We start from the raw sequence: 57671 nt of genomic DNA, 5'->3' as shown, positions 1-57671 counted from the left end.
TACGGTGGCCCATGGAGTAGATTTCGGGCCGGGTTTTGGCGCGGTCGGCCGCGGCAGTACTTTTCGGGAACAGGTTTCCATCGGGAATGGTGTAGGTCCCGTCGGCTTCGGGGTGAATCCGGAGAATTTTACCGCGCAGGTCGTTGGTGTTGCCCGCGTGGCCCTGGTCGTCCCAGCTGCTGCGGTCGGGGCGCTCGTCGGTTTGAGCCGCCTGCTGGTTGCCGGTGTTGTTGCCAACGGTCAGGTACAGATTACCGGCTTTGTCCCAGGTCATGCCCCCGCCCGTATGGCAGCAGACCTCGCGCTGGGTCGGTACTTCCAGCATCACCTTCTGCGAGTTCTCCACCAACTTGTCGTTCCGGTATTCCCAGCGGGTCAGGATGTGTTTTTTCTCCGTCGGGTGGGCGTAGTACAGGTACATCCAGTGGTTCTGATCGAACTTGGGGTCCAGCGCCAGCCCCATCAGCCCTTCTTCGGCCTCCGACACGCGACCCTGAGCGGAGGTGTATTTGGTGTTGACGGGGATCGTAGCGATGAGGTCTACCGATTTGGTAACGGGGTCGTACTTCTTCAGGGCCCCTTTGCGCTCGATGATAAAGGTAGTACCATCACTGGCCACTTCGAAGACCATGGGTTCATCGAGGTCTTCGGCCAGCACGACCGGTGTAAATCGGGTTTCGTCGGGTTTGGCGGGGTCGTCCTGGATGACGAAAGAGGCCAGGGCCATCAGCAGGCAGGCCTGTAGCGGCAGTATGGCCAGGCGCGACAGGCGGCCTGACCAGGGTGTTGAGGTAGCGGGTTGGTTCATGGCAGGGTCGGGTTTATAGGATCTTTTTCAGATTGGTGTAGCTGGTGGTGATGCTGTCAATCCCGCCGGGCGCCATGTCCTGTTCTACGAAAATGTATTTCAGGCCGGCTTTCCGGGCTGCGGTAAACGCTTTTTTGAAATCGACCACGCCGTTGCCGACTTCGGTAATCGTTTTGAGGTCGCTTTTGATGTCTTTGATGTGCCAGAGCGGAAAGCGGCCGGGCTGCTCATTGAACAGGGCAACGGGGTCTTTGCCGGCTTTGGTGGCCCAGGCCAGATCGAGTTCCATCTTGACCAGGTCTTTATCTGTCTGTGACAGAATCAGCTCGTAGGGTGTTTTGCCGCCTTCGACCGCGTCGAATTCAGTGGCGTGGTTATGATACGCGAAGCCAATGCCGGCTTTTTTGGCGGCTTCGCCCGTTTTCTGGAATACCTCGATCGATTTATTGATCTCGTCAACGGTGCCAACCGGCGTGCTGGAGCAGACCAGGTAAGCGAGTCCGCCTTCTCCGGCTTCGTCGATCAGCTGCTGGTAGTTGTCGCGGAGGTTCAGCATGGGCGGCATCTTCGAGAAATCCATAGCCGGCCGCTGCGGTGCACCGGCCGCAGTACCCGCCGGTGGGACCTGCTGCGGCCGCGGCCGGAACGGTGCGCCACCCGCGTGGTGGGCGCGCCAGGTCATACCCAGGTCCGATACCAGCGTCCTGAACTCTCTGGCCGAGTAGCCGTAGTAGCCACCGCGCAGGTTAAACGCCGACTCGATCTCTTTATAGCCCGCTGCTGCCACTTTCTCCAGAGTTCCCTTCGGATCTTCGTTCATGGGGCCAAACAGGGTAAAGAGCTGGATGCCAATAGGGTAGGCGGGCGCCTTGCCCAGCATGTCCTGTACGCTGGCGAAAGCTGGCAATACCGCACCGCCCAGGGTCAGGGTACCGGCCGTGCGTAGGAAATCTCGTCTTGTTGTCATACAATCAGAAGCAGATAAAAGGGAGTGAGAAAACAAATGGCCTGGCCGCCCCCGCTATCCGGTAAAAGCGGCCGGGCGTGGATACCGAATCGGGTTGACTGGCTGTGTCGGACAACCTCATGGGTTAGCTGAATTGCCATCTCGTCGGCAACGGCCGGCGGGTACTCGAGCCGAAGGCCGGAGCGTTCCAGAGAGCTACTTACCATAAAGCCTGTATCTTCCTGTTTTTTACCGCCCATACCTGCCATCGTAACGGCGTCTGTCATCAACCTCGCCGTATGAACTACCGCGTTGTACAGGCAGGCTGCGAGGGTGCGGAATTATGAACCAACCCATTAATCTGCCAAAGCAACAGCCTGTTCCGTTCCGATGAAAAGCGAATCGACCGCAGGCCCGAGAACGTCGGCGAACGGCCCGTTTCTACCGACGAAGCCCGCGGGTAGACAGGGCCGGTTTGGGGCCGGCATTTCATCGGCAGAAACGGGCTGCCCATCGGTATATTCGGGCCTGCGGGCGATTGCCGGTAGGGCGCGACCAAATTTGACGTAAACTTGTTGTGTTTCTACGCAGGTATGGCCGTTGTTCCGTTTCCCCGCCGATATGTATCGCTGCTGAGCCACCTGCTGGGTTGGGTGCTGCTGGGCTATCTGCTGTTTTTTTACAAACCGTTCAGCTCCGATGTGATCCTGCCCGACCTGTTCTGGGTGCGGCAGGCTATCTTCTTCGGGCTGATGGCGGCTATGTTTTACCTGAACGCGCTGGTGCTGGTGCCCCGGCTGCTGCTGGCTGGCCAGACGAGCCGCTACCTGATGGCGCTGGCGGGAATTATGGGGGTCATTTTTGCGATACTGGCCAGCGTGGAGTTCGGGTTCAACCTGCCCGTACTGGTTCACCGGGCCTTTCATCCGGATGGAAGCGGCACGCCCAAGTTATACGGCTGGGTGCAGCCCAACCTGTTTACGGCTCTGCTCATGCTGGGGTCCAGTACGAGCCTGGCCATGTTGCAGAAGTGGCAGACCGATACCAACCTGCGGCTCATGCTCGAGCAGGCCAGAACTACCTCCGAGCTCTCGTTCCTGAAGGCCCAGATCAACCCGCATTTCTTCTTCAACACGCTCAACAACATCTACGCCCTGACGCTGATTGATGGCGATACCGCCCGGGAAGCCCTGCACCGGCTGTCGCGTATGATGCGGTACGTTCTCTACGAAACCCAGTCCGATACCACCCTGCTGAGTAAAGAGCTGGCGTTTATCAGCGACTACATCCAGCTGATGCAACTCCGGCTTACCGATAAGGTAGCTGTTGTTGTCGACTTTCCCGACCCCCTGCACGACCGGCTTGTGGCGCCCATGCTGCTGCTGCCCTTTGTCGAAAATGCGTTCAAACACGGCGTCAGTGCCAGCCAGGCCAGCCGTATCTATATTGCGCTCGACCAGCAGACCGATCAGCTGTCGCTGGACGTTTACAACACCGTGTTCAGTATCAAAATGCCTTCGCTCGAAGCGGTCGGTGGTATCGGGCTGACCAACACCCGTCGGCGGCTCGATCTGCTGTATCCGGAACAGTATGTGTTGCGGATCGACGAGCATACGCCCGCCGGCGAATACCACGTGCACCTGACCCTGACGCTGCCATGACCCTGACCTGCATTGCCGTCGACGATGAACCGCTGGCCCTGGGGCTGGTTTGCGCCTTCATCGAAAAAACGCCTTTTCTCAAACTGATAGGCCGGTACAGTAGCGCCGTCGAAGCTTTACAGGGGCTGTTGTACCAGCAGGTAGATGTGATTTTTCTGGATATCCAGATGCCCGACCTGACGGGGCTGGAGCTGGCCCGGGTGCTGGAACGGACCGGCCGGGGCGCTCATACGACCCGCATCATCTTCACAACCGCTTTTGATCGGTTTGCCCTCGACGGGTTTCGGGTCGACGCGCTGGATTATCTGCTGAAGCCGTTCAACTACGAAGAGTTTCTGCGGGCGGCCAGCAAAGCACGCCACTATGCGGAGTTGCTGCACCGGCCCGAACCACGGCCCGCTGCGCCTTCGCCCGAACTGGTTGCCCTGCCTGCCGGGGCGGAGGACTACCTCTTTCTGAAAATAGAGTATCAGCTGGTTCGGATTGCGCACAACGACATTCTGTACATAGAGGGGCTGAAAGACTATGTGAAGGTGTACCGGCAAAGTGATCCCGACAAACCCCTGCTGTCGCTGACCAGCCTGAAAGCGCTCGAAGAAAAGTTGCCGAACCGGCAGTTTATGCGCATCCATCGGTCGTTTATCGTAGCCCTCAACCGCATCGATGCCGTAACCCGAAACTCGGTGCAGATCGGCCCGACCACCATTCCCGTGAGCGATCAGTACAAAGACGGGTTCAGTCAGTTTATCAGCCGCTGGCTGTAATCCGGTTCGGGAGGTCGTATAACCCGGTCCGGATCGGTTCGGATCGGGCTGGAGTTTCCACTTTCTTCGGTTTTCTTTGCTGCTTACCTTTATGGCCAAACCAGTAAAAACCAATGGAAACAAATCCGAAACCCACTGCTGCTGAGCAACTACAGGCTGCCAAAACGGCCGCAGCCGAAAAGCTGGATGCCTTCAAAACCGAAGCCGGTGAGCACCTGCACGCAGCCGCAGCCCAGCTCGACGAACTCCGCGATCAGCTGGTCGCCAAAGCCCAGGAGGTCGGCAAAGACATCGACATCGAAAGCCTGAAAGCGCAGGCTACCCAGCAGCTGGAGGTCGTTAAAGCGACCGCGTCCGAAACCCTGTCGAATCTGCAGGCGCAGGCCGAAACCACCTTTGCGGCTGCGGCTGCCAAAGCCGACGAGCTATCCGATGTGGCCGAAGATAAAATTGATGAGCTGAAAGCCGACGCAGCCGTACAGCTCGAAGCGGCACAGGTCAAGCTGGATGAGCTGAAAGCCGAAGCGACCCTCCGGATCGAAGAAGCCAAGGAGAAAGCCAAAGGCATGTGGGATCAGCTCTTCGGTAACTAGCCGTTATCGGGAAAAGCAGTGAACACCCCCGGGTCGGCTCTCTACCAGTCGGACCCGGGGGCATGAGCAGGTGTTTGCTACGGCCGGGCCGGGGTCTTTCTCGCCGGGTGCTGTGCAGCTTCTGGCGTTTCCCGTAACTTTGCCGGTATGCGGCTCAGTCTTCGAAAACCCGCGCAGGCCCTCCATAAAGCCTATGCCAAACAATCGGTTCCCCAGAGCCGTCTGGATACGTTCAGGCGCGCGCTGGCCCGGCTGTTTTCGCGGCTGGATGAACACGAATCCGAAGAATACCAGAAAACAATCGTAGCCGGTTTCCTGACCGACGCCTTCCCTGCCGAGGGCAATCCGGCCCATCCGTTTGGCCGCGTCAGCCGCCAGCCGTTTGGGTTGGTTCTGCAGCCGGACGAAGCATCAGACCAATCGGCCCGGGTGGTCATCGGTACCAAAAAGGTGTTTGCGGGGGAGATGATGACAACCCTCAAAAACAACGTCAGAGCCCTCCACGAGCTGATTCTTTATTATTTCGAGCAGCAGACCAACCCGCCCGACCAGCCGATCAGCCAGTTGATTATTACCGATGTCTACAACTGGTTTATCTTCGATGCGGACGACTTCCGACGCTTTTTTTACCAGAACACCCGCCTGCAGAAACTCAATCAGCTTCGGCAGCAGTCGAAGCGCGATCCGGCGTTTTTTTACGGCGAAGTGGCCAAGGTGCTGCGCGACATGCCCGACGAGGTGCCTGTCACCTGCCTCGATCTGCGCAAGGTAGCCGATGCGCTCACCCTGCCGGCCGCTGAGGCTGACCCGCTGCTGATTCCGGTGTATAAGCTTCTCTCGCCCCGGCATTTGTATAAATGGCCGGTTACGGACGAAACTCCCGCCATCGACCCGGCCTTCTATCAGGAACTGCTGCATATCGCCGGGCTTTACGACGCTACCCACGACCCGAACGCGCTGCCGGGGCAGCCGCTCGTTGGGCGCCGACCCGCCGGCGACCGGCACGATGGGTCGCTGCTGGAGCGTCTGATCCGGCTGGCTCAGGCCGCCCCCATCGATCCGGACGAGACCGCCGAGTCGGTTGCGCTGACGCTCTGCCTGACCTGGCTGGCCCGGATCCTGTTCGTGAAACTGGCCGAAGGACAGCTCATCAGCTACCACCGGGGCGACCGGTCGGTTCAGTTTCTGACGCCCCGTCATATCCGAACGTTTGAGGAGTTGGATGAGCTGTTTTTCGACGTGCTGGCCACGCCCGGCCTGAACCGATCGGCCAGTCTGGCCGCGCGCTACGGGCCGGTGCCGTACCTGAACAGCGGCTGGGTGGAGCCCACGGAGGCCGAACGGCAGGGACTTCGCATCGGCGCGCTGACCGGCCAGCCGGAACTGCCCCTGTTCGGACAGACCATCCTGACCGATCAGCAGGGCAACCGACTGACGGGGCAACTGCCTCTGCTTCAGTACCTGCTGTCGTTCCTGAATGCATACGATTTCCTGGCCGACGGACCAGCGGGGGTGCTGCCCGAAAACAAGTCGCTGATCAGCCCGGCTACGCTGAACGACCTGTTCGAACGCTTCAGTGCCGAAGCTGGCCAGCCACCGCTGGTCCCCAACCCGACCGTAGACTATCTGGTGGGGCAAACGATTCGCAAGCTGCTCATCAGCCGCTTCAACGAGCAGTTTGGATGGGGTTGCACGGAGGTGGCCTCGCTGGCCGATCGGCTGAAAGAGGTCGATCTCAGCGAAGCCAACGCACTGGTGAACCGGGTGCGGCTGGTCGATCCGGCCGCGGGCAGTGGGCGCTGGCTCGCAGCGGCCCTGAACGAGCTGGTGGCGCTCAAAGCGGAGCTGGGCATCCTGATCGATCCGGCTGGCCGGCGACTGAGCCAGTATGACATAACCGTTGCCGATACCGAGCTGATCATGGCCGATGCCAGTGGCGAACTGTTTCGCTATCAGGTGCCCCAGCCTGGCCCGACGGGAATCGGCGGGGCGCGGTCGGCCGGCGCGACGCAAAGCCTACGACATTCTGAAATTCAGCGCGTTCAGGAGGCTATCTTCCGGGAAAAACAAACGCTGCTGACGCAGTGCCTGCTGGGCGTCGATAGCCGTATTCGGTCGGTGCTGGCAACCCGGCTGCGGCTGTCTGTCGAACTGCTGCGGCACAGCTACGTCATCATACCGGCTGCGCTGCCGATTACCGAAGCCAGTCGTGCCAACGGCGCTTCGCTGGTGTCGACTACGCTGATGAGCGAGCCCGCCGGCGAGTGGCTCGAACCCATCCCCAATCTGGATACGGTCATCTGGCACGGCAACGCGCTGGTGAGCCGGTTTGCGACTGATTTTCGGGTAGAGAGCGTACGCAGCCAGCTGCTCCGCGATCGGTTTCCGGTGGCCTGGCAACAATACCGACACGACGTTGACGCCTTCAGGCTGGAAGCCGACCCGATCCGGAAAGACCAGCTCCGCCTACGGCTCCGGCAGTTTCGGGAGCTGACCGAGCAGCTGGCCCTTGTCGACCAGAAAGAATACGCCGACATCCGGCAGCTCGAAACCCGGCTGGCCCAGGCTACCCAAACGTTCGATTTCGTAACTCCGGACGATGCCGTACAGGGCCTGACCGAACAGCTTACCCGTAAAAAGCAGGCTTATCAGCAGAAGCAGACCTTCTATCGGCAGGGGTTCGACTGGCGGTTCGGGTGGCCGGCGGTGCTCGATGAGGGAGGCACTTTTGTGGGGTTTGACCTGGTGATCGGTGAGCCCCCAACCGGTCGGCCGGACGAGTCGGGCGACGGGCGCTCGCTGTTCAGGAAGACCTACCCCAATACCTACACCAGCCGGGCCAGCCAGTATCAGCTATACGTCGAACGCGGGCTGACGCTCCTGCGTCCGAACGGCTGGCTGGTCTACGCCCTGCCTGCTGCCTGGATGGAGTCCGATGCGGCTCTGCCACTGCGCACCTGGCTCCGGACCAAAGCGATTGAAGAGGTGGTAGAACTGCCCGGCCTGACAGCTGACATGAGCCTGCTTACGGTTCGGCAGGCGCCGGCTTCTGAAACCTTCCGGGGCGCGCGTGTGGATACGGGCGTGTCTAACCTGGGAGATTATCTGGCGCGCCATGCGTTTTCTGTACGGTTGGATACGCTTTCCGATGCGGGCTGGCAATTGACCGATTCGACCCGGCAGGCCCTGCTGATCCGGCTTAGCAGCCTGGGTCAACCGCTGGGGGCTTATCTGGACGAGTCGCTGTTTGCCGGCCTGCGAACGGGTTTCGACCGCGCCTTCGTGATCGATGCGACTACCCGGAACCGGCTCCTGGCCGACGATCCCCGCTCGGCCGAACTGATCCGACCCTATCTGGCCGATCGAAACCTGCGGCCTTATCAGCCACTGCCTCCCGCCACCTACCTGATCGCGACCCGCCGGGGTGTTGATATTGGCCAGTATCCGGCTGTTCTGGCGCATCTCGAAACCTATAAAGAGCGACTCATGCCTAAACCGGAGGGGTTGAAAGGGAGCTGGAAAGGGCGACGGGCGGGTGCCTATGCCTGGTACGAACTGCCCGACCTGCCTGAATATGACTCGGTTCATGATCAGCCGCACCTGGTGGTAGCCCCGTACGGACAGGGGCTGGTGGCCACATGGGCCGAAGCGGGTATGTATTCGGGACATAAGACCACGCTGGTGGTGCCTGCCAGTGCTTACGTGCTGGCTGTGCTGAACTCCCGGGTGGCACAGTTTATGCTCCGTAGCCAAAAAGGCATCGTAAGCCCCGAATGGCTGGCGCAGTTGCCGGTACCGCCGGCTTCAGAAACTCAGCTGGCGCAGGTCGAAACCCTGGTCGAGACCATTCGGACCATGCTGCGCAACGACCCGAAGGCCGATATCTCCGCACCGGAGCAGGCGCTGGACGAGTTGATGGCTGAGTTGTACGGCCTGACCAGCGAGGAGCGGACGAGGCTGCTGAGCGAGCGGCCTGGCTCGTAAGCGGCTATTGTTCAGAATTGATCAATTAATTCTAGCGATAAAGAAGGTAATGGTGTTGGGAAGCCTCGACTCACCGGCTTCGTGTTGCGTTTCCGGGCCGAAATCGCTAATCTTGCCCCTTTCTTGCATATCCCATCGTGAAGTCAATCAACGTCTTTGCCCCGGCCACGGTCGCCAATGTAGCCTGCGGGTTCGATATATTCGGGTTCGCCGTCGACAACCCCGGTGATAAGATCACCCTCACCCTGCGCGAGGAACCGGGCGTTACCATCACCGACATCATCGGCGACGACGGCCGACTGCCTCGCGAAGCCCATCGAAATACGGCCGGTATCGCCATTCAGAGCTACCTGCAGCACATTGGCCGAACGGACGTAGGGGTCGATGCGGTCCTGTACAAGCAGATGCCGCTGGGTAGCGGGCTGGGCTCCAGTGCCGCCAGCGCCGTAGCGGGGGTGTTTGCGATCAACGAGCTGCTGGACCGGCCGCTTACTACCCGTCAGCTGATCCCGTTCGCTATGGAAGGCGAGCGAATTGCCTGCGGATCGGCCCATGCCGACAATGTAGGGCCGTCGCTGCTGGGCGGGTTTGTGGTGGTCAGAAGTTATCAGCCGCTGGATGTGATCCGCATCGATACGACGGCTAACCTTTTCTGTACGCTCGTTCACCCCGATATTGAGGTCAATACCAAAGACGCCCGGTTCATCCTCAAAAACGAGGTTTCGCTCAAGAACACCATTACGCAGATGGGTAATGTGGCCGGTCTGATTGCCGGTCTGATGACGCCCGACTATGATCTGATCAGCCGGTCGCTGGTCGATGTGATTATCGAGCCCGTGCGGGCCATTCTGATTCCTGAATTCAACGAAGCCAAGCAGGCGGCTCTGGAGAGTGGCGCGCTGGGGTGCAGTATTTCCGGCTCGGGTCCGTCGATGTTCGCTCTTAGCCGCGATGCTGAAACCGCCAGCCGCGTCGGAGCAGCCATGCAACAGGCGTTCCTGGGCGTAGGCATCACCAGCGAAGCCTACATCTCCGAAATAAATCGTCAGGGCCCGCGCGTAATCTAACCCCTATCCGTGGTCGCAGACCCGGACCGTGGGTTAAAGCCACCAATACAGGCTATGCCCTGCTCCGGAAGCGTATTCTCGTTGCTCACCACTGTCCGGGTCTGCGACCACGGGCAGGGATTGCAGGTCTGAGCTATACTCGTATTCTCGCTGCTGACCACTACCCGGGTCTGCGACCACGGGCAGCGTGGGGATTCAAAGCACTTCCCAGTTCAGGCCCCAGCCATCGAGTCGCGGTGGGAGTGGGACACCCGGATGGTGCGGCTCGCCGGTCGCGATCATTCGTAAGGGAATCGTCTCCTGAGTTTGGGCTGTTATAAGTCGGTCGGTTCGCAGAAAGACCTGTCCCGATGTGGTGTTGATCAGTTCAACATGCGCGTGAATCAGGTCGCCGACGGCGAAGGTCCATCCATTGAGCGTGAGGGGTTGTATGACCTGAAACACACACAGCTGCCCTTCTGATAAGGGCCCCTCGCTCAGACTTCGCGTCGCCAGGCGACCTGGGCCGATCGCATCAACAGCCGGGTGGGCAGTCACCGTCGACGGAATATGCTCTGCTACGGTCGACGGGGCTGGCACTTCATCTTCTTCGTCCGTTAGCAGAACAACCGCCAGGGTTGAGTCCGTCACGAACGCCGGGCTGCCCAAAGCGGGTGGGGCGGTTTCCTGACTGGCTAAAGAAGCCAGAATGGCCTGCTGTTCGATTAATGATAAAGTGGCTGGTATCTGACTGGTCAGCATCGCGAAGTGCTGGTTGCTCAGGTGGTCTCTATAGGCCTCGGGGCGCGTAATCAACTCCTTTACCGCAACAGCCTGATAGAGGTAGGCTTTGGTTTCGGCGGCCCGGTACGGCAGCGCCATGGGGTGCGTATCGGGGTGCTGGCGACTGAGCTGCTGGATGTAGCTCGGCCCTGCGTTATAGGCCGAAGCGGTCAGCATCCACGACCCCAGCTGCTGATATAGCTGACGAATATAGCGGCAGGCTGCGTGCGTCGCTTTCTGAAGGTTGAAACGCTCGTCTGTCCGGCCCGACACGCGCAGGCCCAGCGACTGAGCCGTATGGGGCATCAATTGCCAGAAGCCGGCAGCACCCCGGCGCGACACGGCCCGGTTGGTCACGGCGCTCTCCAGCAACGGCAGGTACTTGAAATCGGACGGAATCCGGTATTGTTTGAGGATTGGCTCGATCAGCGGAAAAACCGCCTGTGCCCGTCGCTTCAGCACAACCAGGCTACTGGCCAGGGCGGCCTGACGGCTCAGCATCCGGCGCCAGCGGTGGGTAACAGCCGGTTGATCGACGGGCAGGCTTTCGCCACAAAAATCGACCGGTTCCGATAGGAGGGTGGTAATGGCGTCGGCGTTACGAGCCAGACTGTTGGTGGAGGATTGAGCCAGAACGGGGAGTTTGCAGAACAAACAGCCAAGTCCGGCTGCCAGGAGTAGACGGTTAGTCATGAACGACAGCGTTACGGATGGATATGCTCGTCGACACGTTCGCACACAATGCGATGGTCGGTACCCGGCGGCTTCTCCCTCCTTTTCTGTCCCCGCTGACTAATCCAGCAGCCGCATTACAAAATTCTTAATGGCGTTATGCTTGATGACGCGTACCAGGCGTCCGCCTTCGTAGATGTATTCGTCTTCGCGATCGTTGAACTGGGCATTGTACTGGCCCGGTTTCCCCGGCGCAACCATAAAATAATCGCCGAAATACTCTGAATACACCCGATTTCTAGTGCCTGGATCGTAAAAGTACAACGATGATGTTGTAAAATCAATAGTATTCCGTTCGGTGCCTTTGTGGTCGTATTTGTACTGATTGGCTACAATGTCATAATGATCGCCTTTCCATTCGGTGCGGGAGCTGTAATTGCCCCGGTTGGTAGTAGCCTCTACCGTCGACAGCATGAGTTTCTTACCGTCAAACTCGTTGATGACTTTATAATAGATTTTGATCGTATAGACGAGCAGCCGCACCTTCACATCGCTGATCAGCGTATAGGTCGTGCGATCGTTGGCCTGGGGCTGACGAGTGGCTGTCATCGTACCCACGCGGATACCGGCAATTTCGATGGCGTAATGATGGGTTTCCGGAGCAGCCAGGGCTGGCGTAGTCAGGTAGGCAGGTTCATCGGTATGGCTGGGTTGCGCAAACGAGCTGATTGTGGCGGTAAAAAACAAAATAAAAAGCAGACGCATCATCAAAAGCAAAGGTAAATCGTTGACTTAGGCATGGCAAGAAAACCCGTATTTTTGGCCGAATCAAAAAACCTTATGCAATTGCGTCCCATTTTTCTCTTTTTTGGCTTATTTCTGATGCCCTGGTTAAGCTACGGGCAGGCGCTGGAACGATACTCTATTATTCCGCGTCCGGCTCAGCTCGAACCGCGGGCGGGTGATTTTGTCATCAGTCGGTCTACCAGTATCCAGGTGCCGGTATCAGAGGCTGGCCTGAAAGCCATTGTCGATACATTCGCCAATACCATCAACCGCAGCACAGGGCTGGGCGTATCGGTTCGGGACCTGAACCCGTCGGCTGCCGGGTCGGGCAACCTGATCCGCTTTGCGCCCGTCACCGATACGACCCTGGGCGAAGAAGGCTATCGTATCGATGCCACCGACCGGCTGGTAACCATCGAAGCCACCGGCCCCAAAGGGTTTTTCTACGCCGTACAGACGTTGTACCAGCTCCTGCCGCCCGATGTTCTGCAACCGAAAATAACGGCTGGCGGCTCGGCCGAACCGTCGCTGCGGATGCCCGCCTGCCGCATTCAGGACCGTCCGCGGTACGTATATCGGGGCCTCCATCTCGACGTCAGCCGGCATTTCTTCCCGGTCTCGTTCGTGAAGCGGTATATCGACCTGATGGCCCTGCACAAGTTCAATACCTTCCACTGGCACCTGACCGACGACCAGGGCTGGCGCATCGAAATTAAGAAATACCCGAAGCTGACGCAGGTTGGGGCGCAGCGACGCGAGACGATCGTGGGACATTATGACGATTATGACCCGCAGGTGTTCGACGGAAAGCCCTACGGCGGTTTTTATACCCAGGATGAAGTGCGGGAGGTAGTTCGCTATGCCGCTACCAGACAGATTACGGTGGTGCCGGAAATCGAAATGCCGGGTCATGCCCTGGCCGCCCTGGCCGCTTATCCGGAGCTGGCGTGCGCGCCGGGCCCCTATACACCGGCAACCAAGTGGGGGGTGTTTACGGATGTTTTCTGCCCTACGGAACAAACGTTCACCTTTCTACAGCATGTGCTGACCGAAGTAATGGATCTGTTTCCCGGCAAATACATTCACATCGGGGGCGATGAGTGCCCGAAGGACGCCTGGCGCAAAAGTGCGTTTTGTCAGCAGCTGATCCGGCGCGAAGGGCTGAAAAACGAGAATGAGCTGCAAAGCTGGTTCATTACCCGCATCGATAAGTTCGTAACGGGTAAGGGTCGGCGGATCATCGGCTGGGACGAAATTCTGGAGGGCGGGCTGTCGCCGAACGCGACCGTTATGAGCTGGCGTGGTACGAAAGGCGGTATCGAAGCGGCCCGTCAGCGGCACGACGTCATCATGACACCCGGCGCGTTCTGTTATCTGGATCACCTGCAGGGTGACCCGGCTCAGGAGCCCATGGGCTTTGGCGGCATCTTGCCCCTGTCGATGGTGTATGGCTACAACCCAACGGCCGCTGAGCTGACACCCGATCAGCAAAAATACATCCTGGGTGTGCAGGGAAATGTCTGGGCAGAATACCTGCCGACGGCGGCCCAGGTCGAGTATATGGTCTGGCCCCGCGCAGCCGCGCTGGCCGAAGTAGCCTGGACGCCACTGGCGCTGAAAAATTACGACGATTTCTCCCGGCGGCTCCCGGCTTATTTCGACCGGCTCGACCGGTTGCGGGTCAACTACTCGCGAACGGTCTACGACCCCGCTTTCACAGCCAAACCTACGGCCGACGGACGAGTGGAGGTGGCCATGGCGGCCAATGCACTCAGTTCGGCCATTCGGTACACGCTGGATGGCAGCATACCCTCTGGCGAGTCGCCCCGCTACGAGAAGCCGCTGTTGCTCGACAAAAACACCTCCCTGCGGGCCGCTGCGTTCGCCGATCAGAAACCGCTGAGTCAGTTGGCTAAAGTCCAGAAAGAGTTCATTGTCTCGCTGGCGACGGGGAAGTCGTATACGCACCTGAACGCACCGACAACGGGTCGCCCGGACAAAGGAGCTATGCTGACCGACGGCAAGACAGGCGGTATGGGTGGCTACGAAGTGGCCGATGTTGTCTCGTTTGCCGGCGATTTCGGGATGGTTATCGATCTCGGGCAGGCGCAGCCAGTACAAAGTGTACAGATCGGTTTTCTGAAATACACGGCCCGCAACATATGCCTTCCCCGGCAGGTAGACATTGCCGTTTCGGATGATGGAAAGACGTTCCGGCCGGTGTTGACCAGCAAGACCAACGCGGCAGAGGGCGGCAAGCGGGGTTTTGCGCGCCTTCCTTTCGAATTTGCCCCGACCACGGCCCGTTACGTCCGGGTGGTAGCCCGCAATGTCGGCACCGTACCGGCCGGTCTCCGCAACCCCGGAAAGCCCGCTCAGCTAGCCATCGATGAAGTAGAAGTCCGGTAGTCAACGTGGCTGGTCCGTTTCCGTGGTCCGTGTCCTCACGGACCACGGAAACGGACCACGGAATCAGGATGCTAAGGCTGTTAGTGAGCCTGCTTACGGCCCCAGCCCATGTAGCAGAGGCTGGTGTCGCGGCCTTCGCGCATCTTCATGCGTTCGCCCAGCTGGCGGAATGTCCAGCGGCCGGCTGTGCGCTGACGAAGGTAATAGAGTGTTTTGAGTACGTTGTAGTCGGCTACCATGCCGCGGGTTTGTTGGTTGACCAGGCCGACCTGCTTAAGGGTCTGGCTGAGCTCAGCGGGGGTAATAAAGCGGTCGTAGCGATGCTGATCGGGCTGCATGAACGACCAGCGCGGCCAGTCCTGCGCAATTTTGATCAGGAAGAGCCAGCTCAGCCACGTTCGGTTCACGGTGTCGTAGAAAAAAAGGCCGCCCGGTTTCAGCACCCGGCTGATCTCGCGGATGACCGTATCGACATCGCGGACGTGCTCAAGGACGTCGCAGCAGCTGACATAATCGAAAGACGCATCGGCAAAAGGAAGTCGCTCTCCTTCGCCAACCACATACGTAATGGGAAGCTGTTGCTGGCTGGCATGATGGCGCGCCGTATCGATGGCCGAAGCCGAGGGGTCGATGCCTACCACCTGCATACCCATCTGCGTAAAGGCTTCGGCCAGGATACCGCCCCCACAACCTACATCGAGTAGGGTGGCGTGTTTGATGGGCACCTGCTGTTGCTGAAGAATACGCCGGAAGTAGCCCATACGAGCGGGATTGACGGAGGTTTCGAGCATGAAAAACAACTCATCGGGATCCCACCAGATGTCGCGGTCGGCGTTGTATACGGTATTGTTCGTGACTGGTTGAGCAAGCATAGGTCGACAGAATGGCCAGCGGTTCGCCGGTACATACTAACCCGATAGGACCCATCCTGTTCAGACAACTTGCTTTTTCGGCGGTTGCGATGCTTCTTGTAACACTTATCACCCCTGACGCATGGCCGAACAACTCCTGACCGAAGAGAAGACCGATTTTAAACGCTCGCTGAGCCTGCTTGATTCAACACTTATCGTTTCCGGCTCCATGATCGGTTCGGGGGTGTTTATCGTTACCGCCGACATGGCCCGCAACCTGGGGTCGTCGGGCTGGCTGCTCATGCTTTGGGTGCTGACGGGGGTGTTGACGGTAGCGGCAGCGCTGAGTTACGGTGAGTTGGCCGGTATGATGCCCAAAGCGGGTGGTCAGTACATCTACATCCAGCGGGCGTTTGGCTCGCTGACGGGGTTTGTTTACGGCTGGACGGTCTTCACCGTCATTCAGACCGGCACCATAGCGGCTGTAGCCGTAGCGTTCACGAAATATACTGCGGTATTTATTCCGGCACTTAGCCCCGACAACGTGTTGCTGGTACTCGGGCCGATCAAGATTTCGGCGGGGTCGCTGTTTGCCATTGCCAGCCTGGTGCTGCTGACCTGGCTCAACAGCCGGGGGGTGCAGAGCGGTAAGCTGATTCAGAATGTATTCACCTCGGCCAAACTACTGGCCCTGGTCGGGTTAATCGTAGTGGGCATTACGCTGGGCCTGAGTACGGGTTTGCTGGGTACCAACCTCGAAAATGCCTGGGAGGCCAGTACAGCCACGGCTACCGGCGAGGTGCTGCCGCTGACTGGCATGGCGCTGCTGCTGGCTTTCGGTACGTCAATGATTGGATCGCTCTTCTCGGCCGACGCCTGGAATAACGTAACGTTCATTGCGGGCGAGATCAAGAACCCCCGCCGGAATATTCCGCTGGCCCTGTTCTTCGGAACGGTGATCGTAACCGTTATCTACTTCCTGGCCAACGTCTCGTACCTATCGCTGTTGCCCCTCAAAGGCTCTCCCCTGGCTACGGACATCGTCGGGCGCGGTATCCAGTTTGCCGAAGCCGACCGGGTGGCTACGGCGGCCGTTTCGACGCTGTTTGGTAACGTGGCTGTGGCCATCATGGCCGTGCTGATCATGATTTCGACCTTCGGCTGTAACAACGGGCTGATTCTGGCCGGAGCGCGCCTGTATTACGCCATGGCGAAGGACGGCCTGTTTCTAAAGCAGGGGGCCGAACTGAACCGTAACTCGGTACCTGGTAAAGCGCTCTGGTACCAGTGTATCTGGGGGTCGCTGCTGTGTTTGTCGGGTAAGTACGGTGATCTGCTCGACTACTGTACGTTCGCGTCGCTGATATTTTACATGATCACCATTGCCGGGCTGTTTCGGCTCCGGCGTACCGAGCCCAGCGCCGAGCGACCCTACCGGGCATTCGGATACCCGATCGTGCCAGCTCTGTACATTGGCGCTACGCTGCTTATCTGTGTAATTCTGCTGTATACGAAGACGTTCAATACCGGCATGGGCCTGCTGATTGCGGGATTGGGTATTCCGGTTTACTACCTCACCAAACGAAGCCAAAAGGCCTAGGCAAACCGCTGATGACTTCGCGGGTCGGTAACCCGCCCCCCTTTTCCATCTATATCCGTAGCCGGCCGACCCGATAGCGAATTGGGCGCGTTGAGGTGCGCGCCATCGTCGACACCAACACCCAGCCGCTCCACCAGCTCACTGCCCATCCAGCCCGTTACCCCGGCCAGGGCAAAGGCAACGAAGGAAAGGCTCATGGCTACGACCGACGGTACGTGGCCCGCTTCGTCGCGCCGGAACAGCCAGCTGACGGCGAACAGTAGCAGGACAACCACGTTGCCTACGCCATGCAGCAAACCGATGCGCTTGGCGCGGGTGCCGCCCGGAATAGCCAGCCAGTCGATCCAGCCGGGCAGAGCCGCAGCCACCCCGCCCAGCAGGCCCGCTACCACCATCCAGTACGCTACCAGTGCAAACACCGAATTGTCGGTTAGCAGATAAACCACGTCGAAAAGAACCGCCGTTGCCAGTAGGCCCAGCGGAAAAACGATTAGGATAGGGTGGGCCGCGTGACCCGCCAGTTTAGCCTGGCTTTCCATAACGTATGCTGTTTACATATAATGCCTATCAACATACTTGATTTTTCTTTGTTCACCCTATAATCCGTAAGGAAGCCGGTAGCTATTTACCGGTACCGGCGCATTGCCGGACCCGTGGAAAATACGGGCGGTGTAAAATTCGTTTGCTACTATAGGCATAGTATGATAAATAAACTTGTATCTCGTTATTGGCTGGCCCCCCTGCTGGCGGGGTGTTTGGGGGCGTGTACCGGCGTAGGACCTACAGCCAGTCTGTTCCGGCCATCCTCGCTTCATGATCAGTATGGACAGTCGCTCAAAACGGCTAAACTCGATAAAACCGCCCTCGGTACCGACTGGATAACGGCTGGCGAACGGGCCCTGACCGACTCGCTTCGGATTACGGTGCCGTACCGGGAAAGCGGCTACTTTTCGGCTTCCAGGGCATTTGCGGTTGGGTACCGGATCGATGTCCAGCGGGGCGATCGGATGCTGGTGCGGGTAGAAACGCAGGGCCGTTCCGACACGCAGGTGTTCATCGACATATTCGCGCTCGATTCCCGCAATCGGACCAGTCTGGTAGCCAGCTCCAAAGCCGATACGAACGTACTGGCCTGGGAGCCTCGTAAAACCCAGACTTACCTGATTCGGATACAGCCTGAACTGCTCCGGACCGGGCGTTATACGGTATCGATTACCCGCGAGCCGGCCTTGAGTTTTCCGGTACAGGGCCGCGACAGCCGACAGATCAGCAGTTTCTTCGGGGCGTCGCGCGATGCCGGTCGCCGGCGACACGAAGGGGTCGACATCTTCGCCCCCCGCGGAACTCCCGCCGTGGCTGCCGTCGATGGTGTGGTTACGGGCGTTGGCACCAATAGCCTGGGCGGAAACGTGGCTTTCCTGACCGACAACGAACGGAATATACGGCTCTACTACGCCCACCTCGACCGCTGGCATGTGACCAACGGGCAGCGCGTGTCGGTAGGGGATACAATCGGGTTTGTGGGGAACACGGGAGACGCCCGTACTACGGGCCCACACCTGCATTTTGGCATTTACGGATTTAGCGAAGGTGCCACTGATCCGCTTCCGTTTATCCGGCTGGGGCGGGGTCCGGCCCGGCAGGTCCTGCTCGACGATGCCCGGCTGGGCGATTCAGTTCGGGTATCGGTAGCCCGGTCGACGGTGCGTCTGTCTCCCACCAGCGACTCGCCCGTACTGCGTGAGGTAGCCAGAGAGGCCGGGGCGGTAATAGTAGGTGGTACGCAGGCCTGGCTACGGGTCGAGCTGCCCGACGGTCTGGTGGGTTATGTAACCAGCAAGGCTACCGAACCCGTCAGACGGCCGCTGCGGAGCCTGCGCCTGACTACGCCGGGTAACCTGCTCGATACGGCGGATGCGTCGGCGGCTACGATCGATACGCTGGCTGCCGGCACCCCGCTGGAGGTACTGGCCACAACGGGCTCGTTTCAGCTCGTACGGCGACCAAACGGGCAAACCGGCTGGCTGTTGCGCCCGGCCGGTCCGTAACCGAATGCCGGAAGAATCGTTGCATTAGGATACAAAAAAAAGCCTCCTGAGTCAGGGGGCTTTTTCGTAACGTACTTGCCAGATTAGTGTGTGGATGGTGTCATATAAGCTGGCATGGATGAATATATTGAGAGGATATTTACTGCATCTATATTGAGAGAACGTTCACTGCATGGTCCATGACACCTGCCGAAGCACATCCAGAGAATCTGCTTTGGGTACATACCCCCAGGAGGTGTCGACAGGGGCTTCTGACGAATTGGTATCGCAATCCTGCAGGCGTTCCTGAAGGGTTTTGATCTGTCCCTGCTGCTGGGTTAGGTTACGTCTGAGATCGGTCGTCTCGTCGGCCAGCCGCTGATGACGGTAGTAAGCAACCGCAAGCAGGCCCGCAATGCCCATCAGCAGCACCAACACGACTGTCAAAAGCGAATACACAACTCCTCGATTTACGGCAGACATAACACCCTTATGACCAAAAATTCATGAAAGGTCACCACAAAAAAAGTCTGCAACCTATTAAAGTTGCAGACTTTTCAATGGAGGGTATATGCCTGGTTAGCGAGCCGCTCCGTAGTCCTGTCCGGCACTCTCGGGGAAGTTCTTCATGATGCTGGTCACCGTCTCGCGGAACGCCTGATCGCGGTCGCGCTCTTTGTTCCGGTTGTTAAGCTGACCCGTTGCCCATCCCTGCCATACGATGTCGTTGGTACGGGCGTCGATGACGTTGATCACCACCCGGTTTTCTTCATACTGCCGGGAGTAAACCTGGTTTGGCATGCCCCAGCCGCCCCAACCCCAGCCCCAGGGGCTCATGGTGTTGTTCGACTGAATTTGCTGCCGGTCGCGGGCGTCGGTAAAGAACCGGACAACCAGATCGGCTTCGCCCTGGGTGACGGGTTTGTAACCGCGAGCTTTGAGCGACTGGTCGAGCGCGTCGGCAATCCGGCGCTGGTTCAGGTTGCTCCCCACAATCGGGTCGGCATTGCGCTGCCGGTCGGCTTCGATGCGGTAGGTCGTGAACTGACGAACGTTCACTTTGGGGTCGTAATCGTACTTGACCGTAATGGCCGGGGCGCAGGACGCCAGCGTACCGACGACGAACAGACTGCTGATTATGCCTTTGAGTTTCATGAGTTTTTGTATCGTTAAGCGGTGTCAAACCAACTACTAAACGCACTGGATTGTGTTGTTCGTATGTGACATCTAAATAACTAAATGGCCCTGGTATTGGTTCCGGAAATGATGCGCTTTATTTGTTCCTGATTGTCCGTCAATATGTTGATAATCAGCAGGTAACAAGGCGTTCTGCCGGCTACTGTTATAAATGAACAGCCGGTGACGTCGGGCGCGGTTACATCCACGATTACGGTACGTGCCGGCCGGCCATTTCGTTGCAGAAAAGAAGCCGGGTAGTACGTCTCGTTTGCCGCCGATGTTCAATAACGGTCTACTTTATACAGGACCCAAAAAAAGACCCTGCCGTTTACCAGCAGGGTCTTTTTTTTATGGAACCGGAATGGAAGTGGCTTAGGCATTGGCCAGCGCTTCGGCACCACCCACGATTTCGAGAATTTCGGTCGTGATGGCGGCCTGGCGGGTTCGGTTGTAAACCAGCTTCAGCTCTTTCAACAACTCACCGGCGTTGTCGGTCGCCTTGTCCATGGCCGTCATCCGCGCCCCGTGCTCTGAAGCGTTGGAGTCCAGAACGGCTTTGTACAGCTGCGTTTTGAGCGTCTTGGGAATCAGTTCGGTAACGATCTCCTCTTCCGATGGCTCAAAGGTGTAGTTGATGGCAGCGGCCGCACCGGCTGCCGGGGGCGTTGCTACGATGGGCAACATCTGCTCGGCCCGTACGATCTGGACAGCCGCGTTTTTAAATTCGTTGTAGATAATCTCTACGGCGTCGTAGCGTCCGGCGGCAAAACCGTCCATGGCTTCTTCGGCGGCTATTTTCACCGTTCCGAAATTCAGCGACCCAAAGGTGTTGACGTGCGTCGTGTTGACCCGGAAGCCCCGGCGCTGAAATGCTTCGGCGCCTTTCTTCCCGATCGCCATGATCTCTACATTACCCGAACGAGCCTGGGCTGCATACTTCTGATCGAGCAGCGTCAACGCGCCTTTTACGGCGTTGGTGTTAAACGCGCCACACAGCCCGCGGTCTGAGGTAACGACAATCAACAGCACCCGCTCAACAGGACGTGCCTGCTTGTACGGGCTATCTGACGCCGTTTCGGCCCCGGCCGATACCGTGCCCAGCATCTGGCTCAGCTTCTGGGCGTAAGGCCGCAACTGCGTAATATTGTCCTGCGCCCGACGTAGCTTGGCAGCCGCCACCATTTTCATGGCTTTGGTAATCTGCTGGGTCGAGTTGACCGACGCTATCCGGTTGCGTACTTCTTTTAGAGATGCCATAGTTCAGTGAGCGGTATTCAGTGAACAGTTTTCGGTTTACGATGGCCGACCAGCGGGCCGTTAATCATAAACCGAAAACTGAAGACCGTAAACCCAGATTAATAATTTGCCGACAGATCGGCTGCTACTTTCTTGATGGCAGCGGTGGCTTCGTCGGTCAGTTTGCCAGCCCGCAGGTCGGCCAGTACGTTGGGGTACTGAGCGTCCAGCACGGCGGCAAATTCGCCTTCAAAGGTTTTTACTTTGCTGACCGGCACCTTATCCATCATACCGTTAATCGATGCGTAGATGATGGCAACCTGCTGCTCTACCTTCACCGGCGAGTACTGCGGCTGCTTCAGGATCTCCTGGTTCCGCCGACCACGTTCGATGGTCAGTTTGGTTGAGGCATCGAGGTCAGAACCGAATTTGGCAAACGCTTCGAGCTCGCGGAACTGAGCCTGGTCGAGTTTCAGCGTACCAGCCACTTTCTTCATCGACTTGATCTGCGCGTTACCACCCACCCGCGATACCGAAATACCTACGTTGATGGCCGGACGGATACCGGCGTTGAACAGGTTCGACTCCAGGAAGATCTGACCGTCGGTGATCGAGATTACGTTGGTCGGGATGTAAGCCGATACGTCACCGGCCTGCGTTTCGATGATGGGCAGCGCCGTCAGCGAACCACCGCCTTTAACCTTATCCTTCAGGACAGGGGGCAGGTCGTTCATGTTGCGGGCAATCTCATCGTTGGCGTTGATTTTGGCGGCCCGCTCCAGCAGACGGCTGTGCAGGTAGAATACGTCGCCGGGATAGGCTTCGCGTCCTGGTGGCCGACGCAGCAGCAGCGATACTTCGCGGTAAGCAACGGCCTGTTTCGACAGATCGTCATACACAACCAGGGCCGGACGACCCGTATCGCGGAAGTACTCGCCGATGGCAGCCCCCGTAAACGGAGCAAAGAACTGCATCGGTGAAGGGTCAGAGGCACTGGCCGATACGACTACCGTATAGTCCATAGCACCCGCTTTGCGGAGCGTCTGCTCTACCTGCTTCACGGTCGACGCTTTCTGACCGCAGGCTACGTAGATACAGAATACCGGCTCGCCTTTGTCAAAGAATTCTTTCTGGTTGATGATCGTGTCAACAGCCACGGCGGTTTTACCCGTCTGGCGGTCGCCGATGATCAGCTCGCGCTGGCCCCGACCGATGGGGATCATGGCGTCGATAGCTTTGATACCTGTCTGCAGCGGTTCGTTTACCGGCTGGCGATAGATTACGCCCGGTGCTTTACGCTCCAGCGGCATCGGATACAGCTCGCCCTGAATAGGACCGAGACCGTCGATAGGCTGACCGAGGGTGTTAACAACCCGGCCCAGGATACCATCGCCCACGTTTACGTAGGCAATCTGGTCGGTGCGCTTAACGGTATCGCCTTCTTTTACTTCCGAGTAGTCGCCGAGCAATACGGCTCCTACGTTATCTTCTTCGAGGTTCAGCGCCATAGCCTGAAGCCCATTGTCGAACGACAGCAATTCGCCGGCCTGCACTTTCGAGAGGCCGTAGATACGCGCTACGCCGTCGCCGATTTGCAGCACCGTACCGACTTCTTCGAGTTCAGCTTCTGACTGTGTGCCGGCTAATTGCTGGCGCAGAATGGCCGATATCTCGTCGGGTCTTACGGATTCCATATGTATTGGGATGAGTTAAAACGATTGATTTTTCGGCCGCAAAGGTACGACTAAAATTTCATAAAAACGTGTTAATTCTCGTTTTCGCTTCCTGTAAATTAGACTTTTCCGATACGTTCGGTCGATTGGGCCAGGCCGCTGGGCCGTGCGAAAAACCGTTCGTCCCGATTCAGCGTATTTTTACGAGCCCGGGATTGCAGCCTGGCGTGAAAAATGCTACTTTTATCAAACGCAAAATCGATCTGAAAAGGAGGTTAAAATTTCCCGGAAAGCAATCATTGCCAAACTTTTCCGTTATCCGTTCGTGTTTTACCAATAAATACCTTTTTGTTACAATCACCCTGTTACTTGTTCGCATGAAGTTCAACCAATGGATGTTGGCCGGTATGGTATCGGCCGTTTTTGTGGCCGGTTCGGCCTCCGCGCAAACGAAAAAACCTGCTCCCAAACCGGCCGCCCGCCCGGCTGCCGCTCCGCCCCGGCCCGCTGCTGCCGGTGCCATTACCTCCAGTCGTGATTCAATCAGCTATAGCATAGGCCTGTTCATGGCGCAGAGCCTAAAGCAGCAGGGCATGACCGATCTGAATAACGCGCTGCTGGCGCAGGGACTGGAAGACGCGCTAAAAGGACAAAAAACCCGGTTGACCATTGACGAGGCTGGCGCTGTGATGAATGCTTTCCAGCAGAAGCAGTTTGCCGCCAAGAATGCCGAAGCCATGAAGGAGTCGGCCGAGAACAAGAAAATAGGAAACGCGTTTCTGGCTGAGAACAAGGCGAAGGCTGGTGTGACCACGACCGCCAGCGGACTGCAATATTCAGTCGAAAAAGAAGGCACGGGTGCCAAACCAACAGCCTCGGATCGGGTTAAAGTACACTACACCGGTAAACTGCTCGACGGTAAAGTATTCGACAGTTCGGTCGAGCGCGGTCAGCCCGCCGAGTTTGGCGTTTCGGAAGTAATCAAAGGCTGGACAGAAGCGTTGCAGCTAATGCCGGTTGGCTCGAAGTGGAAACTATACATCCCGTCTGAGCTGGCCTATGGGGATCGGGCCGCCGGTCCTGACATCAAACCCGGATCAACGCTGGTGTTTGACGTCGAGTTGTTGGATATCGTTAAACAATAAATGAGCGAAAAGGTGAACCGACCACAGGGCGTACCGACGACCAGATAATTCGTCCGCTGAGCTGTTCACCTTTTCATCAACGAAAGCGGATGAAAAAATATCTGGTAACCCTTGTACCCGTGCTGATGCTGAGCTTTCAGCCGGATTCGCCTTCGGGAGCGTCTACCCCGGGCAGTGCATCCATGCGCACCGTCTCATCCGGCCCCATCGACGAACTGAAACCGTCGATGTCGCAGGAGAAAGTAGAGACACTGGTGGCTAAACTGCTGACGACCTACCACTACCGGAAAGTTCGGCTGAACGATTCGCTGTCGTCGGTTGTATGGGACAACTACCTGAAAGAGGTCGATAATAATAAAACGTACCTGCTGGCGTCTGACGTGGCCGCTTTCGAGAAATACCGGTATCAGATCGACGACGCCCTCGTCAATGGCGACCTGACGGCTGCCTACGATCTGTACAATGTATTCCGGAAGCGCTACCAGGAGCGCAGTACGTTCATTAAAGAACAGCTGAAGAAGCCGTTCACGTTTACCGCCGACGAAAGCTTCAACACCGACCGCGAAAAAGCGGCCTGGCCAAAATCGGTCGACGAGCAAAATGATCTGTGGCGTAAAATTCTGAAGAACCAGGCTCTGGAGCTGAAGCTGGGCAACCGGAGCGACAGTGCGGTAACGGCTACCATGACGCAGCGCTACAACAACCTCGACCGGGCGATCAACCGGATCAAGAGCGCCGAGGTATTTCAGCTGTACATGAACTCGTTTGCCGAAGCACTCGACCCGCATACCAACTACCTATCGCCCAGCAATGCTGACCGGTTCAATCAGGAAATGAGCCAGTCGCTGGAAGGAATCGGGGCTATGTTGCAGGAAGATGGCGATTACATCAAAATCACGAGCGTACTGCCCGGCGGACCAGCATTTAAGAGCAACCTGCTGAAAACCAACGACAAGATTGCGGGGGTGGCCCAGGGCGATAATGGCCCGATGGTCAACACCATGAACTGGCAGGTCGACGAAGTGGTCAAACTGATCAAAGGACCCAAAGGAACCGTAGTCCGGCTGCATGTCGTATCGCCCGATGCGATTGCCGGTGCACCGCCGAAAGAAATCCGTCTGGTTCGTGAGAAAATCAAACTGGAAGAGCAGCGTGCCAAGAAAGAAACCATCGAAGTATCGGACAACGGCCGTACGTTCAAGATCGGTGTGATCAACATTCCGATGTTCTACCGCGACTTTGAAGGTGCCCGTCGGCGTGAAGAAGGGTTCAGCAGCACGACCAGCGACGTGAAGAAGTTCGTTGAAGAGCTGAAAGGCGAGAAAGTAGACGGTATCGTCATCGACCTGCGCGATAATGGCGGTGGGTCGCTGACCGAAGCCATCGACCTGACGGGTCTCTTTATTCCGAAAGGCCCGGTTGTTCAGGTTAAAGAATCGACCGGCGAAACCGAAGTGTATTCGGATAAAGACGGCGGGTCGGTATTCTACGACGGTCCGATGGCGGTGCTGGTAAACCGGTTCAGCGCGTCGGCATCGGAAATTTTTGCCGCGGCTATTCAGGATTATAAGCGGGGCATCATTGTCGGTGGCCAGACGTTTGGTAAGGGTACGGTACAAACGCTGATCGATCTGAACCAGTGGCTGCCCAAAGAGCCCGAGAAGGTGGGTCAGGTGAAAATGACGATCCAGAAGTTCTACCGTATCAACGGCAGCAGCACCCAGCATCGGGGCGTTACGCCGGATGTTGAACTCCCCTCGGCATTCTCGGCCGAAGAGTACGGCGAAAGCTCACAGCCAAGCGCCCTGCCCTGGGATCAGATCAACGCAACCCGCTACGAACAATCGCGCGGGATCGATGACAAGATCCTGACCCGGCTGCGGACCCGGTTCGATCAGCGGCTGAAGTCGGACCCCGAGCTGAAGCAACTGGCGCAGGATCTGGCCGACTTCCGGAAAGCCAAGGAGAACACGGTTGTATCGCTCCTCGAGAGCAAACGCCGGAAAGAGCGGGAAGAAGCCGAGCGGAAGCGGGCCGCTGCCAGCAAAGTATCGCAGGTGACGGCACCGATCGACGAAACCGGATCGCCCAATGCGCCCAAGAAAAAGAAAGACCTGTTTCTGAACGAAGCCGGTCTGGTACTGGCCGATTACATCCTGGCCGTTAATAAATAATCAGGGCCAATACTGGCTACCAACCCCGCGCAGCGAACCGTTGCGCGGGGTTTTTGTTACTACTCTACGCCAGCCATCCAGCTTCTTATGTGGTACTTTCTGATCAGACAGGATAGTCTCGACACTGCCCAATACCAGGGCCTGCAACGACAGGCTTCGCTTACCGAGGTCGAACTCTTCAACGAACCGTACGCCAACTGGTATGTATTCTCAGTCGAGAAAGACCAGTATCGCGACTTCATCGATCACCTCGACCGGAACGGAATTGCCTACGACCTCACCGCCGACCGTCCTACGCGCGACGAATTGCTGGAAACGATGCGGTAACGCTAGCGCGGAGCCGATTCGGTCAGCATCGGTAGGCGACGTACCCGCTGGAAGAACCGCCAGGTGAGCAGAATGGCCGCCAGGGTCAGCCCGGCCAGCAGACCGATCCAGACACCGACCGCATCGAGGCCGAACGGAAAGGCCAGCACGTAACTCATGGGCAGCGCCACCACCCAGTAGGCAAACAGTGTAATCAGCGTCGGTACGTTTACGTCTGACAGACCCCGCAGGCTGCCCAGGGCCACAACCTGAATACCGTCTGACAGCTGAAAGAAGCCCGCCATGATGACCAGCGTAGCCGCTATGGTCGACACCGCCGGATTGTCGCGGATGTATAACGACACCAGCCATTCGTTGGCCGTCAGGAAGATCAGGGCGGCCAGACTCATGAAGCCGATCGATAGCAGAAACGCAGCTACGCCCGCCCGCCGAACCCCGGCGCTGCTGCGTTGCCCCACGGCAGCCCCAACCCGGATGGCAGCCGCCGATGAGATGCCGGTGGCCATCATGTAGGTCACCGAGGCCATGTTGATCGCAATCTGGTGGGCGGCCAGCCGGTCTTCGCCGAGCCAGCCGACAATCACCACGGCCAGCGAGAAGGTAGCTACCTCAAAAAAGAACGTAAGTCCCCCCGGAATGCCCAGCCGCAGTACAGTCCATACCTCTTTGGTTGTAGGCAGTACCGCATAGGCCGACTCCAGGAACGGCCGGAACTTACCCGACCGGTAGATATAAAGCAGCATCGCCACCGCCATAAATACCCTCGACAGCAGGGTAGCCGTGGCTGACCCCATCAGGCCCATAGCCGGAAAGGGCCCCGCGCCCGTAATGAGCAGGTAGTTGAACCCGGCGTTTAGAAGTAGTGCCAGCAGCGTGATGGCCATAGCTACGCGCGGGTACCGAAGCCCATCGCACAGTTGCCGGGCGGCCACAAAAATCAGTAGCGGAAGCAGCGATGCACTCAGAATCAGCATGAACGTCTGGGCCAGCGCGGTTACTTCAGCCGTTTGCCCGAACAGGTCGAAAAAGTAGGCCAGCAGGGCCGAGAGGCCGCCCAGGAGTAAGCTCAGCAGAACCGCTACCCGCAGGCCCGCCCGAAACAGCCGGTTTACCGCGGCCGGGTCGTTCTGGCTTCGCGCCGTCGAGACCAGCGCGGCCACCACCGTCAGGCCGCCTACGCCCACGCTCGACATCAGAAACGAAAGCGAGTTGGCCAGGCCGGCAGCGCCCAGCGGTACCGCCCCCAGCAGCCGCCCCACAAAAAGATTATCGGTAACCCCCATCAGCACCACCCCCAGCTGGGCAATCACAATCGGTATACTGAGCCGGAGCGTATCGGTCAAATCGGAGCGCATATAGTTGGACAGATGTAAACAGTTGATCAGAATCGGTGTTGTAGCTGGCAAAGGTACGGTTTCCTGTCTTGCCCTATGGACCGTAGCCGAAGAGCGCTGTTCACTGATGGCGGTTTTTCGTACTTTTGCTTTCTTTATCACGAATCCGGCTACGTCCTTGAAAGAATACGGTAGTAGTATCCAGAAGTTAGTTGACAATATGGTCAACATAGAAGACCGGGAGAAGCGTACGCGCTATGCTCATATCCTGGTTGAGTTGATGCGGCAAATCCATCCGAATATGAAAGATGGGCAGGATTACTACAATAAGTTGTGGGACGACCTGTACATCATGTCCGGATTTACCCTCGACGTCGACAGCCCGTATCCTCCGCCATCGGAAGAAGCCCTGGGGAAGAAGCCGCAAACGGTACCGTACAATACCCATCACCTGCGGTTCAAACACTTTGGCCGGAATATCGACCTGCTCATTGCCAAGGCCATCGCGCTCGAAGAACCCGAAGAACGCCGGGCCTTCGTATCGTATCTGACCCGGCTGATGCGTACTTTTTATCAGGCCTGGAACAAAGAATCGGTCGAAGACGAAACCATCTATCAAAGTCTGCTGGAGCTCTCGAACGGAAAGCTGGGCCCCGATATCCAGCTGATTCGGGAAGAGGGTCTGGTCGAAGCAACCCCCCGCGAACGAACCGGCGATCAGGTACAGCCGCAGCGGATTGGCGGGGGTGGAAACAACAACGCCTACCGCAACCAGAACAACCGCAACCGCAACGACGGCCCCGGTCGGCCCAATAACTTTGGCGGACCCAACCGAAATCAGGGTAGCCGACCCAACAACCAGGGCGGGCAGCGTAACTTCGGCAACCGCAACGACCGCGATGGCAACTCGGGCCAGGGCGGGCAGCGACCAAACAACAATCGAAACAATGACCGCAGAAGGCGGTAATTTCTGAACGATGAGTGATGCGCCAGGAGCGGAGCCATACGGCTCCTCTGTGTTTGTTCATGGCCACCAGATTCATTCATCGCTCACCACTCATAACCCAGTATTACATAATGGCATCTTTTCAAATTACCGGTGGGCGTCGGCTCAACGGCGAACTCGTTCCCCAGGGGGCCAAAAATGAAGCCCTGCAGATTCTTTGCGCTGTGCTGTTGACCAAAGAAGCGGTAACTATTCATAATATTCCGGGCATCCGCGATGTGAACCAGCTGATCGAGCTGCTGGGCGATCTGGGCGTATCGGTAACCAGCCTGGGCGAAGGGTCGTACCGGTTCCAGGCCAGTGATGTAAACCTGGATTACCTGGAGACCGAGCAATACAAACGCAAAGCAGCCGCGCTGCGGGGATCGGTCATGCTGCTCGGTCCGATGCTGGCCCGGTTCAAGAAAGGCCGTATTCCTCGTCCTGGTGGGGATAAAATCGGTCGTCGGCGGCTCGACACCCACTTCCTGGGCTTTGAAAAACTGGGGGCTCAGTTCAATTACGATGCCAACGACGGCGGCTATTACCGGGTAGATGCCAGCAACCTGCGCGGCACCTATATGCTGCTGGACGAAGCCTCGGTAACCGGCACGGCCAATGTGCTGATGGCGGCTGTTATGGCCGAAGGCATCACAACGATCTACAACGCGGCCTGCGAGCCATATCTGCAGCAGCTCAGCAAGATGCTGAACTCGATGGGCGCCAAAATCACCGGCGTTGGCTCGAACCTGCTGACCGTTGAGGGCGTATCGGAACTGCATGGTACCGAGCATACCATGCTGCCCGACATGATCGAGATTGGCTCGTTTATCGGGATGGCGGCTATGACCCAGTCTGAAATTACCATCAAAAACTGTCAGATTCCGCAGCTGGGTATTATTCCCGATACGTTCCGGCGGCTCGGTATCCAGATGGAGTTTCGGGGCGACGATATCTTTATTCCGGCGCAGGAACGCTATCAGATCGAAAGTTTTCTGGATGGCGGCATGATGACCGTAGCCGACGCCCCCTGGCCCGGTTTTACGCCCGATCTGCTCAGCATCGTGCTCGTAACGGCCGTACAGGCGCAGGGGACGCTGCTCATCCACCAGAAAATGTTTGAAAGCCGGCTGTTCTTCGTCGACAAGCTGATCGACATGGGCGCGCAGATTATTCTCTGCGATCCACACCGGGCTACTGTAGTGGGGCTGAACCGCCAGTTGCCGCTGAAAGGCATCCGCATGTCATCGCCCGATATCCGGGCCGGGGTGGCTTTACTCATTGCGGCTCTGTCGGCCCAGGGAACCAGTATCATCGACAACATCGAGCAGATTGATCGCGGGTATCAGCACATCGACACCCGGCTCAACGCCATCGGGGCTGAGATCGTACGGTTGTAAGTAATGCCAAGGGCAGCGGTGGCGATCCGTCGCGCCCGGGTGCCGTGGGGGAGAGGGGCGTTCCTGTCTGGGATCGATTGGCTGATGAGCCGTCGCGGGCAGGAGCGCCCCTCTATATAGTAGGTAGCTTCCGCCGGCAGGGCGAGTCAGTAAGCGCCAACGGGACAGTTTGTTACAGCAATTTTGTTTCCCGATAAACCTTTGCGCTTTTTTATGGTCTCATTAGTGTATTGAGAAATTGACAACGTCGCTTTTTCCTATGAAAACCGTACAAAAAACTATCCGCCATCAGGCCGCTCTTCTGTTTGTTGGCGCCCTATCGCTCGGGTCACTGGCTGCCTGCGCGCAGGCCAAACCCGTTTCGTCTACCGGCGCTGCCCGGGCTGCGAGCCAGCCTGAGCCCGCCAAAGCAACGCTGCTTCAGCCCATGCAGCAGATGGTGGCGAAACTAAAAAAGCTACAGGCCACCGGCGACCCTGATTTTGACTATGCTTTCCAGGCCAAGGTGCATAACCAGGGCGTGCAGGACCTGCTGAAGCAGGAGATTGCGAACGGTAAAGATTCGGCGCTGAAAACAATGGCCCAGTCGCTGCTGACGGCGGCCCAGTCGGATATGAACACCATCGACGCCACGGTGAAACAGCTGAAGCCGTCGCGCCCGAACCAGACATTTACGCAGCAGCAGAGCCGCAATATCGAAGCGATGAACCTGAAGCTGCAGCAGACCGGATCGAGCGACAAGCTGACGAGCGATATCGATAAGAATTTCAAAGTGCTGCTGCTCGACCAGCGGCAGGACGCCATCGATCTGGCAACGACCTATCTGCAATATGGCCGCAACAGCACCCTGCGGACCTATGCCGAACAAATGACCGCCAAAGCCAAAGCCGAGATGGAGCAAATCAAAGCCATGCCCTGAGGCTGTTCACACACGAAAAAGGCGTTTTACCGAACCGGGCAGCACGAGTGGTGACTGATCGATCGGGTAAAACGCCTTTTTCTATGAGACGCCGGTTAAGCCAGGAATGGCTTCACAATGGCCAGGATTTCTTCTTTTGTCAGGATTTCGTCCCAGGCTTCGGTCGCGTTCTCGTAGGGAACACCGGGTAGCAGCGCCGATATTTCGAGGTGTTTAACGGCTTCGTCGCCGGCGTAAACCTGGGGCGGGATACCTGGGCTCTGGTTGCCCGTAATCCATCCTTTCTGACCGCGCAGATCCCGAACCTTGGCCGCGTGCCGCGCTTCGACCGAGTGAATCTGCAGGGCTGCCGTCAGGATCGCGTCGTTGCTCATGAGCCGGGGGGCCTGGCCTTTATAAGCCCGAACGCCGGTATCTTCAAACGCCTGCGATACGGTCAGGTAAGTCTGGTAGTTTTTGAAGATATCCGGGAACATGCCTTTGGCTGTAAAGTCAAAAGCGGGTTTGGCGATGGCCGCGCTGCCGAGTACCGATTTCAGGACGGCCACGTGTGCGTTCTCGTGCTTCCGGATCTGCGTGAAGGCAATGCGGGCGGCACTGTCTGTGATCAGACCGGGCATGTCCAGACCAACGTTGTAGAACTCAGCCTCCAGGTATTCGAGCGTGAGGGCAAAATTGAGTACGTCGATGATGTCGGGGTTGAGCCCGGCGGCCTGCCCGTAGGCTTTGTTCAGGGCAGAAGCCAGCACCGTTGGGGCCGCCACGGCAGCGGCTTTCCGGCCGATCATGTTAAACATGCTGCGACGCGATACGTGCGCCAGACGGTCAACTACCTCGCCGTCAACTTTTTCTATTTCGGAGATAATATTCTGTAAATTCATGACAGTCAGGTCGGCTTATGCCATTGGTTTTGGCAGGGTGCTGGTGTTGAGTACTTCTTTGATAAACCGCGATGCCTGCGGTACAACCTGCTCGGGAAGCAGGGCCCGCTCCAGACCCGAAACCGGATCGATAACGTCGTCGCCCGCAAAGTCGGCGCTACCCGGACTGATCAGCTCGCGGATAATGGATGCGTGCCGGGCTTCTACCGATACAATGTTGCCGCTAATGGTCAGGTTGGTAGCACTCGTCAGCAGCTGACCCGCCCCGTTATAGGCCGCCGTTGCCAGGTCGGCAAAACTTTTGGCGGTCTCCAGCACACTCCGGCGACTGTTGAAATCAACACTGCTGTAATCGAGCGTCAGGGTAGGGATGGCGTAGCTGCCCAGTACCTGCTTGAAAAACTCGCGGTGGGTGATTTCCTGATTGCGCAGGTCGAGGAAAACCTGCCGCTCTTTCTGGCTGATGCCCGCATAGGGCCGGTCGTTGACCAGCTCCAGAAAACGCAGTTCGGCCTGTTCCAGCGCGTAGGCATAGTTCAGGATGCCGATATCGCCCGAGCCCAGCTCGATCAGGTCACCCGCCCGGGCGCCTGCCGTTGACCCACCGCCCGGCCCGGCCAGCGGGTCAACAATGGTGTTGGTGCAGGCGCTCATGACAACACCCGTTGCCGTGGCAACACCCACGTACCGCATAAACATCCGCCGTCCTGAGAATACAGGGAGAATTGGCAACACCGATAATGGCCTCTCGGCCGGTGTCTGAGACAATTTTTCCATTAGTGGAACCAGTTATGTTGAGTAAGCTTTCCGCCCATCGGAAAAGCAACAGTATTACTGGATCGGCGACAAACAGTTTTGCATGATCTATAAAATATGTAGACTTACTTATTTTATTGAGTAAGCGGTAGCAGCCGGACCGAATGCTCACTGGCGGGTCATTTTACGTACGGTCTGTAACCTATATACGTAGCCCAAATTCGAAGGCTATCGGGAGGTCGTCTGCGACCGGGGCGTGTTCCGAAATAGCCCGAGAAACGACGGTAGGGTAAGCTCGTGGTAAGGACTAATTTGCTTTATTTACAGTTGATCGTCTGCTCGTTCACCCACCTGCCCATGCTTACCCGCTTTCTGTTGATGGCCCTGGTCGTTTCCGGTGCCTACCGGCCTCCCGCACCCGTTATCGACCGGCCCGACCTGGGCCGTTTTTTCGAGGCCGAAAAGCTAAACGGCTCGTTTCTGCTGTACGATCTGAAAAAAGACAGATACACGGCTTATCGGTACGCGCGCAGTCGGCAGGGGTTCCTGCCTGCGTCGACCTACAAGATCATCAACACCCTGATCGGACTCGAAACCGGGCTGCTTACCGATGACGCGACGATCATGAAGTGGGATGGGGTCCGGCGTGAACGGGAGGTGCTGAATAAGGACATGACCCTCCGTGAGGCTTTTCAGGTATCCTGCGTACCGTGTTATCAGGCGCTGGCCCGCCAGATCGGGGTGCAGCGTATGCGGTCGTTCGTGAAAAAAGCCGACTACGGCCGTATGGACATTCAGGCTGGCAGCCTCGACACGTTCTGGCTACGCGGAAAATCGCGGATTAGCCCCAAAGAAGAGGTCGATTTTCTCCGCCGTATCTATACGGGGCAGGTGCCCTTCTCGAAACCCCATCTGGCAACGCTGAAAAAGGTGATGCTGCTGGACGATCAACCCACCCACCGGCTGTATGGCAAAACGGGCTGGGCTTCGACCATGGACGGTATCGAGATGGACGGACCCGACATTGGCTGGTTCGTTGGCTACGTCGAGAAGGGCGACGACGTTTATTTCTTCGCTACCAATATCGAAAGCCCCCAGCCGGTGCCCGATACCTTTCTGGCGGGTCGCCGGCGGGTTACGGAGCGCATTCTGGCCGAACTCGGTATTCTCTAGGATACGGTTTTCGATCAAAAGCCCGCCCGCGGCTAAACGCTCTGCATGGTGCTGAGTTTCCGGTAAAATCCTTCGTCGAGGCTCAGCAGCTCGGTATGGCGCCCGCGTTCAACGATACGCCCCTGGTTAACGACCAGAATCTCGTCGGCATGCTGAATGGTGCTGAGCCGGTGCGCAATGACGAGGGTAGTCCGGTTGGCCATCAGGCGCGTCAGGGCTTCCTGCACCAGTTTCTCCGACTCGGTATCGAGGGCCGACGTCGCTTCGTCCAGAATCAGAATGGGCGGGTTTTTCAGAATAGCGCGGGCAATGCTGATCCGCTGCCGCTGTCCGCCCGATAGTTTGCCGCCCCGGTCGCCGATAACGGTCTGGTAGCCGTCGGGCTGCGCCAGAATGAAATCGTGGGCGTTGGCAATCCGGGCCGCTTCCATGACCGCAGCTTCGGTAGTGGGCGTGCCGAAGGCGATGTTGTTGAAGATCGTGTCGTTGAACAGAATACTCTCCTGGGTTACGATGCCCATCTGGCCGCGTAACGAAGCCAGCGTACAGTCGCGGAGATCCACACCGTCGATCAGGATGCGGCCGGCGGTGGGGTCGTAGAAACGCGGAATCAGGTCGGCAATGGTCGATTTACCCCCGCCCGACGACCCGACCAGGGCAATGGTTTTTCCTTTGGGCAGGTCGAAGCTAACCTCGCGCAATACTTGTGTATCGGCGTTATAGGCAAAGGATACCTGCTGTACCGAAATCCGGTCGCTGAAGTCGCTGAGCGTTACGGCGCCGGGTTTGTCCTGAACGGCGGGCTCCGTATCGATCAGCTCCAGCACCCGTTCGCCCGAGGCCAGTCCGCGTTGCGAGCCGCTGAACGCATTGCTGATGTCCTTGGCCGGGCGCGTCACCTGTGAGAAAATAGCGATGTAGGAAATAAACTCGGCCGCGGTCAGGTCAGACTGGCCGCTCAGCACCAGCGAACCGCCGTAGAGCAGAATCCCGGCAACTACCGCCACGCCCATCACTTCCGAAAACGGAGAAGCCAGCTCGCGCCGGTTGGCCAGCGAGCGAACGGCCTGTCGGTAGCCTTCGTTTTCGGCTCTGAACTTTTCCAGGATAAACCCTTCGGCCACAAACCCTTTCACGACGCGCATCCCGCCAAACGTTTCATCGAGCAGGCTCACCAGCCCGCTCAGCCGTTGCTGCCCGGCCTGCGCATCGCGTTTCATACGCCGAACCAGCGTAGCGATGAAGCCGCCCGATACCGGAATGACAATAATGGCAAACAGCGTCAGCTTAACCGATATGCTGAGGAGCGCCACGATGTAGCCAATCAGCAGAAACACCTCTTTCGAAGCCGCCGACAAGGTATTGGCAATGGAGTTTTCGACCTCCTGCACATCGGTTGTGGTCCGCGAAATGAGATTTCCTTTCCGCTCGTTCGAGAAGAATCCCAGATGCAGCCCGAGCGTCCGGCTGAAGACCGCTTCGCGCAGACGGGCTACCATGCGGGCTTTGAACGATTCCAGCTGCCGCACCGACAGGTATTTGAACAGATTGCTGAACAGAACCGAGACCACAATAACCGCGCATACGAACTGGAGCGCGCCGACTTTCCCATAATCGCGGAACACCTGCGCAAAATAATACCGGAAAAAATCGACGGGCCCGGAGGTCAGGTCTGGGGCAGGCTGGCTGAGGAAGGCCTGCATCTTGGCCGGGTCTACCTTATCGAAAAGAATGCTGAGCAGTGGAATCAGTAAGGTGAAGTTCAAAACGCCAAATACACTGGCCAGGAGCGACGTTGCTACAAACGGCGTCAGAAAGCGGCCCAGCGGACTGGCAAACGAGAGTAAGCGGAGGTAGGTCTTCATTGCTCCCGCAAAGGTAGCACCCCACTTACCATTTTTATACCTAAGACTTGTAGGTATATAATTTTCGTTTGTATGTTTGTCGTATGAACAACAGCAACAACGCTCAACTGCTTAAAGGTAGCTTATCGGTCATGATTCTGCGGCTGCTGGAGGATCGCGACCGCATGTACGGCTACGAGATTACCCAGAAAGTAAAGGAGCTGACGGCGGGCGAGATGACCATAACGGAAGGCGCCCTGTATCCGGCTCTGCACAAGCTCGAAGCCGACGGCTTACTGACTACCGAAACCCAGGTTGTTGAAGGCCGCGCCCGCAAATACTACTCACTGACCAAAACCGGCCATACCGAAGCGGCCAGTCGCGTAGCTGACCTGTCGGCTTTTCTGAATAACCTGAACCTGGTGCTTAACCTCAAACCGTCTGTATAACCAATGGCGCTTACGACTATCCAGCTGAAGACATTACGCTATGATCTGCAGGAACTGGCGCATATCGACTACCACGACGTGCTGACCGAACTGCTCGATCACTACGCCACCCTGACGGAGCAGAAAATGGAGACCGGTCTTTCGTTCGAGGAGGCCAGCCGATGGGCCTGGGCCGAGCTTGGGTCGGGGAAGGGGCTGCAGGCCATTCAGGCTGATTTTGTCCGGAACATCCGGCAGCAGATCCGGCGCCAGCATATGGGTGTGCTGAAAAGCTATTTCCGCTGGCCTACCATCGTACTGACCGCCCTGGTGGGGGTGCTTGTCTATCTGGTGGTGCCCATGCTCTCCGACCGAACCCTGACGATCGGTTTGGTTGGAGTGACGCTGGTGCCGTTAGCTGCTCTTTTACGAGGGTACTGGTATGGGGACCACCACCGGGAGAACGTCGACAAAATCGTTTGGAAATATGTATACCGGGTGGGGGTTTTGCCTGTCAATGTGTTTCAGATCATGGTAAACGCCAACTTTTTCAGTGACTCTCCTGCGTCGGCGCGGGTGTTTTTGCAGACGCACACCAGCGTAGTGACCATGCTCTCGCTGCTACTGCTGATCTATGCCGCCAGCTTTATTCAGTTATACCAACAGAAATACGTTTACAAACACGTCTGATCAGTTATGTGTACATCCCAACAGCTCGATGCCATAGATCGTCATCTGCGTAAAGAGAACTGGCTCCTTAACGAAGAATTCATTGCCGAACTGACCGACCATTACATCAGCAGCATTACTGACCGCCTGGCAGAAGGAAGTTCTTTTGAGCAGGCGTTGGCCAGCGTACACCAGGATTTTGGTGGTCGAACCGGTTTGCTGAATATGGAAGAGCAATATGCTCATAACCAGTTTCTCCGTACTAGGCGGACCTCCCGTGCTGTATTTCTTGCTTACCTGAAGCCCCCGAGGCTTGCGATTAGCCTGCTCCTATTGGCTTGCTTTTATCAGTTGACATCCGCCTATCCTCACTATGGGCGGTACGCCATGATCCAGGGAGGGCTAATGGCGCTGGTTTTAGGTGGGGGTGTTGCAGCTGCGTTCATCCTGCTGATCGAGCGATTCAAAAGCCGCCAAAACTCGATCACTAACCACAGAAAGCTGATTTCGGTCGGCGTACTTGTCGTTAACTTCGGACGCGCTACTCTGGTAGCCCTCGGGCCGGAAATTTGGGTAAAGCCGACCTTCTACAGTCAGCATGTGCACGTATTTGATGCAGCAGGTTTAACAGCCAGTGTCATCTGCCTGCTCAGTGCCGTTGAGTGTCTGATGAAAGTGTGGCCGACCTATGGAGCCGTGACCACCCCTGTCAGTGGTCGAAGACCCTGACAGGGGTGAATCTTACCCCGTTATTGGCAGTAGTGCTTCGGCTTTACTATCCCCTGTCAGGGTCTTCGACCACTGACAGGGGATAGCCGGGTCTCTGCTGAAACGGGTTTGCAAACATGTCTGATTCTACAGTACTGGTAGGGATAATATTCTTTTGTTCATCCCTGCTGTAGCCACTGACAGGGTCTTCGACCACTGACAGGGTATGAGCTGGTCCCCGCTGCCAGTAGTCGAAGACCCTGGCAGCGGGGACTGTTTTTTCTCTTCTATTTATTCGTTGCCGATCTGACCTGCCAGCGATCGGAGGGCGGAAGAAAGTCCTTCGAGCCGGGGGGCTATGTCGCCTTCCGAACCCATCAGGGTGCTGAATTCGGTGGTTTGGGTAGCCAGCGTCTGGAGCAGGCCGCTCAACTCCGACGTGTTGATCTGATCGCTTTTCAGCTGCGTCTTTACCCGTTCGAGGGTATCGGCTATCTCCGTAGCGTTGTCGGTCTGACGGAGCTGTTCGAGCCACTGGTCAATGACACCGGTGCCGCTTTGGGGCGTTTCGTTGGTGACGTCGGCTTCCAGAACCCCCATCGTCGAGTCGAGGAGGTCGGTTGATTCTTCGTGATTGAGCATTGGCGTGATAACGTATAATTAATGAATAGATCGGTTAAAACTGGCTGCTGAAGTTGCGCAGGGCGCTGGCGAGTTGTACCAGCTGGCTCGACGTGGCTCCGGTGGCCGAGGGTTCCTGAGCAATGGCCGACGTATGACTGGCGAGGCTCAGGAGCAGATGCCGGATCGATTCAGGGTCGGGGGTATCCATTTTCAGCTGGTCGCGCAGGGCGGTCAGCTCAGCCTGAATACGCTCCGTTCCGACATCGCCCCGCAACGCGTTCAGCCAGCCTTCCAGCATCAGCGTACCGCGTTCGGGCGACAGAACGGCAGCGCTACCCTCTCCAAATGCGCCGAGGGTGTCGGCCAGCATCCGGTTTTCGAGTGAGGTTTGAGTTCCTTCCATAATCGTGTGTAGTGTATTGATGAAAAAAACGGCAGCTATTACAGCTTGCTGCCAAAATTTCGCAGCATCTTCGACAGGCTTTCGAGTCCGCCCGTCCAGGTGCCTTCCGAGTTGGGACCCTCGGCGGTTTGCTGAGCCTGGTCGGCCAGTCCTTCCATGAGCAGCCGAATCCGCTGGCTGTTGGGCTGGGCAGCCTGAAGTTCCGTGCGCAGTTCATTCAGATGGCCCTGGAGTTGACCCAGATTCGGGTCGCCCTGCAGGGCCTGTAACCAGCCATCGATGAGCATGACGCCCTGAGCAGGCGAAACTCCGCCCTGGTTGCCATCGCGAAAGGTGGTCAGTGTGTCTTCGAGCATGCGCTCTTCGAGTACGTTCGATCCCATAGTAGTTGTTGTTTGAATACGCTGTCCCGGTCATGGCGGCTCGCTTCGCTATAGGGCATCAAGCAGGCCGACATGACCGGAGAGCGGTTATAATTGATCGGCAAACAGCCGCAGCGACGTGGCTACGTCTTCGAGTTTACCGGCTGTCTGCTCCTGAATATTCCGACCCTGAGCCACCTGCGACGTATGGTCGGCAATGATCATGAGCAGGTCTTTGATGCGGTCTGTGTCTGGTTGCGCCAGTTGCAGCTGACCGCGAAGTTCCCGGAGCCGCCCTTCAATAATTTCGGCGCTTGGGTTACCGTCAATTACTTTCAGCCAGCCGTCGATAAGTTTTACCCCATCGGTGGGTGAGGCCGCATCGACGCTGCCCAGGCCGTTGGCCGTCTGTTCGAACAGACGCTGATCCAATGCGTGTGAAGCCATAATTCGGTGTTCTGTTTAGGGATGATAGTGGTCCGGAGGGCTATCAATGAGCCCCCCAGACCAGATACAGTCTGTCTACACAGTTGTCGATAACTGACCGGCAAAGTTGCGCAGGGCGGTGGCCAGCGTTTGCAAGCCCGATTGCATATCGCCCTCGGCTTTTGGGGCTGTCTGCTCGGTTTTGTCGGCGAGTTCGTTCAGCAGCTGCGTGAGTCGCTGATTGTCGGGTGCGCCCGTCTGCAGTTCATCGCGGAGCTGGGTGAGAGGGGCCATCAGGTCGCCGGTGAGGTGATTATTTTTGATGGATGAGAACCAGTCGGTAATCAGCGACATGCCCTCCTGGGGCGATGCGGCCTGGCCCTGATCGAAAGCGGCCACCGTAGCGTCGAGCAGGGTAGCGGCCGATGAGCCGGCGGTTTGTGAATGTTGGTTTGCCATGATTCGTTGAGTAATGTATACTATGGAAACCGCCTGTGAAGCGGTTTGTTTCGTTTTGGCTCTTCCCTTTCTGCGGGTGAAAAAGAGAAGAGCCAAGGTGGTTTAGTACTGTGACCGTCCGCCCGAGGATCCGCTGCCGGAGTCGGCGGTACCGCCCGAAACGCCCGAGCGCTGGGTGCCGGAGTTGGCGCTGTAGTCGTCGCCATCCGAACCGGTGCCGTAGCCCGATCCGTACGAGCCGCCGTCCTGCATCCGGGCACCGTCGCTACCGGTCGTGTCGTCCATACCCATCGCCGAGCTGTTGCGATCTACCGTGCCGCCGTTGCGATCCGAGAAGTCGTTGTCGTTCTGCTGCGAAGGAGGAACGCCCGATCCGCTCGTGGTCGATTCGCCACCCACGGTGCTGCTCATGGGCGCCTGCTGATTTTTGGCATCGGTCATATTGGCCGAGCCGCCGAGCTGGTTGCCAAACCCTTCGAGGGCTTCGATCAGGCTGTTGAGCCGGGTTTTTACGTCGGTGTCGGCCGAGTTAGCTACCGCCCGTGCCTGTTCGGTCAAATCGTTGAGCAGCTGCCGGATCTGCGCGCTGTCGGGGTTACCGCTTTGCAATTCGGCTTTCAGGTCGCTGAGGCTGCTGCTGACCGGGTTGGCGCTGTCGTCGGCGTCGCGCAGGGCGCTGGTCCAGCTGTCAATAAGTGAAACACCATCGAGCGGAGATACCGCTTTTGAATCGCCGTTGAAGGCATTGATGGTGGTCGTAATCAGGTTGGATGTCTGCTGATCGATTGCCATAGTTGTACTGATGTAAGGGTATGGTTTTGTTGAGTAAAGCCTGTTGACTAACAGGGTATCAGAGGGTAGCCGTAATCTGCCGGTGCAGGTTTTCGAGGGTGGCTACCAGTTGCGAGAGTTCGGTCTGCTCGGCGCTGGCCTGGGCCGACTGCATAACGCCTTTTGTCTGGGTAATCAGGTCGTCGAGAATTTCGGCGATGACCTGTCCGTCGGGCTGGCCTTCGTTCTGATCGGGGTCGAGTTCGCTCCGCAGTTCTTCGAGGGTGTCAACGATTTCGTCGGTTTCGTCGTCGCCGGCTTCGTCGATGCGGTCGAGCCACTTGTCGATGAGTGCAATGCCGTCCTGGGGCTCAAGGGTACTGATGCTGCTGTCAAACGCGTTGACGGTTTCGTCGATCAGCGAAAGCTGGTTTGGGTCGTTAGAAATCATGAGTTGTGTTTGTTGATTGGTAATGGCTGTTCAGTCGACAGGCGCTGCCCAAACGAGGTCAGGGCTCTGACGAGGTCATTCAGCGCGGAATAATAGGTATCGGCTGCTTCCGGAATGGCCCGGGCCGTTAGCTCACCCAGTTTGTTCACCAATGTACGTACCCGGCTGGCCTGGGGGGCTCCGCTGATCAGTTCCTTCTGCAGGGCCTGCAGGGCGGTGATCAGCTCGTCGAACCCATCTTCCTTTTTCAGGGCCGTGATCCAGTCTCTGGTCAGGCTGGCCCCGTCGGTCGGCAGCGCTGTATCGAGGTTGCCATCGAGGAAATCGATCGTCACGTCAATCAGTTTGTCGCTGTGTTCCTGTACCATGGGGTGTCGATTTTGGTGAACGAAGCGCGTCAGCTTGCCATACCCTGCGCAAAATCCTTGAGCGCCGTCGAGAGGTTTTGTAAATCCTGTTTGTAATCTCCTTCGGCCGCGTTGTTAGCCAGGTCGATGGTTTGACCCGATAAATCGCGCAGGAGCCGCTCTACGCTACGCATGTCGTTGGCGTTGAGGGCATCGCGGAGTTTCTCGAGCGGTTCAGCGACCCACTGGGTGCTGACGTCGGAACGAACAATGCCAATCCAGTCCTGAATCAGGTTGACGCCCTGATCGGGGGTTGTATCGGGTGCGCCCCCGCCCAGCGTATGGAGCGTATCGGAGAGCATAGTAGCAATTTTCTGATCGTGATGTGCCATTGGGCTTGGGTTTTTAGTTTTCGGTTCTGGCCTGACCCGGTGCCCGACAGGAGTTGCCGGTAGCCGGAAAACCAGCGGCTTACGCCTGCTGCAGGTCGGTAGCAAAGGAGCGGAGCGAGTCGGCCAGCTGCCTGAGCGCATCCGCATAGGGGCTGGCGGCCGAGCGCGACAGGTGCTCGGTCTGTTGAGCCACCCGGGTCAGCAGGTCCCGAATCCGGGACGCGTTGGGCGTAATGTTGTGCAGCTCGTCGTAGAGCGCGGTAAGTGTTTCGGCGGCCGCGTCGGCGCCCTCCGTGTGTTTAAGAACCGAAATCCAGTCTTTAATCAGATCGGCGCCGGTGGCGGGTGGCAGATCGCGCTGTTGCAGCGATTGGAGCGTCCCGTCAATCATAGCCGATGGATGTGCATGTGCCATACCGTTGAATCCATTAGTTTTGGACTAGGAAAACCCGCTGTCCCGGCGATTGTTCGGTGGGTTATGTACATTTCATACTAAACCTACCTACTGAGTCTATTAATCATGAATGCAACGCGCCTACAGCCCGAATTGCGGTATCAGTTTGCCCGGAGCGGAGGAGCGGGCGGGCAGAACGTTAACAAAGTGGCTACCAAAGCCGAACTGCGGTTCAACGTTCGTACGTCGGCGCTGCTGACAGATGAGGAGCGGGCCGTACTGAGTGCCAAACTGGCCGGGAAATTAACGGCAGAAGGTGAGCTGGTACTGACCCACCAAACCGAACGGACGCAGCTGGCCAACCGCGAAAAAGTAACGAAAAAGTTTTACCGGCTGATCGAAAAGGCCTTCGAAGAGCCCAAACCCCGCCGAAAAACGAAACCGTCGAAGGCCGCTGTTGCCGAGCGAATGGCGGAGAAAAAGCACAAGGGCGACCTGAAAGCCAACCGCAGGCGGGTCGACTACTAGACCGGCCGTCGGCTCCGGCACAAAGAATACGTCGTGTTTGTTATGCAATTCCGTCCCTGGCTGCATCATACGGTCAGGTAGCCGGGTCGCTCATGTTTCTAAAACGTTTTCGCAAAGCCAAATCCCAGACGGATCAGTACGATACCCCGGCTGGCTACATCGCGGCTTACCGGGCCACGGGCGATCTGGCTATTCTGGGCGAGCTCTATGAGCGGCATATGGATCTGGTCTACGCCGTCTGCTACAACTACCTGCGCGACGAGGAAGAGGCCAAAGATGCGGTGATGCATCTGTTCGAGCAGCTGATTACCGATCTGCTCCGGCATGATGTGCAGCAGTTTGTACCCTGGCTCCATACGGTGGCGCGCAACTACTGCCTGATGCAGCTGCGCCGGAGTCAGGCGCACCCCAAAACGACCCTGGCCGGCCAGGACGATGCGGATGCGGATGAACCCAGCCTGTCCGATTTCCCGGATGCCAGCCCGGAGCTGGAAGAAGACCTGACCCGCATGGAGTCCTGTCTGAAAACCCTGCCCATGGAGCAGCAGACCTGTCTGACGTTATTCTATCTCGAACAGAAGAGTTACGTTGAGGTAGCCGAGCAAACGGGTTTCGATCTGAAACAGGTCAAGAGTTATTTGCAAAATGGTCGGCGAATGTTGAAAATTTGTATGAGTAAGTAAGCAATCAGCATGAACGATCAACTGACTTTCGATGAGTTACGGGCCTACCAGGCCGGACGCCTGAGTGGGTCGGCCCGCCATCGTGTGGAGCGATTACTACTCGAAGATCCGTTCTACGCCGACGCGCTGGCCGGGCTGGAGGCCATGCAGCAAACGGCCACCACCACCACGGCCGAGCAGCTTACCGACCTGCGCGATGCGCTCCACGAACGGATCCACGCATCGGCCAACAAAAAACGGCTCTGGCCGCTCTGGATCGCTACGACCACCGCGGCCATTCTGTTCATGCTGGCGATGGCCATCTATTTTATCTTCTTCCTGGCCCCCAGACGGCAGACGACCCCGCCGAAGCCTGCTCCTGTCGAGACGCATCTCCCGGCCCGCCCGCTACCGCCGGTTATGGTCTTACCGTTAGCCTGAACGTGTTGTTTTTGTGGTCCGTGTCCCCACGGACCACGGTGACCAACCCACGGACGTTCCTCCCGAACGGGATTATTTCGATTGGTAGACGGGTTTGTAGGCAACGGCGTCGATGACGATTTTGGCGATGATTTCGCGCATGATCTCTGACGAGCCGCCGGCAATGGTGCCCACCCGGACGTCGCGGTAGGCGCGGGCGATGGGGTAATCTTCCATGTAGCCGTAGCCGCCAAAAAACTGCAGGCAGGTGTCGACCACGCGCTTCTGGAGTTCGGACGTGGCCAGCTTCGCCATCGAACATTCCTTAACGATTACGTCGCCCTGGGTGAAGAGCCAGCAGGTATGGTAGACGAACTGGCGGGCCATCTCGATCTCGGTGGCTATGTTGGCAATCTGGTGGCGAATAGCCTGAAAGGTCCCGATTTTCTTCCCGAAGGCTTCGCGCTCGTTGAGGTACTGAAGCGTCCAGTCGAGGGCGAGCTGTGCACCTGACACGGCCATCACTGCAGCTACCAGCCGTTCGAGCTGCAGGCTTTCCATGAGGTAATAAAAGCCCCGGTTCTCCTGCCCGATCAGGTTAGCAACCGGCACCCGCACATCGTCGAAGCGAATCTCGGCGGTGTCGGACGAGTGCCAGCCGATCTTGTTGAGTTTGGTACGGGTAATGCCGGGGCTGTCGAGATCCACGACGAGCAGACTGATGGGATGGGTTCCGGCACCGGTCCTTTCTGTCGGGCTGCCGGTTTTAACGACCAGCGTGACAAAATCGCCGTAGGTGCCGTTGCTGATGAACGTTTTCGTGCCGTTGACGATATAGGCATCACCTGCATCGGTACGTATGGCCGTAGTTCGGATGGCCGATACGTCCGAACCGGCGTCGGGTTCGGTAATGGCTAGGGCGGCTACTTTCTCACCGGCGATGGCGGGTTGCAGGTAGCGCTGTTTGAGGTCGGTACTGCCCACCCTGGCAATGTGGTTGATGGCCATATACTCATGAACGCTGACGGCGGTAGCAAAGCCGCCCATACCGCAACGGGCCAGCTCTTCCAGAAAAACAACGGAGTACCAGAAGTCAGCGTTTACCCCACCATATTCTTCGGGAAAGGGCAGACCGAGGTAGCCCAGCTGGCCCATCCGCTGGAAAATCGACAGCGGTATCCGGCGGGCCGTTTCCCAGGCGTCGGTATGCGGAACAACCTCGTTGTCAATAAACTGTCTGACGCTTTGCCGAAACAGCTCGTGTTCGTCGCGGAAGTATAGGGAGGGTCGGTTCATAATCTGAGCACCGGACGGCCACGCCCGGCATCACGACTGATGGGTCGATACGCCCAGCCGTGGCCGCCTGGATTGGAGAAACGTAAATCAGTCCAATATTTCCTCAAAATTAACTTAAACCCCGCCCGTTCGCTAGTCAGCCATTCAGTAAGATGATCGCATGTTTTGCAAAACAATTCCAGCAGTGGGGCGTTAAGCGGTGAACTCATCATTTTTTTAATTCTATGTTTCGTTTACATTCGCTACGTGCAATTGTCCTCTCTGCTTTGTTCGCTACTACCTGTTTGTCAGCAGCTTCGGCTCAACAACGGTTTAGTGCTGGTCCGCGGGTAGGCTTGAATTTGTCTAAATTTGGCAAGGATGTCGTTGACAACCAGTTTCACCCCGGATTCACGGCGGGCGCGTTTTTGATGTACAGCTCGCTGAACCACTTCGGGATTTCGGTCGATGCCTTGTACAGCCAGCGGGGCGCTGCCTTCCGCAACCCGGATGGCTCGTCGCTCAACTACAACCAGCGGGTCAACTACCTCGAAATTCCGGTGGCCCTGCGCTACTTCCTGACGCTGAACGGCAACTTCCGGCCCAACGTTTTCTTCGGTCCGTCGCTGGCTTTCAAGCTGAACGCGAAGAACAACCTGGTGCCGGCGCCCAACAACGACAACTCGGCTGCGTTCAACTCGGCTGATCTGGGTCTTCTGGCTGGTTTTCAGCTCAACTGGCCGGGCTTCGGTGAGCGCCAGCGATTTCTGGTCGACGCGCGTTACACCTACGGGCTGACCGACGTAACGGCCCAGCCGATTCCGGGGGGCATCAACGGACAGAATATCAACAACTCTATGATTACCCTTACGCTGGGGTACGGATTTGGCGTAGGACCAGAATACCGCAGCCGGTATCGCCGTTAGGCTTAACTTGGGGCGTTTTACCAAACTTATTCAGGTATGTCTGTTCGGCTCATGGTCCGTCAATCCGTTCTGGCAACGGTTGGTTTTTTTATAGCAATGTCGGCGCTGATGGCGCAGCAGCGGTTCAGCGCTGGTCCGCGGGTGGGGGTAAACTACTCGACCTTTGCGGGCGACGCAGCGGGTTTTTCGTTCCGGCCGGGGCTGGTAGCCGGCGGTTTTCTGATGTACAGCTCGCTGAATCATTTCGGGATTTCGGTCGATGCCCTGTACAGTCAGAAAGGTGGTAATTACTCGGCAACGATCAATCTGCCAGTGGTTGGCCCCACCACCACGACGTATAAACAGCGGGTCAACTACCTCGAAATTCCGGTGGCCCTGCGCTACTTCCTGACGCTGAACGGCAACTTCCGGCCCAATATTTACTTTGGCCCGGCGCTGGGGTTCAAACTCAACGCGGAGCAGACCAGTAAAACGGTGCAGAACGCAGCCTTCCCGGCGGTCGATAACAGCGATCAGTTCCGGTCGGTCGATCTGGGCGGGTTAGCGGGTTTTCAGCTCAACTTTCCGGGCTTTGGCGCCCGCCAGCGCTTTCTGATCGATGCGCGTTACACCTACGGGCTCAGCGATATTACGATCGACAATAACGCCCGTATCAACAATTCGGCGTTTACGCTCACGCTCGGCTACGGGTTCGGCGTAGGGCCCGAGTACCGGAGTCGATACCAGCGCAAATAAGGCTCAGGTTCAGACTAACGGGTAAGAAAAAGCAGGACAGGGCCTGTTGGTGGGTAGTCACTTCATCCGAAGAAACTACCTACTGGCAGGCCCTGTTGCCGTATAAGCACTGGGAGAATTGGCTAAACCCGCCCGGACGGGCGCAGATTGAGGGCCGCCGTGTGGGTAACGTTTCGTAATTTTGGGGCTTCACCTGCCACCAGCCCTATTCCATGACCAAGCGCCGGTCCATTCTTTCTATTCTGTTCAGCGTTATTCTGTTCACGACTGCCTCTGCGCAGGCTCCTACTCCCGTTTTTCAACAACTCACCGAGCGTCAGAACCGCTGGGTCGATTCGGTCTTTGCGTCGCTGACGCCCGACGAGCGCATTGCCCAGCTCATTATGGTGGCGGGCTACTCGAACCGGGGCCGGACCAGCTACGACGATTCGCTGGTTACCCTCGTCCGGACCAACAAGCTGGGGGGCGTCGTTTTCTTTCAGGGCGGACCCGTTCGCCAGGCCAAACTAACCAACCGGCTGCAGGCCCTCTCGACGGTACCACTGCTGATTGCGATGGACGCCGAGTGGGGGCTGGCCATGCGGCTCGACAGCACCGTTCGCTACCCGTATCAGATGACGCTGGGCGCCATGCAGGGTACCGCCACCGACTCGCTCATCTATCGGATGGGGGCCAACCTGGCCCGGCAGTCGCGTAGGCTGGGCGTACACGTCAACTTCGCGCCCTCGGTCGACGTCAATAATAATCCGAACAACCCAGTTATCAACTTCCGCTCCTTTGGTGAAGATAAATACGCCGTGACGCGCAAGGCTCTGGCCTACGTGCGAGGTATGCAGGATAACCGGCTGCTGACCAGCATCAAACACTTCCCGGGCCATGGCGACACCGGTACCGACTCCCACTACGACCTGCCGCTGATCAACAAAAGCCGCGCCCAGCTCGACTCGCTCGAACTGTATCCGTTCCGGCAGCTGATCAACGCCGGAGCCGCCGGCGTGATGGTGGCTCACCTAAGTATACCGGCGCTCGACACCACCCGCAACCGGCCCTCTACGCTGTCGCCTGCTATCGTGACCGACCTGCTCAAGAACGAAATGGGGTTCCAGGGGCTGGTCTTTTCCGACGCCATGAATATGAAAGGCGTGACCAAATTTTTTCCGTCGGGGCAGGCTGACCGCTACGGCATCGAAGCCGGTATGGACGTGCTGGAGTTTACCGAAGATGTGCCGGCGGCTTTGTTACAGATCAAACAGGCCGTTGCCGAGGGGCGTATCTCGCAGGAGTCGCTGGACGAACGGTGCCGAAAGGTGCTGCGGGCCAAAGCCTGGGTCGGGCTGGATCAGTACAAACCCATTGTGCTCGACAACCTGGTGCGCGACATCAACCCCGTACAGGACGAACTGCTCAACCGGCAGATGACCGAAGCCAGCCTGACGGTGCTGAAGAACGACCGGAATCTGTTACCGCTGCAACGGCTCGATACACTCCGGATCGCATCGGTCGCCGTCGAAAGCGAAAAAATCACCGCGTTTCAGCAGATGGCGGCCAACTATACGCAGGTCGACCATTTCAACATCACCTCCAAAACCCCCGACTCTACGCTGGCCCGCATGCGCGACTCGCTCCGGAACTATAACCTGCTGCTAGTCGACGTGCACCTGAACAACATCCGGCCGGGTACCAATTACGGTCTGCAGGCCAAAACGGCCGCGCTGGTCAGTGAGCTGGTGGCTACGGGCAAGGCCGTCGTTACGGTATTTGGCAATGTGTACGCCCTGAACAAACTGACGTTCCCGGCCGATACGGTGCAGATGAGCCGCAACATCGAGCAGGCGCGGGCCATCGTGATGCCGTATCAGCTGACCAGCTATGCCGAAGACCTGTCGGCTCAGCTGATTTTCGGGGCCATCGGTGCGTCGGGTAAACTACCCGTAACCGTCAACCAGCGATTCCGGGTAGGCGACGGCATTGCGGTACGGCCCATCGGCCGGATGAAATACACCATTCCCGAAGAAGTCGGCATCGACAGCCGGTTCCTGACCCGTCAGGTCGATTCGCTCGTCAACGTGGGGCTGACCCAGCGGGCTTTTCCGGGTTGTGTGGTCCAGATGGCTAAAGATGGCAAAGTGATTTTCCGCAAAGCCTACGGGAGCCATACCTACGATGCCAGCCTGGGTGCCGAACCCAAACCGGTCGACCTGAACGACCTCTTCGACATGGCTTCGGTAACCAAAGTAAGTACGTCGACCCCCGCCCTGATGCGGATGGTCGACGAAGGCAAATTTAACGTAGACGGCAAGATGGCCGATTATCTGCCTTTCCTGAAAAAATCGAACAAGGCCAACCTCGTCTGGCGCGACGTGCTGACCCACCAGGCCCGGCTCAAAGCCTGGATCCCGTTCTGGCGCGATACCAAAAACGAAGACGGCAGCTGGAAACCCCGCACCTTCCGCAACGAGCGTTCGGCGCGGTACTCCATCGAAGTAACGGATAGCCTGTACCTGTTCAGAAACTACCCCAAAACCATTTACGAACAGATCAAAGAGTCGCCCCTCAACGAGAAGAAAGAGTACGTTTACTCCGATCTGTCGTTCATCCTCTATCCGCAGGTAATCAAACGGCTAACGGGCGAGAACTTCGAAGACTACCTGAAGTCGACTTTCTACAAGCCGCTGGGCGCCACCACGCTGACCTACAACCCGCGCCGGTTCTACAGCCTCAACCGCATTGTACCAACCGAGTATGATTCGCTCTTCCGGCAAACCCTGATCTGGGGTCGCGTGCACGATGAGGGCGCGGCTATGCTCAACGGCCTGTCGGGACACGCGGGCCTGTTCGGAACGGCCAACGACCTCATGAAGCTGGTGGAGATGTATCGCCAGCGGGGGCAGTATGCCGGACAGCGGTTCATTTCCGAGAAGACAATTGCCGAGTTCACCCGCTATCAGTTTCCGGAGCTGGGTAACCGGCGGGGGTTGGGCTTCGAAAAGCCGTCCTTCACGTTCACGGGTAACGCGCCCCGCTCCGCGACCAAAGATAGTTTTGGTCATTCGGGCTTTACGGGTACCTTCACCTGGATCGATCCGGACCCGACTTACAACCTGAGCTATGTGTTTCTGAGCAATCGGGTTTACCCGACTCGAAACAACAATCGAATTAGCACGTTGAATACACGAACGAATGTTGCCGAAGCATTTTATCAGGCAATCAAGCGCGGTATCCAATGAAAAACTTTCTGATCCACCTGCTGAATTACGAACTATGGGCTAATCAGCGCGTCATTCAGGCGCTCGAATCCCTCGATAAACCCCCGGCGCGGGCCGTAGCGGTGATGGGCCACATTCTGGCCGTACAACAGGTCTGGCTGGGCCGGGTCGAGCACGAAACCATTTTTGTGTCGATCTGGGAAGATACGCCCATCAGCTGGATGGAAGAAACCGCACAGCGACAGCATCGCAAGATCGTTAGCTATATATCGAGCCTGTCGGAGCCGGAACTGCTGCTCCCCGTCGACTATACCACCGCCGAAGGCGAATCGTATAAAAGCACCCTGGTCGATATTCTGACGCATATGTCGCACCACGCAGCCTACCACCGGGGGCAGGTCGTGCAGCTCATCCGTCCGCTGATGACCGAAGCTCCCGTTACCGATTTCATCGTCTGGTCGCACGAAGCCTGACCGGCGTAACCCAAGCGGCTGGCCCCTGGTCAGCCGCTTATTTCTTCCTGCACCGCTTTGTCGAGCCGGTGTTTCCTGAGGTAATCGGAAGGCGACAGGCCGTGTAGCTGCTGAAACGCTTTCCGGAAGTACTTGATATCTTCCAGCCCTACCAGCGCGCAGACCTCTGATACCCGCAGCTGCCCCGACGTAAGCAGCTGGGCCGCCCGTTTCATCCGTACGGCGTTGATAAACTCAACCGCCGACTGGCCTGTGATACTTTTAATCCGGCGGTAAAAAACCGACCGGCTCATGGCCATTTCCTGAACCAGCCACTGTACGGAGAAGTCGGCGTCGGCGAGGTGGGTTTCGACCAGATTCATGGCCGTTTCGAGAAATGCTTTGTCGGCATCCGGAATCAGCAGTTCGGTCGGTTCGAGCAGGAGTTGCTGCTGGTAATACTGCCGGAGCTTTAGCCGGTTCTGGACCAGCGTATTCACTTTGGCCAGCAGCAGGTCGGGGTTAAAGGGCTTGCCAACGTACTCGTCGGCACCGGTCTCGAGGCCTTCGAGCTCGTGAACAGCCGCTACCCGCGCCGTCAGCAGGAGAACCGGAATGTGCATGGTTCGGGGGTGCTGCTTAATTTTTTTGCAGAGTTCCAGCCCATCGCTGCGCGGCATCATGATATCGCTGATGATGACATCGGGCAGCACGTGCATAGCCTGCTCCCAGCCGTCGAGACCATCGACAGCGGTAGATACCTCAAAGTCGGAGTCGAACAGGTGGGCCAGGTACTGCCGTACTTCGTTGTTGTCTTCAACCACCAGCAGCCGCAGGGTACCGGCTGGCGCAACCGACTCCGAAACGACGCGACCGATGGCCTGGACGGGTTCGGCGGGAGCGTTCTCGGCGGGGGTAGCGGGTTCGGTCGCCAGGTCTGTATCGGGCAGGTGATCGGCCCCGAACGGTAAGCGTATCGTGAAGGTGGTGCCCTGGTTAGGCTGGCTGGTAATGGCTACGTCGCCCCCGTGTCGTTCGATAAACTGCCTGACCAGCGAGAGGCCAATGCCGGTACCCATCACCCGCATCGTGTCCGTATGGGAAGCCTGATAATACACATCGAAGACGCGGTGTAACTCCTCGGGCTTCATCCCGACTCCTTCGTCGCGAACGGTAATGGTCAGGTAGTTGGTCTGGAGCTGACCGTTGCTGAACCGGGCGGGTTCATCCGGTTGGCCGGCAACGCCTACCGCCAGCTCTACCCGCCTGCCGGCCGGGGTGTATTTCAGCGCATTGGACAGAACGTTGATGACGGCGACCTCCAGCTTGCTGCGGTCGAAATACAGATAGATCGGGGTGTCGGGCCGCTGAAAGCTGTAACGAATGTCCTGCTCGTCGGCTTTCAGCCGGAACATCAGGAACAGTTCGGTCAGAAACGGGATCACGTCTTCCCGGGCCGCTTGGAGCGGAATCTGCTGCGATTCCATCTTGCGGAAGTCGAGGAGCTGGTTGATCAGCGAGAGCAGCCGGCGGGTTTGCTGATGCATCAGAAGAACCTTATCCTTCATGCCGTTCAGTTTCCAGGCCGACGCGGCCAGCTCTTCCATCGGACCCAGAATGAGCGTCAGGGGGGTGCGCAGCTCGTGCGAAACGTTGGTGAAAAAGCGCAGTTTCAGCTCGCTGAGTTCTTTCTCCTTCTCGTACTGAAAATGCTCGAAAGCGACTTTGTTTTTCAGCGCCTGCTGTTGCAGGACAATGCGTCGGGCCAGTAGGAGCCCTCCGCCAATCAGGGTGGCATACAGCAGGTAAGCCCACCAGGTTTTCCACCAGGGCGGCAGTATGTTCAGTTGCAGACTGGCCGACTGATCGGCCCATCGGCCCTCGCCATTGTCGGCTTTGACCAGAAATGTATAGCTACCGGGGGGCAGGTTGGCGTAGCTGGCGGTGCGCTGGCCGGGGGCCGGCCGAATCCAGTTGTCGTTATACCCGACGAGCCGGTATGCATAGTGATGTTTTTTGGGATTGGCGAAGTTGAGCCCCACAAACGAGATCGAAAAATCGTTTTCGCTGGCGTTGATCTGAATAGACTGGGGCTTGTCCAGTGGTTTCTGAATCAGCACCCGCCCGTTAATCGTTTCGCCTACCGTGACGGGTTTGTTGGCCAGCGCCAGACTGGTAATGCGAACAATGGGCGGATACGGATTGGCCCTGATGTAGCTGGGTTTGAGGTAGGTGATGCCGTTGATGCCGCCAAAATACAGGGTTTCGTCGCTGGCTTTGCAGGCGGCCCCTATCTTGAAGGAGTTGCTCTGAACCCCGTCGGCTACGTCGTAGCGCAACACCTGCCGGGTGTGCGGATTGATGCGGATCAGGCCTTCGCTGCCGAGCCACAAATGCCCCTGGTTATCTTCTAGGATGCTTTCTACATCGCTGTTGGGCAGCCAGCTGTTGCAGCGCCGGACCTGTTCGGTGCCGCTACGGGTTGGCAGGAGCTGGTGCAGTCCACCGCCAATGGTGCCTACCCAGAGTATGCCCTGGCGGTCTTTGTGGAGCGGCCAGGCGTAGTTGACGCTGAGGCTGTTTGGGTTGCGGGCGTCGTGCTTAAACTGATGCAGCAGCTCGAACCCGGTCGGCAGCACCCGCAGCTTCAGCACACCCGCATCCCGGGTGCTGGCCCAGAGCACGCTGGTCGCGTGGTCGTAGAGCAGAAAAGTAAACCGGTCGGTGGGGAGCGTACTGTTACGGGATGTGTAGGTAGCCAGCACCCGCCCGTTCCGATCCATCCGGACCAGCCCGCCAATGAACGAGGCCATCCAGAGGGTGCCGTAGCGGTCTTCCCGAATACTTTCGAGGTGTTTGAAGGGGCCGCTGGCGTAGGGATAGGTCGTCAGCACATCGCGGCCGTTGCGTCGGCGGAGCGAGATCAGACCGTCGTAGCGGGTGCCAAACCAGCGCGTACTGTCCGACGCCTGAAAGATGCACGACACATCCATGCCGGTCACGTTGCCGGGTAGCTGGCGGCTGAAATAGTTGGTATAGGTTTTCTGGCTGAGGTCGTAGCTGGAGAAGCCGTTGCGGGTGGCAATCCAGAGCAGGTTGCGGGCGTCTTCGTGATAAACGGCGTTGATGTAGTTGTTGGGCAGGGTCGGCTGCTGGCTCGTCTGCCGGCGCAGGTGTCCGAAGGGTTTTTGCCGGAGGTCGATTTTGTTCAGCCCCCCGGCCGACGCAGCCAGCCACAGCACCTGAAACCGGTCTTCGAGTATGCAGTGAACGCGCCCGGAGTTGATGCTGTTCGGGTCGCTGTCGAGTGGCAGGTAGGTTGTCAGTTTGCCCGTAACGATGGGCTGCTGGCCGTCTGCCGTCCGGATCGGCAGCACCGACAGACCAAAGTCAGTACCAACCCAAAGCCGGTCGAACGAGTCGCGGTACAGATAATCGATACTCCGGAAGGTGGGGGGCAGTATATGCGCATCGGCCACCTGCCGGTTCTGTAATTGCCGGGCCGATACCCACATAATGCGGCTGCTGGTACCGATCCAGAGGTCGCCCCGCCGGTCGAGCGACAGGGCCAGCAGCTGAGCATGATTGTACGAAGCTGCGCGTCGGGCCAGGGGCGCGACTTGGCCGGCGTCGGCCAGGAAAAGACCTTCATTGAAGGTGGCGATCCAGACATTACCCGCCCGGTCGATTACCAGATCCATAATTTCGCACTGGCGCGCCGGGCCGGTAGCCAGCTGAACCCGCTTCAGCGACTCCAGCTGCCCTGCCGCGTTGGTCCGGAGCAGAAACAGGCCGTGGTAGCGCGTGCCGACCCACACCCGGCCCTGCTGGTCGGTCGCCAGGGTCGATATATCGGCCTGGGTCATCGCCTGCAGCAGGGCCCGGTCGGCTGCGGCCAGTTGGGTACCCGTGAGCCGCACAAACCGGTCCTGGTTAGGATTGTACAGGTTTAGTCCACCGCCTTCGGTACCCGCCCACAGGGTTCCCTGCTGACTGACGTGCAGGGTACGGACCCGGTTGTTGGATAACCCGTTGTCATTGTCGATGGGGAGCAGGTAAGGTTTCAGCTCGTAGCCGTCGTAGCGGTTGACGCCTTTGTTGGTGCCTACCCAGATGAAGCCGTCGCGATCCTGCACAACGGCCATGGCGTCGCTATGGGACAGGCCTTCGTTAACCGTCAGGTGCTCGAACCGGAACTGACTCGGGTCGGCCTGCGCCCGGAGGGTAGCTGGCAAGGCTATCATCAGGAGGAGGGAGAGGAGCAAAACGTGTTTCATATCGTTGATCAGTAGCCCGGCCCATACTGACTACAACGTGAAAAATACATACTTTTTACAACATTATCACAACCGCCCCTTCGAAAGGCTTCTGTACCGATTCTGCGCGGATTCGGCCTGATCAAACCGTGTCTGGCCAGTTTGTCCCCTCTTTTTGGCCATTTATACCCCCTGTTATTGTGTTTTGCCAATATAAGTTTGCATCGTGTTTGACGGGCGAATCCAGCCGGGCATTGATAACGTCGGTCTGACTTCCGGTAGACGCCTGCTCGGCGATCAGTTCGCTCTTACTCCCGAAATAGTCGTCACGATCGGGAGCGGACCCGGCGGGAGCCTCACCATCAGTTGCGTTTCAGGGCCAATCAGGCATCATAAAATCATCTATCATTTGCATAACTATGGCTATTTCAGGAGCGCCCGTAATATGGTCAATTTGCACCATTCTGGTAATTAATTGAGCAGAAGCTATAGTGTTTTTCTGGTCAGGTTCCTGCATCCGGCCCACGACCTTATCTCAATCCATAGTCGTATTTCCCCAAATTCAATGATGAACAAATTACTTCTTACCGGCTTATTGTGTCTGAGCGCGGTAGTCACAACAGTGGCTCAGGCGCTCACAGTCAGAGGCAGAATTATCGACGCCGACCGAAAAGGAATCCCCGGCGTCAACGTACTGGTGAAAGGAACATCGCGCGGCACGACAACCACCGCCGACGGTGATTTCAGTCTCCAGGCCGATGCGAAAGACCGGCTCGTGATCAGCTACCTGGGCTATGCCGCGCAGGAAATAGCGGTCAATAACCAGACCCAGCTGGAGGTGACGCTGGCCGAGGATAACAAGATGCTCAATGAGGTGGTCGTTGTTGGGTACGGTGAAACCAAACGGCGCGACCTGGTTAGCTCGGTAGCGTCCATTTCGGGCCAGGAAATCAACGAGTTCAAAACGGGGAATGCGGCTACGGCTATTCAGGGAAAGCTGCCGGGTGTGCGCGTAGTGACGCCCAGCGGTGGTCCCGGTGCCCAGCCTACGATCTACATTCGGGGCGTGTCGTCGCTGCAGGGCGGTACGTCTCCGCTGCTGGTGGTAGACGGGGTGCCGATCTACTCGGGCGGGCTGAATTCCATCAACCCAAACGACATCGCCAGCCTCGACGTACTGAAAGATGCGTCGGCAGCGGCTATCTACGGGGCCAAAGCCTCGGGGGGCGTTATCGTGATCACAACCAAGCGGGGTAAGATCAACTCCGGCCGACTCGATGTCGATATCAACGTACAGGCGCAGCAGTTGCAGCGTCCGTATCAGATGGCCAGCTCCGACGAGTACGTACAGTTTCAGCGGCTGAAGAACCCCAGCTTTTTCAACCCACCACCATCGGGTCAGAGTCTGACCAACAACACCGACTGGTGGGGAGCGGTGATCCGGCCGTCGTCGCCGGTTTATAACGCCAACATTTCCTATACCGGTGGCAGCAACAAAAGCACCTACGCGGCCACGCTGGGCTACTTTCGGCAGGAGTCGCAGGCGCAGTTCGGCTACTGGCAGCGGGTCAACGCCCGCTTCAACGGCGACTTCGGCGTAACCGACTGGCTGAAGTTTGGTGTGGTCTTCGCCCCGCGGCTGGAAGACTGGAAAAACTACGCCGTATCGGATTTTCTGGGTCTGCTCGGCACCGACCCAACCACGGCGGTTCGGCGGGGTGATCTGAACCACATTCCCGCAGCCGACCGGAGCCAGTACGATCTGGAGTGGAGCGGCTGGGGGTATCCGTATGCCCGCCCTTCCAACAACCCGGTCAACTACTACCTGGAGATGAAACGGGCGCAGCTGGGGCTGAACCGCGTTTATGGTATCCAGAGTAACGCCTATCTGGAAATCAAACCGGCCAAAGGGTTCACCTTTACGAGTAAAGTGGGCGGTAACGTCGATACGTATAACTACCAGAACTTCTCGCCTAAGTTTTACCTCGATCCGCAGAACTTCACGAACCTGGTCAGCGCGTCGTCGAGCTTCAACACCAACTATTCGTGGTCGTGGTTCAACACCCTCGGCTATGCCAACACGTTCAACGGCATTCATAACCTGAAGGCGCTGGTCGGTCAGGAAGCTCAGTACATCGACGGGTATTACGGATCGGCCACGCGCTACTCCTCGCAGGGAACGAACGACCCGCTTTTCAACTCCATCGACAATCTGGTGTCAGACCGGTCGCCGGAGCAGATCAACCGGCAGTATCCGGGTACGGGTGGCGGCACAACGGACATCAACCGGCGCGAAGCGATCTCGTCGCTGCTGGGGCGGCTGGAGTATAACTACGACAACAAGTACTACTTCACGGGGAACGTCCGGCGCGACGGCAACTCCAAGTTTACCCGGGCCAACCAGTACGCGCTGTTCCCGTCGGCCTCGGTAGGCTGGCGGCTCAGCCAGGAGGGCTTCCTGAAAAATAACAAGCTGGTCAACGACCTGTTCCTGAAAGTACGCTGGGGGCAGCGCGGCAACAGCAACGCCATTCCGCCAACGGCTACCTACGACATTGCCAAGGTCGACTGGCCCTACGCGTTTGGCGGAACAACCGTCTACAGCACCGGGCCCTGGCTGTCGGGTAACCCGAACCTGCAATGGGAAGTCGACGAAGATTTCAGCATTGGCCTCGACGCTACGGCGCTGGACAACAAGGTGAGCGTCAACCTCGAATATTTTGACAACAACGCCCGCAAACTCCTGCTCAACGCGCCCATCCAGCTCAGCTACGGCACGCAGTACGGCTGGAGCAACAGCCAGTGGCTGAACGCCGGAGCA

53 protein-coding genes (2 of these 53 only partly in view) are annotated in these 57671 nt (G+C 57.7%); 26 read left to right on the top strand and 27 right to left on the bottom strand.

What is annotated here, in order from left to right:
* The 3 genes in view from EQG79_RS16360 to EQG79_RS16350 are tightly spaced (at most 13 nt apart) and all read right to left on the bottom strand, a layout consistent with a single transcriptional unit that may run on beyond the window.
* A protein-coding gene (locus tag EQG79_RS16360; protein WP_129602618.1) for a PQQ-dependent sugar dehydrogenase crosses the window boundary here: on the bottom strand, positions 1-808 show its start. The gene continues 2141 nt to the left of window position 1, outside the view; the window shows 808 of its 2949 coding nt (coding positions 1-808); it begins with the start codon at positions 806-808; its stop codon lies off the left edge, out of view.
* Positions 809-821: 13 nt separating this feature from the next.
* On the bottom strand, positions 822-1775 hold the full coding sequence (locus EQG79_RS16355) for a sugar phosphate isomerase/epimerase family protein (protein ID WP_077923310.1): 954 nt from the start codon (positions 1773-1775) through the stop codon (positions 822-824).
* Positions 1772-2041: a hypothetical protein gene (locus tag EQG79_RS16350; RefSeq protein ID WP_129602616.1), complete on the bottom strand. Its 270-nt coding sequence runs from the start codon at positions 2039-2041 to the stop codon at positions 1772-1774. Before EQG79_RS16350 ends, EQG79_RS16355 begins: the two co-directional genes overlap by 4 nt.
* 306 nt (positions 2042-2347) lie before the next feature.
* On the opposite strand from EQG79_RS16350, the gene EQG79_RS16345 reads away from it, so the two are divergent.
* From EQG79_RS16345 to EQG79_RS16325, 5 genes are all read left to right on the top strand, one after another.
* Complete coding sequence (locus EQG79_RS16345; RefSeq protein WP_129602614.1) at positions 2348-3415, top strand: sensor histidine kinase; 1068 nt, start codon at positions 2348-2350, stop codon at positions 3413-3415.
* Positions 3412-4179, top strand: a complete 768-nt coding sequence (locus EQG79_RS16340; RefSeq protein ID WP_129602612.1) for a LytR/AlgR family response regulator transcription factor — start codon at positions 3412-3414, stop codon at positions 4177-4179. The genes EQG79_RS16345 and EQG79_RS16340 overlap by 4 nt, the downstream gene beginning before the upstream one ends.
* A 113-nt stretch (positions 4180-4292) precedes the next feature.
* Positions 4293-4772 (top strand): hypothetical protein, encoded by a 480-nt coding sequence (locus EQG79_RS16335; protein ID WP_129602610.1) that lies wholly within the window; start codon positions 4293-4295, stop codon positions 4770-4772.
* A 147-nt stretch (positions 4773-4919) separates the two neighbouring features.
* On the top strand, positions 4920-8756 hold the full coding sequence (locus EQG79_RS16330) for a DUF7149 domain-containing protein (protein ID WP_129602608.1): 3837 nt from the start codon (positions 4920-4922) through the stop codon (positions 8754-8756).
* 137 nt (positions 8757-8893) lie between these two features.
* Complete coding sequence (locus EQG79_RS16325) at positions 8894-9823, top strand: homoserine kinase (protein ID WP_129602606.1); 930 nt, start codon at positions 8894-8896, stop codon at positions 9821-9823.
* A 195-nt stretch (positions 9824-10018) separates the two neighbouring features.
* Here the strand turns inward: EQG79_RS16325 and EQG79_RS16320 are convergent, their stop codons facing one another.
* Both EQG79_RS16320 and EQG79_RS16315 read right to left on the bottom strand, forming a co-directional pair.
* Complete coding sequence (locus EQG79_RS16320) at positions 10019-11278, bottom strand: lytic transglycosylase domain-containing protein (protein WP_129602604.1); 1260 nt, start codon at positions 11276-11278, stop codon at positions 10019-10021.
* Between the two features lie 99 nt (positions 11279-11377).
* The gene (locus tag EQG79_RS16315) at positions 11378-12025 is read right to left on the bottom strand and encodes a DUF6134 family protein (protein WP_077923302.1); all 648 of its coding nucleotides are present in this window, start codon (positions 12023-12025) and stop codon (positions 11378-11380) included.
* Positions 12026-12097: 72 nt separating this feature from the next.
* Between EQG79_RS16315 and EQG79_RS16310 the strand changes: the two genes are divergently transcribed.
* The gene (locus tag EQG79_RS16310; protein WP_129602602.1) at positions 12098-14452 is read left to right on the top strand and encodes a beta-N-acetylhexosaminidase; all 2355 of its coding nucleotides are present in this window, start codon (positions 12098-12100) and stop codon (positions 14450-14452) included.
* Positions 14453-14532: 80 nt separating this feature from the next.
* On the opposite strand, the gene ubiG is transcribed toward EQG79_RS16310, so the two are convergent.
* On the bottom strand, positions 14533-15324 hold the full coding sequence (gene ubiG / locus EQG79_RS16305) for a bifunctional 2-polyprenyl-6-hydroxyphenol methylase/3-demethylubiquinol 3-O-methyltransferase UbiG (protein WP_077923300.1): 792 nt from the start codon (positions 15322-15324) through the stop codon (positions 14533-14535).
* A gap of 121 nt (positions 15325-15445) precedes the next feature.
* On the opposite strand from ubiG, the gene EQG79_RS16300 reads away from it, so the two are divergent.
* Positions 15446-16903 carry an APC family permease gene (locus tag EQG79_RS16300; protein WP_077923299.1) on the top strand — a complete coding sequence of 486 codons (1458 nt, stop codon included), beginning with the start codon at positions 15446-15448 and terminating at the stop codon, positions 16901-16903.
* On the opposite strand, the gene EQG79_RS16295 is transcribed toward EQG79_RS16300, so the two are convergent.
* Positions 16900-17442 (bottom strand): DUF2231 domain-containing protein, encoded by a 543-nt coding sequence (locus EQG79_RS16295; protein WP_077923298.1) that lies wholly within the window; start codon positions 17440-17442, stop codon positions 16900-16902. The genes EQG79_RS16300 and EQG79_RS16295 overlap by 4 nt on opposite strands.
* 162 nt (positions 17443-17604) lie before the next feature.
* Here EQG79_RS16295 and EQG79_RS16290 point away from each other — a divergent pair, with 162 nt between their 5' ends.
* Entirely contained in the window at positions 17605-18951 is a 1347-nt protein-coding gene (locus EQG79_RS16290; RefSeq protein WP_129602599.1) for a peptidoglycan DD-metalloendopeptidase family protein, read from the top strand.
* Between the two features lie 165 nt (positions 18952-19116).
* Here EQG79_RS16290 and EQG79_RS16285 read toward each other — a convergent pair whose 3' ends face one another.
* The 4 genes from EQG79_RS16285 to atpA form a co-directional block, all read right to left on the bottom strand.
* Positions 19117-19389: a hypothetical protein gene (locus EQG79_RS16285; protein ID WP_236648879.1), complete on the bottom strand. Its 273-nt coding sequence runs from the start codon at positions 19387-19389 to the stop codon at positions 19117-19119.
* 120 nt (positions 19390-19509) lie between these two features.
* Positions 19510-20085: a DUF4136 domain-containing protein gene (locus tag EQG79_RS16280; protein WP_077923295.1), complete on the bottom strand. Its 576-nt coding sequence runs from the start codon at positions 20083-20085 to the stop codon at positions 19510-19512.
* A gap of 396 nt (positions 20086-20481) precedes the next feature.
* On the bottom strand, positions 20482-21366 hold the full coding sequence (atpG, locus tag EQG79_RS16275) for an ATP synthase F1 subunit gamma (protein ID WP_077923294.1): 885 nt from the start codon (positions 21364-21366) through the stop codon (positions 20482-20484).
* A 98-nt stretch (positions 21367-21464) separates the two neighbouring features.
* A complete protein-coding gene (gene atpA / locus EQG79_RS16270) occupies positions 21465-23039 on the bottom strand; it encodes a F0F1 ATP synthase subunit alpha (RefSeq protein WP_077923293.1) in 1575 nt (524 codons plus the stop codon).
* A 356-nt stretch (positions 23040-23395) separates the two neighbouring features.
* Between atpA and EQG79_RS16265 the strand changes: the two genes are divergently transcribed.
* The 3 genes from EQG79_RS16265 (at position 23396) to EQG79_RS16255 (ending at position 26664) form a co-directional block, all read left to right on the top strand.
* Positions 23396-24163 (top strand): FKBP-type peptidyl-prolyl cis-trans isomerase, encoded by a 768-nt coding sequence (locus EQG79_RS16265; RefSeq protein WP_255376584.1) that lies wholly within the window; start codon positions 23396-23398, stop codon positions 24161-24163.
* Positions 24164-24252: 89 nt separating this feature from the next.
* Positions 24253-26337: a carboxy terminal-processing peptidase gene (locus tag EQG79_RS16260; RefSeq protein ID WP_077923292.1), complete on the top strand. Its 2085-nt coding sequence runs from the start codon at positions 24253-24255 to the stop codon at positions 26335-26337.
* Between the two features lie 87 nt (positions 26338-26424).
* A complete protein-coding gene (locus EQG79_RS16255; protein WP_129602597.1) occupies positions 26425-26664 on the top strand; it encodes a hypothetical protein in 240 nt (79 codons plus the stop codon).
* A 2-nt stretch (positions 26665-26666) separates the two neighbouring features.
* Here EQG79_RS16255 and EQG79_RS16250 read toward each other — a convergent pair whose 3' ends face one another.
* The gene (locus tag EQG79_RS16250) at positions 26667-28019 is read right to left on the bottom strand and encodes an MATE family efflux transporter (protein WP_129602595.1); all 1353 of its coding nucleotides are present in this window, start codon (positions 28017-28019) and stop codon (positions 26667-26669) included.
* Between the two features lie 157 nt (positions 28020-28176).
* Between EQG79_RS16250 and EQG79_RS16245 the strand changes: the two genes are divergently transcribed.
* From EQG79_RS16245 to EQG79_RS16235, 3 genes are all read left to right on the top strand, one after another.
* A complete protein-coding gene (locus EQG79_RS16245) occupies positions 28177-28965 on the top strand; it encodes a DUF4290 domain-containing protein (RefSeq protein ID WP_077923342.1) in 789 nt (262 codons plus the stop codon).
* A 110-nt stretch (positions 28966-29075) separates the two neighbouring features.
* Positions 29076-30383 carry a UDP-N-acetylglucosamine 1-carboxyvinyltransferase gene (murA, locus tag EQG79_RS16240; RefSeq protein WP_077923289.1) on the top strand — a complete coding sequence of 436 codons (1308 nt, stop codon included), beginning with the start codon at positions 29076-29078 and terminating at the stop codon, positions 30381-30383.
* A 259-nt stretch (positions 30384-30642) separates the two neighbouring features.
* A complete protein-coding gene (locus tag EQG79_RS16235; protein ID WP_077923288.1) occupies positions 30643-31302 on the top strand; it encodes a DUF305 domain-containing protein in 660 nt (219 codons plus the stop codon).
* Between the two features lie 95 nt (positions 31303-31397).
* Here the strand turns inward: EQG79_RS16235 and EQG79_RS16230 are convergent, their stop codons facing one another.
* Both EQG79_RS16230 and EQG79_RS16225 read right to left on the bottom strand, forming a co-directional pair.
* Positions 31398-32183 carry a ferritin-like domain-containing protein gene (locus tag EQG79_RS16230; protein ID WP_077923287.1) on the bottom strand — a complete coding sequence of 262 codons (786 nt, stop codon included), beginning with the start codon at positions 32181-32183 and terminating at the stop codon, positions 31398-31400.
* Between the two features lie 15 nt (positions 32184-32198).
* Positions 32199-32960, bottom strand: coding sequence for a ferritin-like domain-containing protein (locus EQG79_RS16225; RefSeq protein WP_077923286.1), 762 nt, complete (start codon positions 32958-32960; stop codon positions 32199-32201).
* 336 nt (positions 32961-33296) lie between these two features.
* Here EQG79_RS16225 and blaOXA point away from each other — a divergent pair, with 336 nt between their 5' ends.
* Positions 33297-34112, top strand: a complete 816-nt coding sequence (gene blaOXA, locus EQG79_RS16220) for a class D beta-lactamase (RefSeq protein ID WP_129602593.1) — start codon at positions 33297-33299, stop codon at positions 34110-34112.
* A 32-nt stretch (positions 34113-34144) separates the two neighbouring features.
* Here the strand turns inward: blaOXA and EQG79_RS16215 are convergent, their stop codons facing one another.
* Positions 34145-35977: an ABC transporter ATP-binding protein gene (locus EQG79_RS16215; protein WP_077923284.1), complete on the bottom strand. Its 1833-nt coding sequence runs from the start codon at positions 35975-35977 to the stop codon at positions 34145-34147.
* A gap of 83 nt (positions 35978-36060) precedes the next feature.
* Here EQG79_RS16215 and EQG79_RS16210 point away from each other — a divergent pair, with 83 nt between their 5' ends.
* From EQG79_RS16210 to EQG79_RS16200, 3 genes are read left to right on the top strand one after another with little or no spacing between them, the layout of a single operon-like run.
* Complete coding sequence (locus EQG79_RS16210; RefSeq protein WP_077923283.1) at positions 36061-36405, top strand: PadR family transcriptional regulator; 345 nt, start codon at positions 36061-36063, stop codon at positions 36403-36405.
* A 3-nt stretch (positions 36406-36408) separates the two neighbouring features.
* Positions 36409-37074, top strand: a complete 666-nt coding sequence (locus tag EQG79_RS16205) for a hypothetical protein (protein WP_129602591.1) — start codon at positions 36409-36411, stop codon at positions 37072-37074.
* 6 nt (positions 37075-37080) lie between these two features.
* Positions 37081-37782, top strand: a complete 702-nt coding sequence (locus EQG79_RS16200; protein ID WP_129602589.1) for a hypothetical protein — start codon at positions 37081-37083, stop codon at positions 37780-37782.
* Positions 37783-38052: 270 nt separating this feature from the next.
* Here EQG79_RS16200 and EQG79_RS16195 read toward each other — a convergent pair whose 3' ends face one another.
* The 10 genes from EQG79_RS16195 to EQG79_RS16150 form a co-directional block, all read right to left on the bottom strand.
* Complete coding sequence (locus tag EQG79_RS16195) at positions 38053-38403, bottom strand: hypothetical protein (RefSeq protein WP_077923281.1); 351 nt, start codon at positions 38401-38403, stop codon at positions 38053-38055.
* Between the two features lie 34 nt (positions 38404-38437).
* On the bottom strand, positions 38438-38788 hold the full coding sequence (locus tag EQG79_RS16190) for a hypothetical protein (protein WP_129602587.1): 351 nt from the start codon (positions 38786-38788) through the stop codon (positions 38438-38440).
* 38 nt (positions 38789-38826) lie between these two features.
* Positions 38827-39171 (bottom strand): hypothetical protein, encoded by a 345-nt coding sequence (locus EQG79_RS16185; protein ID WP_129602585.1) that lies wholly within the window; start codon positions 39169-39171, stop codon positions 38827-38829.
* A gap of 87 nt (positions 39172-39258) precedes the next feature.
* Complete coding sequence (locus EQG79_RS16180) at positions 39259-39597, bottom strand: hypothetical protein (RefSeq protein WP_129602583.1); 339 nt, start codon at positions 39595-39597, stop codon at positions 39259-39261.
* A gap of 75 nt (positions 39598-39672) precedes the next feature.
* A complete protein-coding gene (locus EQG79_RS16175; RefSeq protein WP_165358914.1) occupies positions 39673-40035 on the bottom strand; it encodes a hypothetical protein in 363 nt (120 codons plus the stop codon).
* A gap of 102 nt (positions 40036-40137) precedes the next feature.
* Positions 40138-40827, bottom strand: a complete 690-nt coding sequence (locus tag EQG79_RS16170; RefSeq protein ID WP_129602580.1) for a hypothetical protein — start codon at positions 40825-40827, stop codon at positions 40138-40140.
* A gap of 58 nt (positions 40828-40885) precedes the next feature.
* Positions 40886-41257, bottom strand: a complete 372-nt coding sequence (locus tag EQG79_RS16165; RefSeq protein ID WP_129602579.1) for a hypothetical protein — start codon at positions 41255-41257, stop codon at positions 40886-40888.
* Positions 41254-41625, bottom strand: coding sequence for a hypothetical protein (locus EQG79_RS16160; RefSeq protein ID WP_129602577.1), 372 nt, complete (start codon positions 41623-41625; stop codon positions 41254-41256). The genes EQG79_RS16165 and EQG79_RS16160 overlap by 4 nt, the downstream gene beginning before the upstream one ends.
* Before the next feature lie 29 nt (positions 41626-41654).
* On the bottom strand, positions 41655-41996 hold the full coding sequence (locus tag EQG79_RS16155; protein ID WP_129602575.1) for a glycoside hydrolase family 95 protein: 342 nt from the start codon (positions 41994-41996) through the stop codon (positions 41655-41657).
* A gap of 79 nt (positions 41997-42075) precedes the next feature.
* Positions 42076-42411, bottom strand: coding sequence for a hypothetical protein (locus EQG79_RS16150; RefSeq protein ID WP_129602573.1), 336 nt, complete (start codon positions 42409-42411; stop codon positions 42076-42078).
* 105 nt (positions 42412-42516) lie between these two features.
* Between EQG79_RS16150 and arfB the strand changes: the two genes are divergently transcribed.
* The 3 genes from arfB to EQG79_RS16135 all read left to right on the top strand — a co-directional run bounded on the left by arfB (position 42517) and on the right by EQG79_RS16135 (position 44021).
* Complete coding sequence (gene arfB, locus EQG79_RS16145) at positions 42517-42918, top strand: alternative ribosome rescue aminoacyl-tRNA hydrolase ArfB (protein WP_129602571.1); 402 nt, start codon at positions 42517-42519, stop codon at positions 42916-42918.
* 92 nt (positions 42919-43010) lie between these two features.
* Positions 43011-43601, top strand: coding sequence for an RNA polymerase sigma factor (locus EQG79_RS16140; RefSeq protein WP_077923270.1), 591 nt, complete (start codon positions 43011-43013; stop codon positions 43599-43601).
* 9 nt (positions 43602-43610) lie between these two features.
* On the top strand, positions 43611-44021 hold the full coding sequence (locus tag EQG79_RS16135) for a hypothetical protein (RefSeq protein WP_077923269.1): 411 nt from the start codon (positions 43611-43613) through the stop codon (positions 44019-44021).
* A gap of 72 nt (positions 44022-44093) precedes the next feature.
* Here EQG79_RS16135 and EQG79_RS16130 read toward each other — a convergent pair whose 3' ends face one another.
* Positions 44094-45296 (bottom strand): acyl-CoA dehydrogenase family protein, encoded by a 1203-nt coding sequence (locus EQG79_RS16130; RefSeq protein WP_129602569.1) that lies wholly within the window; start codon positions 45294-45296, stop codon positions 44094-44096.
* A gap of 224 nt (positions 45297-45520) precedes the next feature.
* Between EQG79_RS16130 and EQG79_RS16125 the strand changes: the two genes are divergently transcribed.
* The 4 genes from EQG79_RS16125 to EQG79_RS16110 all read left to right on the top strand — a co-directional run bounded on the left by EQG79_RS16125 (position 45521) and on the right by EQG79_RS16110 (position 50615).
* Entirely contained in the window at positions 45521-46201 is a 681-nt protein-coding gene (locus EQG79_RS16125; protein ID WP_077923267.1) for a porin family protein, read from the top strand.
* A 36-nt stretch (positions 46202-46237) separates the two neighbouring features.
* Positions 46238-46936 carry a porin family protein gene (locus tag EQG79_RS16120; protein WP_129602567.1) on the top strand — a complete coding sequence of 233 codons (699 nt, stop codon included), beginning with the start codon at positions 46238-46240 and terminating at the stop codon, positions 46934-46936.
* A gap of 212 nt (positions 46937-47148) precedes the next feature.
* Positions 47149-50163, top strand: a complete 3015-nt coding sequence (locus EQG79_RS16115; protein WP_129602566.1) for a glycoside hydrolase family 3 N-terminal domain-containing protein — start codon at positions 47149-47151, stop codon at positions 50161-50163.
* A complete protein-coding gene (locus tag EQG79_RS16110; protein WP_077923264.1) occupies positions 50160-50615 on the top strand; it encodes a DinB family protein in 456 nt (151 codons plus the stop codon). The genes EQG79_RS16115 and EQG79_RS16110 overlap by 4 nt, the downstream gene beginning before the upstream one ends.
* A 29-nt stretch (positions 50616-50644) precedes the next feature.
* Here the strand turns inward: EQG79_RS16110 and EQG79_RS16105 are convergent, their stop codons facing one another.
* Positions 50645-54871 (bottom strand): hybrid sensor histidine kinase/response regulator transcription factor, encoded by a 4227-nt coding sequence (locus EQG79_RS16105; protein ID WP_129602564.1) that lies wholly within the window; start codon positions 54869-54871, stop codon positions 50645-50647.
* A gap of 544 nt (positions 54872-55415) precedes the next feature.
* Between EQG79_RS16105 and EQG79_RS16100 the strand changes: the two genes are divergently transcribed.
* A protein-coding gene (locus EQG79_RS16100; RefSeq protein WP_129602562.1) for a SusC/RagA family TonB-linked outer membrane protein crosses the window boundary here: on the top strand, positions 55416-57671 show its 5' portion. It continues 894 nt past the right edge of the window; only the first 2256 of its 3150 coding nucleotides appear in the window; its start codon is at positions 55416-55418; its stop codon lies beyond the right edge, outside the window.

The sequence above is a fragment of the Spirosoma sordidisoli genome (assembly GCF_004138325.1).
GTDB classification, from domain to species: Bacteria; Bacteroidota; Bacteroidia; order Cytophagales; family Spirosomataceae; genus Spirosoma; species Spirosoma sordidisoli.
This window is presented reverse-complemented; position numbering and strand designations above follow the sequence as displayed.

Coding starts and splice junctions, on each gene's coding strand:
- EQG79_RS16320 (WP_129602604.1), bottom strand. CDS start 11,278: ATGACTAACCGTCTACTCCTGGCAGCCGGACTTGGCTGTTTGTTCTGC.
- ubiG (WP_077923300.1), bottom strand. CDS start 15,324: ATGCTTGCTCAACCAGTCACGAACAATACCGTATACAACGCCGACCGC.
- EQG79_RS16195 (WP_077923281.1), bottom strand. CDS start 38,403: ATGCTCAATCACGAAGAATCAACCGACCTCCTCGACTCGACGATGGGG.
- EQG79_RS16175 (WP_165358914.1), bottom strand. CDS start 40,035: ATGGCAAACCAACATTCACAAACCGCCGGCTCATCGGCCGCTACCCTG.
- EQG79_RS16330 (WP_129602608.1), top strand. CDS start 4,920: ATGCGGCTCAGTCTTCGAAAACCCGCGCAGGCCCTCCATAAAGCCTAT.
- EQG79_RS16265 (WP_255376584.1), top strand. CDS start 23,396: ATGAAGTTCAACCAATGGATGTTGGCCGGTATGGTATCGGCCGTTTTT.
- EQG79_RS16225 (WP_077923286.1), bottom strand. CDS start 32,960: ATGGAAAAATTGTCTCAGACACCGGCCGAGAGGCCATTATCGGTGTTG.
- EQG79_RS16160 (WP_129602577.1), bottom strand. CDS start 41,625: ATGGTACAGGAACACAGCGACAAACTGATTGACGTGACGATCGATTTC.
- EQG79_RS16350 (WP_129602616.1), bottom strand. CDS start 2,041: ATGACAGACGCCGTTACGATGGCAGGTATGGGCGGTAAAAAACAGGAA.
- EQG79_RS16230 (WP_077923287.1), bottom strand. CDS start 32,183: ATGAATTTACAGAATATTATCTCCGAAATAGAAAAAGTTGACGGCGAG.
- EQG79_RS16150 (WP_129602573.1), bottom strand. CDS start 42,411: ATGGCACATGCACATCCATCGGCTATGATTGACGGGACGCTCCAATCG.
- EQG79_RS16115 (WP_129602566.1), top strand. CDS start 47,149: ATGACCAAGCGCCGGTCCATTCTTTCTATTCTGTTCAGCGTTATTCTG.
- EQG79_RS16280 (WP_077923295.1), bottom strand. CDS start 20,085: ATGAAACTCAAAGGCATAATCAGCAGTCTGTTCGTCGTCGGTACGCTG.
- atpA (WP_077923293.1), bottom strand. CDS start 23,039: ATGGAATCCGTAAGACCCGACGAGATATCGGCCATTCTGCGCCAGCAA.
- EQG79_RS16155 (WP_129602575.1), bottom strand. CDS start 41,996: ATGGCACATCACGATCAGAAAATTGCTACTATGCTCTCCGATACGCTC.
- EQG79_RS16215 (WP_077923284.1), bottom strand. CDS start 35,977: ATGAAGACCTACCTCCGCTTACTCTCGTTTGCCAGTCCGCTGGGCCGC.
- EQG79_RS16130 (WP_129602569.1), bottom strand. CDS start 45,296: ATGAACCGACCCTCCCTATACTTCCGCGACGAACACGAGCTGTTTCGG.
- EQG79_RS16180 (WP_129602583.1), bottom strand. CDS start 39,597: ATGGCTTCACACGCATTGGATCAGCGTCTGTTCGAACAGACGGCCAAC.
- EQG79_RS16250 (WP_129602595.1), bottom strand. CDS start 28,019: ATGCGCTCCGATTTGACCGATACGCTCCGGCTCAGTATACCGATTGTG.
- EQG79_RS16255 (WP_129602597.1), top strand. CDS start 26,425: ATGTGGTACTTTCTGATCAGACAGGATAGTCTCGACACTGCCCAATAC.
- EQG79_RS16295 (WP_077923298.1), bottom strand. CDS start 17,442: ATGGAAAGCCAGGCTAAACTGGCGGGTCACGCGGCCCACCCTATCCTA.
- EQG79_RS16340 (WP_129602612.1), top strand. CDS start 3,412: ATGACCCTGACCTGCATTGCCGTCGACGATGAACCGCTGGCCCTGGGG.
- EQG79_RS16165 (WP_129602579.1), bottom strand. CDS start 41,257: ATGATTTCTAACGACCCAAACCAGCTTTCGCTGATCGACGAAACCGTC.
- atpG (WP_077923294.1), bottom strand. CDS start 21,366: ATGGCATCTCTAAAAGAAGTACGCAACCGGATAGCGTCGGTCAACTCG.
- EQG79_RS16310 (WP_129602602.1), top strand. CDS start 12,098: ATGCAATTGCGTCCCATTTTTCTCTTTTTTGGCTTATTTCTGATGCCC.
- EQG79_RS16105 (WP_129602564.1), bottom strand. CDS start 54,871: ATGAAACACGTTTTGCTCCTCTCCCTCCTCCTGATGATAGCCTTGCCA.
- EQG79_RS16190 (WP_129602587.1), bottom strand. CDS start 38,788: ATGGAAGGAACTCAAACCTCACTCGAAAACCGGATGCTGGCCGACACC.
- EQG79_RS16260 (WP_077923292.1), top strand. CDS start 24,253: ATGAAAAAATATCTGGTAACCCTTGTACCCGTGCTGATGCTGAGCTTT.
- EQG79_RS16120 (WP_129602567.1), top strand. CDS start 46,238: ATGTCTGTTCGGCTCATGGTCCGTCAATCCGTTCTGGCAACGGTTGGT.
- EQG79_RS16200 (WP_129602589.1), top strand. CDS start 37,081: ATGTGTACATCCCAACAGCTCGATGCCATAGATCGTCATCTGCGTAAA.
- EQG79_RS16135 (WP_077923269.1), top strand. CDS start 43,611: ATGAACGATCAACTGACTTTCGATGAGTTACGGGCCTACCAGGCCGGA.
- EQG79_RS16170 (WP_129602580.1), bottom strand. CDS start 40,827: ATGGCAATCGATCAGCAGACATCCAACCTGATTACGACCACCATCAAT.
- EQG79_RS16345 (WP_129602614.1), top strand. CDS start 2,348: ATGGCCGTTGTTCCGTTTCCCCGCCGATATGTATCGCTGCTGAGCCAC.
- EQG79_RS16125 (WP_077923267.1), top strand. CDS start 45,521: ATGTTTCGTTTACATTCGCTACGTGCAATTGTCCTCTCTGCTTTGTTC.
- EQG79_RS16315 (WP_077923302.1), bottom strand. CDS start 12,025: ATGATGCGTCTGCTTTTTATTTTGTTTTTTACCGCCACAATCAGCTCG.
- murA (WP_077923289.1), top strand. CDS start 29,076: ATGGCATCTTTTCAAATTACCGGTGGGCGTCGGCTCAACGGCGAACTC.
- EQG79_RS16300 (WP_077923299.1), top strand. CDS start 15,446: ATGGCCGAACAACTCCTGACCGAAGAGAAGACCGATTTTAAACGCTCG.
- EQG79_RS16110 (WP_077923264.1), top strand. CDS start 50,160: ATGAAAAACTTTCTGATCCACCTGCTGAATTACGAACTATGGGCTAAT.
- blaOXA (WP_129602593.1), top strand. CDS start 33,297: ATGCTTACCCGCTTTCTGTTGATGGCCCTGGTCGTTTCCGGTGCCTAC.
- arfB (WP_129602571.1), top strand. CDS start 42,517: ATGAATGCAACGCGCCTACAGCCCGAATTGCGGTATCAGTTTGCCCGG.
- EQG79_RS16335 (WP_129602610.1), top strand. CDS start 4,293: ATGGAAACAAATCCGAAACCCACTGCTGCTGAGCAACTACAGGCTGCC.
- EQG79_RS16355 (WP_077923310.1), bottom strand. CDS start 1,775: ATGACAACAAGACGAGATTTCCTACGCACGGCCGGTACCCTGACCCTG.
- EQG79_RS16205 (WP_129602591.1), top strand. CDS start 36,409: ATGGCGCTTACGACTATCCAGCTGAAGACATTACGCTATGATCTGCAG.
- EQG79_RS16235 (WP_077923288.1), top strand. CDS start 30,643: ATGAAAACCGTACAAAAAACTATCCGCCATCAGGCCGCTCTTCTGTTT.
- EQG79_RS16210 (WP_077923283.1), top strand. CDS start 36,061: ATGAACAACAGCAACAACGCTCAACTGCTTAAAGGTAGCTTATCGGTC.
- EQG79_RS16140 (WP_077923270.1), top strand. CDS start 43,011: ATGTTTCTAAAACGTTTTCGCAAAGCCAAATCCCAGACGGATCAGTAC.
- EQG79_RS16290 (WP_129602599.1), top strand. CDS start 17,605: ATGATAAATAAACTTGTATCTCGTTATTGGCTGGCCCCCCTGCTGGCG.
- EQG79_RS16185 (WP_129602585.1), bottom strand. CDS start 39,171: ATGGGATCGAACGTACTCGAAGAGCGCATGCTCGAAGACACACTGACC.